General features: G+C 41.5%; 45 protein-coding genes, 1 tRNA gene, 1 pseudogene and 1 other annotated feature. Of the genes and pseudogenes, 43 read left to right on the forward strand and 4 right to left on the reverse strand.

What is annotated here, in order from left to right; all coding sequences use genetic code 11:
* Positions 1-43: 43 nt before the first annotated feature.
* A tRNA-Arg gene (locus FC60_RS06670) sits at positions 44-117 on the reverse strand.
* Positions 118-199: 82 nt separating this feature from the next.
* Between FC60_RS06670 and FC60_RS09825 the strand changes: the two genes are divergently transcribed.
* The 18 genes from FC60_RS09825 to recN all read left to right on the forward strand — a co-directional run bounded on the left by FC60_RS09825 (position 200) and on the right by recN (position 12,738).
* Positions 200-484 carry a TetR/AcrR family transcriptional regulator gene (locus tag FC60_RS09825; RefSeq protein ID WP_056937659.1) on the forward strand — a complete coding sequence of 95 codons (285 nt, stop codon included), beginning with the start codon at positions 200-202 and terminating at the stop codon, positions 482-484.
* The gene (locus FC60_RS06680) at positions 426-806 is read left to right on the forward strand and encodes a TetR-like C-terminal domain-containing protein (RefSeq protein WP_162252186.1); all 381 of its coding nucleotides are present in this window, start codon (positions 426-428) and stop codon (positions 804-806) included. The genes FC60_RS09825 and FC60_RS06680 overlap by 59 nt, the downstream gene beginning before the upstream one ends.
* 73 nt (positions 807-879) lie before the next feature.
* Positions 880-951, forward strand: a sequence feature (ribosomal protein L21 leader region).
* Between the two features lie 12 nt (positions 952-963).
* Positions 964-1,272: a 50S ribosomal protein L21 gene (gene rplU, locus FC60_RS06685; RefSeq protein ID WP_007122177.1), complete on the forward strand. Its 309-nt coding sequence runs from the start codon at positions 964-966 to the stop codon at positions 1,270-1,272.
* Positions 1,273-1,284: 12 nt separating this feature from the next.
* Positions 1,285-1,611: a ribosomal-processing cysteine protease Prp gene (locus FC60_RS06690; RefSeq protein ID WP_056937661.1), complete on the forward strand. Its 327-nt coding sequence runs from the start codon at positions 1,285-1,287 to the stop codon at positions 1,609-1,611.
* Positions 1,612-1,634: 23 nt separating this feature from the next.
* Positions 1,635-1,916, forward strand: coding sequence for a 50S ribosomal protein L27 (rpmA, locus tag FC60_RS06695; RefSeq protein WP_007122175.1), 282 nt, complete (start codon positions 1,635-1,637; stop codon positions 1,914-1,916).
* 113 nt (positions 1,917-2,029) lie between these two features.
* A complete protein-coding gene (locus FC60_RS06700) occupies positions 2,030-2,932 on the forward strand; it encodes a DMT family transporter (protein ID WP_056937662.1) in 903 nt (300 codons plus the stop codon).
* A 10-nt stretch (positions 2,933-2,942) separates the two neighbouring features.
* Positions 2,943-3,422 carry a GNAT family N-acetyltransferase gene (locus FC60_RS06705; RefSeq protein WP_056937663.1) on the forward strand — a complete coding sequence of 160 codons (480 nt, stop codon included), beginning with the start codon at positions 2,943-2,945 and terminating at the stop codon, positions 3,420-3,422.
* An 84-nt stretch (positions 3,423-3,506) separates the two neighbouring features.
* Positions 3,507-4,055, forward strand: coding sequence for a DapH/DapD/GlmU-related protein (locus FC60_RS09785; RefSeq protein WP_056937664.1), 549 nt, complete (start codon positions 3,507-3,509; stop codon positions 4,053-4,055).
* A 1-nt stretch (position 4,056) separates the two neighbouring features.
* A complete protein-coding gene (locus FC60_RS06715) occupies positions 4,057-5,139 on the forward strand; it encodes a M24 family metallopeptidase (RefSeq protein ID WP_056937665.1) in 1,083 nt (360 codons plus the stop codon).
* 69 nt (positions 5,140-5,208) lie between these two features.
* Positions 5,209-5,640, forward strand: a complete 432-nt coding sequence (locus FC60_RS06720; protein WP_007122171.1) for an Asp23/Gls24 family envelope stress response protein — start codon at positions 5,209-5,211, stop codon at positions 5,638-5,640.
* A 2-nt stretch (positions 5,641-5,642) separates the two neighbouring features.
* A complete protein-coding gene (gene nusB, locus FC60_RS06725; RefSeq protein ID WP_056937666.1) occupies positions 5,643-6,059 on the forward strand; it encodes a transcription antitermination factor NusB in 417 nt (138 codons plus the stop codon).
* 45 nt (positions 6,060-6,104) lie between these two features.
* On the forward strand, positions 6,105-7,010 hold the full coding sequence (gene folD, locus FC60_RS06730; RefSeq protein WP_007122169.1) for a bifunctional methylenetetrahydrofolate dehydrogenase/methenyltetrahydrofolate cyclohydrolase FolD: 906 nt from the start codon (positions 6,105-6,107) through the stop codon (positions 7,008-7,010).
* Positions 7,000-8,523, forward strand: a complete 1,524-nt coding sequence (xseA, locus tag FC60_RS06735; RefSeq protein WP_056937667.1) for an exodeoxyribonuclease VII large subunit — start codon at positions 7,000-7,002, stop codon at positions 8,521-8,523. Before folD ends, xseA begins: the two co-directional genes overlap by 11 nt.
* Positions 8,524-8,841 (forward strand): exodeoxyribonuclease VII small subunit, encoded by a 318-nt coding sequence (locus FC60_RS06740; protein ID WP_056937668.1) that lies wholly within the window; start codon positions 8,524-8,526, stop codon positions 8,839-8,841.
* A 9-nt stretch (positions 8,842-8,850) separates the two neighbouring features.
* Complete coding sequence (locus FC60_RS06745) at positions 8,851-9,720, forward strand: polyprenyl synthetase family protein (protein ID WP_056937669.1); 870 nt, start codon at positions 8,851-8,853, stop codon at positions 9,718-9,720.
* Positions 9,721-9,731: 11 nt separating this feature from the next.
* Positions 9,732-10,553 carry a TlyA family RNA methyltransferase gene (locus FC60_RS06750; RefSeq protein ID WP_056937670.1) on the forward strand — a complete coding sequence of 274 codons (822 nt, stop codon included), beginning with the start codon at positions 9,732-9,734 and terminating at the stop codon, positions 10,551-10,553.
* 10 nt (positions 10,554-10,563) lie between these two features.
* Positions 10,564-11,034 (forward strand): arginine repressor, encoded by a 471-nt coding sequence (locus FC60_RS06755; RefSeq protein WP_056937671.1) that lies wholly within the window; start codon positions 10,564-10,566, stop codon positions 11,032-11,034.
* Positions 11,035-11,049: 15 nt separating this feature from the next.
* Positions 11,050-12,738 (forward strand): DNA repair protein RecN, encoded by a 1,689-nt coding sequence (recN, locus tag FC60_RS06760; RefSeq protein ID WP_056937672.1) that lies wholly within the window; start codon positions 11,050-11,052, stop codon positions 12,736-12,738.
* Between the two features lie 17 nt (positions 12,739-12,755).
* Here the strand turns inward: recN and FC60_RS06765 are convergent, their stop codons facing one another.
* Positions 12,756-13,100 (reverse strand): hypothetical protein, encoded by a 345-nt coding sequence (locus tag FC60_RS06765; protein ID WP_056937673.1) that lies wholly within the window; start codon positions 13,098-13,100, stop codon positions 12,756-12,758.
* Positions 13,101-13,272: 172 nt separating this feature from the next.
* Between FC60_RS06765 and gmk the strand changes: the two genes are divergently transcribed.
* The 22 genes and pseudogenes from gmk to asd all read left to right on the forward strand — a co-directional run bounded on the left by gmk (position 13,273) and on the right by asd (position 38,406).
* The gene (gmk, locus tag FC60_RS06770; RefSeq protein WP_007122339.1) at positions 13,273-13,893 is read left to right on the forward strand and encodes a guanylate kinase; all 621 of its coding nucleotides are present in this window, start codon (positions 13,273-13,275) and stop codon (positions 13,891-13,893) included.
* A complete protein-coding gene (gene rpoZ / locus FC60_RS06775; RefSeq protein WP_056937674.1) occupies positions 13,890-14,153 on the forward strand; it encodes a DNA-directed RNA polymerase subunit omega in 264 nt (87 codons plus the stop codon). The genes gmk and rpoZ overlap by 4 nt, the downstream gene beginning before the upstream one ends.
* A 66-nt stretch (positions 14,154-14,219) precedes the next feature.
* Positions 14,220-15,410, forward strand: a complete 1,191-nt coding sequence (gene coaBC / locus FC60_RS06780; RefSeq protein ID WP_056937675.1) for a bifunctional phosphopantothenoylcysteine decarboxylase/phosphopantothenate--cysteine ligase CoaBC — start codon at positions 14,220-14,222, stop codon at positions 15,408-15,410.
* 15 nt (positions 15,411-15,425) lie between these two features.
* The gene (gene priA, locus FC60_RS06785) at positions 15,426-17,843 is read left to right on the forward strand and encodes a primosomal protein N' (protein ID WP_056937676.1); all 2,418 of its coding nucleotides are present in this window, start codon (positions 15,426-15,428) and stop codon (positions 17,841-17,843) included.
* A 15-nt stretch (positions 17,844-17,858) separates the two neighbouring features.
* Positions 17,859-18,821 carry a methionyl-tRNA formyltransferase gene (fmt, locus tag FC60_RS06790; protein WP_056937677.1) on the forward strand — a complete coding sequence of 321 codons (963 nt, stop codon included), beginning with the start codon at positions 17,859-17,861 and terminating at the stop codon, positions 18,819-18,821.
* Positions 18,802-20,138 (forward strand): annotated as a pseudogene (rsmB, locus tag FC60_RS06795) (16S rRNA (cytosine(967)-C(5))-methyltransferase RsmB). Before fmt ends, rsmB begins: the two are co-directional and overlap by 20 nt.
* A gap of 12 nt (positions 20,139-20,150) precedes the next feature.
* Positions 20,151-20,894, forward strand: coding sequence for a Stp1/IreP family PP2C-type Ser/Thr phosphatase (locus FC60_RS06800; RefSeq protein WP_056937678.1), 744 nt, complete (start codon positions 20,151-20,153; stop codon positions 20,892-20,894).
* Positions 20,895-20,897: 3 nt separating this feature from the next.
* Positions 20,898-22,811, forward strand: coding sequence for a Stk1 family PASTA domain-containing Ser/Thr kinase (gene pknB / locus FC60_RS06805; RefSeq protein ID WP_056937679.1), 1,914 nt, complete (start codon positions 20,898-20,900; stop codon positions 22,809-22,811).
* A 17-nt stretch (positions 22,812-22,828) separates the two neighbouring features.
* Complete coding sequence (gene rsgA, locus FC60_RS06810) at positions 22,829-23,698, forward strand: ribosome small subunit-dependent GTPase A (RefSeq protein WP_056937680.1); 870 nt, start codon at positions 22,829-22,831, stop codon at positions 23,696-23,698.
* 10 nt (positions 23,699-23,708) lie between these two features.
* Complete coding sequence (rpe, locus tag FC60_RS06815; RefSeq protein ID WP_056937681.1) at positions 23,709-24,362, forward strand: ribulose-phosphate 3-epimerase; 654 nt, start codon at positions 23,709-23,711, stop codon at positions 24,360-24,362.
* Positions 24,363-24,416: 54 nt separating this feature from the next.
* Positions 24,417-25,067, forward strand: coding sequence for a thiamine diphosphokinase (locus tag FC60_RS06820; protein WP_056937682.1), 651 nt, complete (start codon positions 24,417-24,419; stop codon positions 25,065-25,067).
* A 124-nt stretch (positions 25,068-25,191) separates the two neighbouring features.
* Complete coding sequence (rpmB, locus tag FC60_RS06825; RefSeq protein WP_056937683.1) at positions 25,192-25,380, forward strand: 50S ribosomal protein L28; 189 nt, start codon at positions 25,192-25,194, stop codon at positions 25,378-25,380.
* 141 nt (positions 25,381-25,521) lie between these two features.
* Positions 25,522-25,884, forward strand: a complete 363-nt coding sequence (locus tag FC60_RS06830; RefSeq protein WP_007122328.1) for an Asp23/Gls24 family envelope stress response protein — start codon at positions 25,522-25,524, stop codon at positions 25,882-25,884.
* Between the two features lie 22 nt (positions 25,885-25,906).
* Positions 25,907-27,595, forward strand: coding sequence for a DAK2 domain-containing protein (locus tag FC60_RS06835; protein ID WP_056937684.1), 1,689 nt, complete (start codon positions 25,907-25,909; stop codon positions 27,593-27,595).
* Between the two features lie 86 nt (positions 27,596-27,681).
* A complete protein-coding gene (gene recG, locus FC60_RS06840; protein WP_056937685.1) occupies positions 27,682-29,718 on the forward strand; it encodes an ATP-dependent DNA helicase RecG in 2,037 nt (678 codons plus the stop codon).
* 16 nt (positions 29,719-29,734) lie between these two features.
* Positions 29,735-30,760, forward strand: a complete 1,026-nt coding sequence (gene plsX, locus FC60_RS06845) for a phosphate acyltransferase PlsX (protein ID WP_056937686.1) — start codon at positions 29,735-29,737, stop codon at positions 30,758-30,760.
* Positions 30,761-30,813: 53 nt separating this feature from the next.
* A complete protein-coding gene (gene acpP / locus FC60_RS06850) occupies positions 30,814-31,056 on the forward strand; it encodes an acyl carrier protein (RefSeq protein ID WP_007122324.1) in 243 nt (80 codons plus the stop codon).
* Between the two features lie 128 nt (positions 31,057-31,184).
* Positions 31,185-31,886 carry a ribonuclease III gene (gene rnc / locus FC60_RS06855; protein ID WP_056937687.1) on the forward strand — a complete coding sequence of 234 codons (702 nt, stop codon included), beginning with the start codon at positions 31,185-31,187 and terminating at the stop codon, positions 31,884-31,886.
* A gap of 9 nt (positions 31,887-31,895) precedes the next feature.
* Positions 31,896-35,462 carry a chromosome segregation protein SMC gene (gene smc, locus FC60_RS06860; protein WP_056937688.1) on the forward strand — a complete coding sequence of 1,189 codons (3,567 nt, stop codon included), beginning with the start codon at positions 31,896-31,898 and terminating at the stop codon, positions 35,460-35,462.
* Between the two features lie 10 nt (positions 35,463-35,472).
* Positions 35,473-36,789 carry a signal recognition particle-docking protein FtsY gene (gene ftsY, locus FC60_RS06865; RefSeq protein WP_056937689.1) on the forward strand — a complete coding sequence of 439 codons (1,317 nt, stop codon included), beginning with the start codon at positions 35,473-35,475 and terminating at the stop codon, positions 36,787-36,789.
* Between the two features lie 16 nt (positions 36,790-36,805).
* Positions 36,806-37,147 carry a putative DNA-binding protein gene (locus tag FC60_RS06870; protein ID WP_056937690.1) on the forward strand — a complete coding sequence of 114 codons (342 nt, stop codon included), beginning with the start codon at positions 36,806-36,808 and terminating at the stop codon, positions 37,145-37,147.
* Between the two features lie 158 nt (positions 37,148-37,305).
* A complete protein-coding gene (asd, locus tag FC60_RS06875) occupies positions 37,306-38,406 on the forward strand; it encodes an aspartate-semialdehyde dehydrogenase (protein WP_056937691.1) in 1,101 nt (366 codons plus the stop codon).
* A gap of 58 nt (positions 38,407-38,464) precedes the next feature.
* Here asd and FC60_RS06880 read toward each other — a convergent pair whose 3' ends face one another.
* A complete protein-coding gene (locus FC60_RS06880) occupies positions 38,465-39,565 on the reverse strand; it encodes an iron-containing alcohol dehydrogenase family protein (RefSeq protein WP_235806098.1) in 1,101 nt (366 codons plus the stop codon).
* Positions 39,566-39,705: 140 nt separating this feature from the next.
* On the opposite strand from FC60_RS06880, the gene FC60_RS06885 reads away from it, so the two are divergent.
* The 3 genes from FC60_RS06885 (at position 39,706) to brnQ (ending at position 43,932) form a co-directional block, all read left to right on the forward strand.
* A complete protein-coding gene (locus tag FC60_RS06885; protein ID WP_056937692.1) occupies positions 39,706-40,629 on the forward strand; it encodes an AEC family transporter in 924 nt (307 codons plus the stop codon).
* Between the two features lie 71 nt (positions 40,630-40,700).
* Positions 40,701-42,152, forward strand: coding sequence for a signal recognition particle protein (gene ffh / locus FC60_RS06890; protein ID WP_056937693.1), 1,452 nt, complete (start codon positions 40,701-40,703; stop codon positions 42,150-42,152).
* A gap of 409 nt (positions 42,153-42,561) precedes the next feature.
* On the forward strand, positions 42,562-43,932 hold the full coding sequence (gene brnQ / locus FC60_RS06895; RefSeq protein WP_056937694.1) for a branched-chain amino acid transport system II carrier protein: 1,371 nt from the start codon (positions 42,562-42,564) through the stop codon (positions 43,930-43,932).
* Positions 43,933-44,033: 101 nt separating this feature from the next.
* Here the strand turns inward: brnQ and FC60_RS06900 are convergent, their stop codons facing one another.
* Entirely contained in the window at positions 44,034-45,413 is a 1,380-nt protein-coding gene (locus FC60_RS06900) for an aspartate ammonia-lyase (protein WP_056937695.1), read from the reverse strand.
* Positions 45,414-45,672 lie beyond the last annotated feature (259 nt).

A 45,672-nucleotide genomic window follows, 5' to 3' on the forward strand; every position in this document is an offset into this window, starting at 1 on the left:
TCTGTCCAACTTAGGGGGTTCACTTCTCAACTGACTTTTTTCATGAGGCGAGTGGGAATCGAACCCACAACCTTCGGTTTAGAAGACCGATGCTCTATCCGATTGAGCTATCGCCCCAAACAATCCTTTTAAGTATAAAAAGGAACTGTGGGCATGTCAATTCTGAATACCTAGAAGATCAATAATAGAGGAAATTTATATGACAAACAAAAATTTACGGGTTCTAAAGACAAAACGAAAATTATTGGATGCACTAATTGAATTAAAACAAGCAGAACATAAGAAAATTACAATTTCTAAATTGATTCAACATGCCCATATTACTAGGGGGACCTTTTATTTGCATTATCATGATTGTAATGATTTCTTGCACGCAATTAATCTTCAGATTGTTGATACTTTGTTTGATTCTTGCATGATTGAGGATGAGAATCAACAGCGGTACTTGTTCTTTCGAACAAGCTTTAATCCACATCCAAAATGATCACCTGGTCTATCAGACACTATTAGCGGATCAACGTGATGATTGTTTATACCAATGCTTGGAAGAACGATTTAAACAAGAAATTGTGAAACATCTAAAAGCAAATGATTCCGTTGGCTTGGAACATTTAATGGTCAACATTAAAGCAACCTTAATGACAGGTGCGATTATGAATGTCATTCATGAGTGGTTATCGTCCGGGATGATTTACAACGGCGCATATTTAGCTAAAGTAATTGAAAGTGGGTTTGATCAGCTAGTTACTCAGGTTGGCGATGATAGCTGGCAGACCTTTTATAAAGGGAAAGTATTGTCTAATTAAGCAGATAATTTAGGTTGAGATGATTGACCAGCAGGCTGGTTTTTGGTATTATACAAATGTTGTATTTGTGAACTGACATCTACAACCGCACGATAACAAGTGATCAAAGCTTTACGCTACTTGTTCGGCGAGTCTAAGATTTAAGGAGGTGCACAGAATGTACGCTATTATTGTAACAGGCGGTAAGCAATACAAGGTTGAAGCAGGACAAGCTGTTTACGTTGAAAAGCTTAACGCTGAAGCGGGTGACAAGGTTACTTTTGACAAAGTTGTCTTCGTTGGTGGTGATGATACTAAGATCGGTACTCCATTCGTAGATGGCGCTACGGTTGAAGGAACTGTTGATAAGCAAGGTAAGGAAAAGAAAGTGGTTACTTTCAAGTACAAGCCAAAGAAGCACACCCACAACAAGAAGGGTCACCGTCAACCATACACTAAGGTTACGATTGACGCAATCAATGCTTAATGGAGTTCTTAGATGATTCGGGCAACTTTTTGGTTAACCGATGATCGACGAGTAATTTCATTTAAGCTGACTGGACATGCGGATGCTGGACCTTATGGTCAGGATATTGTATGTGCAGCGGTATCGGTCCTAGCGATCTCATCGGTCAATGGGTTAGAACAAGTTGTTCATACTCATCCAGAGATTATCCAGGATCAAAACAATGGAGGGTATCTCGAAGTTAAGGATATCGATTTGGGACATGATGCGCAAATTATTATGCAAACATTTCTCAATGGAATCCTTGATATTCAGGATAACTACTCAGATCATATTGAAGTAAAAGTTTTTAATAACTAATCTATTTCTGGAGGTGAATACCTATGATTATGAATCTTCAATTCTTCTCTCACCACAAAGGGGGTGGGTCAACTGCCAACGGTCGTAACTCAGCTGGTCGTCGTTTAGGTACGAAGGCTGCTGACGGCTCATTCGTGACAGCTGGTTCAATTATCTATCGTCAACGTGGTACCCATATCAATCCAGGTACTAATGTTGGTCGTGGTGGAGATGATACTTTATTTGCAAAGACTGATGGTGTTGTTAAGTTCGAACGCCTTGGTCGTGATAAGCGGAAGGTATCTGTATACCCAGTAGCTGAATAAAAATTTAAAGACTTCGTTGATGAAAATCAGCGGAGTTTTTCTTTTGGTCATTGTTTCTACTGATAATGGTGCGTATACTAAGTAAATATTAACAAAGCTTTTGGGGAAGAAAAATGTCGAAACAAGCAAAAGGAATCATCTTGGCGATTGCAGGTGCCTCACTTTGGGGAGGATCTGGTGCGGCCGTTCAATATCTATTTACCGATACCAATCTTAAAACTGAGTGGATTGTTGCCATTCGGATGTTGTTTGCGGGTTTAATGTTATTAATTTGGAGTGTCGGTAAGCAGCGATCACAATTGGTAATGATTTGGCATGATCGTGTCAGTTGGTGGAAGATAATTTTATTTGCTCTGTTGGGGTTACGAACTCGCAACTTTCTTATTTTTTTCGCGGTTAAATATAGTAACGCACCAACCGCAACCGTTTTACAGTATCTTTCACCGATCCTCATTATTATATGGATGGCCTTAGTGACAAAACGATGGCCTCGTCGGATTGATCTTATTTCAATTGTTCTCGCCTTAGTAGGGACCTTTTATCTGGTGACCGGTGGTAATATACGTAGCCTGATGCTGACTCATCAAGCATTAGCTTGGGGCTTGTGGTCAGCCGTGGCTGCTGCATTGTATACTTTGTTGCCTCGGCAGTTAATGCAAAAATACGATGCCAGTGTCATGTGTGGAGTGGCAATGTTCATAGGCGGAATTATCCTTTCACCAATCTTATTCATCGAAGCAGCCCCCCAATTAAATATTTTTGACTGGCTATTGGTCGCTTATGTCGTTATTTTTGGAACTGCGCTGGCCTATACCCTTTTTGTACAAAGTATTCGGTATGTTTCACCGTCTGTGACAGGAATTTTATCCGCCTTTGAACCTTTAGTGGCGACGATTTTAGCGGTGACTCTATTAGGAACCCGGTTAACATTTGCAACCACCCTAGGATCTTTATTAATTGTGGCGACAACTTTGATTCAAGCCATTCCAACTAACCCATTAGCTAAGCGTAAGTGAGGAGATCTTCATGAACATTCGATTAATTCAACCGGCAGATAACTCGACTCTTAAAATGATTATTCAACAAGGACTGGCTCAACATGATCTTGCAATTCCCGGAACAGCTTATTTTGATCCTGAATTAGATGATCTGGCTCGTTACTATGCACAGTCGCAGCTGCGAGATTACTATGTTGTCGAAGATCAAGGAAAAGTAGTTGGTGGAGCAGGCTTTGGTGAATATTTGCCGGATCAAGGAATTGCCGAACTACAAAAACTATATTTTGCTCCGGAGGCGAAAGGACATGGATGGTCGTATCAGTTAATTAATCATATCGAAGAAGCGGCCCGAAAAGCTGGTTACCGAAAATTATATTTAGAGACCCATTCCAATTTAACCGCCGCCATTCATATCTATGAAAAGGCTGGTTTCCATTTATTAGAGCAACCGATCCAAGCAGCTGCTCATCAAACAATGAATCGTTTTTATATTAAAATGTTATCTTAATTCACCCCTAATGGTAGTTTAATCCACTGACAATTAGCGGTTTTTTAATATTAAGGGTGCTAAAATATAAGGGGAGGTTGGCAAATGACAGAACAATTAGATTTGAGAAATCAACCAGCAGAGCGACGGGCAGAAATCGCTCGAACCCGTGAGTTAGTGTTTAAACTCAACCATCAATTACCACAGAGCTCAGAATATTTAGCGACATTGCGAGAATTATTCACTAGTGGATTAGGTGAGCATTGTTTTATTGAAGGACCCATTTATATTAATTTGGCAGCTAATCTTAAAATCGGTAATAGGGTCAGCATTAATCCATACTTTAAATGTATGGCCGCTGGAAAAATTATGATTGAAGATGGGGCCAAGTTAGCAATGGGAGTATCGATTATCACTAATAACCATGATTTATATGAACGTGAGATATTAACAATTGAACCGGTACATATCAAAGAAAATGCATGGATCGGAGCGAATGTAACCATCTTACCGGGAGTTACGATTGGCCAAAATGCGGTTATTGGTGCGGCTAGTGTGGTCACCCATGATGTTCCTGATAATACGGTGGTGGTTGGGAACCCAGCTCGTCCTTTAAAGACTTTAGAATCGTCTAAATTTATGAAGGGAGATTAAAATGACACGACTTGAGCGATTACGAAAACAGTTTGTCAAACAATATATTGACTCTTTGATTATTATAGATCCTGCTAATATTTATTATTTGACAGGGATTGAGTTAATGGCTGGAGATGGACTCTTGTTTGTAACCAATGACCTAGCCGTTATCATTACTGATGATCGTTATGAAACCTATCTCGATGAATTAGAGAACGATCAAGTAATGGGCTTAATAACGCGTGATTATTTCGGTAAATTAGCGGAATTGGTAGGAAAACTAGAAGTCGAAATTGTTGGCTTTGAAAATACGCTATCTTATCGCGATTATGAAAGCCTAGATGATTTAATGCCAGTCGGCATGGTAGCTTGCGATCGGATTGTTGAACGATTACGGCGAATCAAGGATCCCGAAGAACTGAGTAAATTACGGCAAAGTGCTCATGTTCATGATCTAGGATATCAGTACGTTTTATCAATTATAAAACCAGGGATGACGGAAAAAGAAGTGGCCGACCAGCTCGATGCCTTTATGAAACAACATGGTGCTAGCGAAGCCTCATTCCCGACGAATTTAGCCAGTGGTCCTAATAGCGTCAAGACTCATGCCACCGTTTCAGATCGATCAATTCAAGTTGGTGACGTTGTGACCTTAGATTTTGGTTATTTTGTAGATCGCTATACTGCTGATATGACGCGGACCTTTGTGATTGGTCAGGCCACTCCTGAGATTGAAAAAGTCTATCGATTGGTTAATCAAGCCCGACAAGCGGTCATTGATCATATGAAAGCGGGCATGGCTGGTAATATGGCTGATCGGGCCGGCCGGTTTTTGATTGATCAAGCGGGTTATGGACAATACTTTAACCATGGAATGGGTCACGGGATTGGGCTGGCGGTTCATGAATTTCCAGCTAGTTATGGCCCCAAAACGAAAAAACTAAAATTACGGCATCAAGAAATTTTAACAGTTGAGCCGGGAATATATTTACCAGGTAAATTTGGGGTTCGGATTGAAGATGATGTGATTGTTAGTCATGCTGGTGTCGAGGTTATCACCAAAGCCCCTACTGATTTAGTTGTTGCTACTTCTAAGGCATGATTTAGTTGCAATTTATGGATGGATAAGGCACAATTAAACATGGATTAATTTTGTGCAGGAGGTAATATCATGCCTGAAGAATCAACGATTGTGTTAAATCGGGATGAAGATGGAAATATTCAAATTTCACCAAGTGTTTTAGAAATAATTGCTGGAATTGCGGCCAATGAAATTGACGGTGTTTCCAAGATGCATGGATCAATTGCTAATAACGTTGGGGCTTTAATTGGCTTATCTGGTGGCGGACATCGCCGCGGGGTTAAGTTGGCTCATGATCCAGAAAACCTTGTGATTGACGTTGATGTTTATTTAAATTATGGGGTTTCTGTTCCTAAGGTCGCCACCGAAATTCAAACGAAGGTTAGTCAACAGATTGAGTTAATGACCGATCTGCATGTTTCACAAGTAAATGTTCATGTTCAAGGGATTGTCATGCCGAAGCAAGAACAGCAGGTTGATCCGAATAATATCTTTGCTAACGATGAAGAAGAAGGTGCCTAATTGTGAGTTTTAGTCGTCATCGACTTCGGGAAGCAGCTTTTCAGACCTTATTTGCTTTAGATGCTTCACCGGAAATCGATCAGTATCCAATTTTTCAAGAAGTCTTGACTTTGAATCCTAAGGAGCCCGTTCCAGAATTTGCTCAACAGTTAGTTGACGGGGTTTTATCACATCAGGATGAATTAGACGAAAAAATTAGTGCTAGTTTAGCTAAGGGATGGACCTTAGCCCGAGTTGCCCGGCCTAATGTAATCATTTTGCGGTTAGCAATTTACGAATTAGAATATGATCAATCAACCCCAGCACCAGTGGTAATTAATGAAGCTTTACAATTAGCGAAAACGTTTAGTGATGATAAATCACGTCGCTTTGTAAATGGCGTGTTAGGTAATATAACTGGTCATCAAGCAAGTGAATAAATATACAAAACCGTGAATAAAGGGCTGCCTTTATTGGCGGTTTTTATGTTAGAATTAAAACCAGAATTTAGAATTAGAGGAGACGAGCTTGTGGAAATTCTCAATGGAAAAGCCGTGGCAAAAAATCTAAATGAGCGGACCGCTAAACGGGTCGCAACCTTAAAAGAACGGGGCATTACTCCCGGAATTGCAGTGATTTATGTTGGCGATGATCCAGCCAGTGCTATTTATACGCGTAATAAGGATAAAATGGCTTTGCGGTTAGGGATGAATTCTCAATTAATGCATTTGCCGGCAACGGCTACGCAAGAAGAGGTGATGGCGGTCCTACAAGAATACAACCAAGACCCTATGATTCATGGGATTCTGATTCAATCACCATTGCCAAAACATTTGGATGAACACGCGCTAGTACAAGCGATCCGTCCGGATAAAGATGTCGATGGTTTTCACTCAATGAATGTTGGACGTCTCTATAATAATGAACCAGGTAATTATCCAGTTTCGTGTACTCCACGGGGCATTATGACAATGCTAGATCATTATGGAATTGAATTAGCTGGTAAACGCGTGGTAATCATGGGACGTAGTATTTTGGTGGGGCGGCCCTTGCAAGCACTCTTGATTAATCGAGATGCTACCGTCACGATGGTTCATCGACATACCAAAGACCCGGAAGCCTTTACCCGACAAGCTGATATTTTAATTGTTGGGATTGGGCAGCCCCAAGCTGTAACCAGTGAGTTGGTTAAACCAGGGGCAATTGTAATTGATGTAGGGATTCACCGGACAGAAAAAGGCAAGCTAATTGGTGATGTGGATTATGATTCGGTCAAAGAAGTAGCGGGAATGTTAACGCCAGTACCAGGCGGTGTAGGTCCGATGACCATTGCCAGTCTGATGGCGCAAACGGTTGATTTAGCCGAGTGGAGTATTCGAGATGATCAATGAGCAAGAATGCTTAACAGTTGCCCAAATAACTAAATATATTAAAACCAAATTTGATGTTGATCCTTATTTAAATCAAAAGGTTTTATTGGTCGGCCAATTAACCGATTTTCGTCAGCGATCGGGCCATCAATATTTTTCATTAAAAGATGATGACGATAAGATCACAAATCCGGCTAAAATACGAATTGTGATGTTTAAGAGTGCTTTTCAAAAGGTAAAATTTCAGCCTGAAAATGGTATGAAAGTCGTGCTTCAAGGTTGGATTAGTGTCTATGAGCCGACGGGAAGCTATCAGTTTTATGCTGAACAAATGGAAGTTGCAGGAGTGGGTTCCTTACAGATTGCTTTTGAACAAATGTATAAAAAGCTTAAAGCGGAAGGCCTATTTGATCGGCCCCATCGTTTAATCCCGCCTTTTCCAAAGCAAATTGCGGTCGTTACCAGTCCCAATGGAGCGGTGATGCATGATATTATCACGACCATGCGGCGGAGAAATCGATTAGTTCAATTAATATTTTATCCCACGCGGGTGCAAGGCGAAACCGCGGCTAATGAGATTGCGACTCAAATTGAACACGTTAATCAAGACGGCGGTTATGATGCTTTAATCATTGCGCGTGGAGGTGGCTCTTTAGAGGATCTGTGGCCGTTTAATGAAGAAGTGGTTGGTCGATCGATTGCGGCTTCGACAATTCCTGTGATTTCTTCGATTGGTCATGAAACAGATACAACAATTGCGGACTTAGCAGCAGACGTTCGCGCTGCGACCCCGACGGCCGCGGCTGAAATCGCCAGTGCATGGGAATTGTCAGATGTTGTGGCGACTGTTGACGAATTGCAAATTCAATTATATCGGCAAATGAAAAATCGGCTGCAAGATTTAAAACGGTATGTAGCAAGTTTAGTCGATAATTCAATCCTGCAAACGCCAGATCGTTTATTAGCTCGGTCAATGCAACAAGTTGACGAATTACTTCATCAGTTAACAACAACTTTAAATAGTGAGCTGCAAGTGAAAGAACGCCAGTATCAACAAATGCGCGATCGGTTGATTAGTCAATCACCAACCAAAAAGTTGGCACGACAAAATCTGTTACGAGTGCAAATCAGTCAACAATTAATACATGCATATCAATCGCAACTAAGCGCAAAACAAGCATTACTTACAAATACAAGCCAACAATTAAGGTTTGCTTATCAAGCTCAACTAAATCGTCAAAGACAATCTCTAAAGAATTTAAATCAACAAGTAACGACCATAAGCCGCCAGCTTATAAGTGAAGAGAATTATCGCTTAAAAGGTTTAGAGCAAGTTACGGATGCTTTAATTGATCAACTTGATTCCTTGAGCCCGTTAAACCTATTAAAACGCGGCTATACATATGTTACTGATGAGCAACAAACCGTCATTACTGGGATGGATCAATTAGAACTTGGTCAAACTGTTGAACTCCATTTTGCAAATGGAAAGGCTCTAGCGGAAATTAAGAATAAAGAAGATGAGGTTTTATAAATGCCAGCGAAAAAGAAACAACCAACCTTCGAGGAGCAACTAGCTTCCTTACAAAATATTGTTAAAGACTTACAACAAGGTGAATTATCTCTAGATGAATCAATTAAGCAGTTTAGTGATGGAATGGAAATTGCTAAAAATTTAAAGCAACAATTAAATCAAGCCGAGGCAACCTTGGCTAAATTAGTTGATGAAAACGGCGAATTACAACCAGCAGAAGATGCCGGTGATGATCTAAGTAATAATGGGGTGCAAAATCAAGGATATCAATCACAATTTACTAGTAAAGATCAGGAAACAGATGATAATCCTTTCTAGGTGGTAAAGATGCAAACATTATCAGAATTACAAGCGCGGGTTAATCAGTACTTATTGACGAACTTGGCGGATGATATTGATGAAGCCACTTTATCAGCGGCCATGAATTATTCCGTGGATGCTGGCGGGAAACGACTCCGACCGACCATGACGTTAATGGTAGCGCAGATTTTAGGCGTGGAACTGAATTCGGATGTCTTAAGAGCAGCTTGTGCCCTCGAATTACTGCATACATATTCATTAATTCATGATGATTTACCAGCAATGGATAATGATGATTTAAGACGTGGTAAGCCTACGAGTCACAAGCAATTTGGTGAGGCGATCGCAATTCTAGCCGGTGATGGTCTTTTAACCTTGGCATTTCAATGGTTAACGGATAATCAATTATCATCCAATGTTAAAGCGCGCTTAACTTTAGAATTATCAAAAGCCGCAGGCCCTGCTGGCATGGTGGTGGGACAAGTTCGCGATATTTTAGCTACTGGTGAAACTTTATCAATTGAGCAACTACAAAAGCTTCATGCCCAAAAAACTGGGGCTCTTCTGGAATACGCCACCGTTGCTGGTGGTGTGATTGCTGAAGTTGATGATGAAGTAAGTGATGAGTTAGCAAATTTTGGGGCCTTGTACGGACTGGCTTTCCAGATTTATGATGATATTTTAGATGTAACAGCTACGTCATCAGATTTAGGTAAAGCTACCCATAAAGATGCAGAGCGTGGCAAAAACTCCTATCCGGCTTTATTGGGTTTACCTGGCGCTGAAAAAAAGTTATCGCAGGTTTTAACAGCAGCAAAAGTCAGTCAAGAACGGTTAACTACTTTAACACAAGCTGATTTTACAGGGTTAGATGAATTATTGGCTTATTATAATTGAAAGGAAAATGAATGGGAAAAGAACGTGTCGATGTCTTATTAGTTCGCCAAGGCTTATTTGACTCACGAGAACAAGCTAAACGAGCAGTAATGGCCGGTGAAGTCCTTGGAAAAAATAGTGAACGACTCGATAAACCAGGGCAAAAAATTGATGAAACTACTACCTTTCGATTAAAGGGGAAGAAGATGCCCTATGTTAGCCGAGGGGGCTTAAAATTGGCTAAAGCTTTACGAGTTTTTGAGATTTCCGTTAAAGATAAGATTGTGCTCGATATTGGATCATCCACTGGTGGCTTCACTGATGTGATGCTCCAAAATGGGGCTAAATTGAGTTATGCCTTAGATGTTGGGACGAATCAATTAGTTTGGCAATTACGGGAAGACCCGCGGGTTGTGGTGATGGAACAAACTAATTTCCGCTATAGCAAGTTAGAAGATTTTACGGCTGGACAACCAGAATTCAGTTCCATTGATGTCTCCTTCATTTCGCTTCAATTAATTTTTCCACCACTGGCCGAGATTTTACCGGTAGGCGGGCAAGTGGTAGCCTTAATTAAGCCTCAATTTGAAGCTGGTAAAGATAAAGTAGGGAAACATGGCATTGTGAAGGATCCCAAAGTTCACCGTCAAGTGATTAACCAAGTGATTGGATACGCTAAGGAAGCGCATTTTGATGTTTTAAATTTGGATTTTTCACCCATTAAAGGTGGACAAGGCAATATTGAATTCTTAGTTCATTTAAAACTAAGTGATCAGCCAGGAATTGTCAGTCAGGCAATTAACATTGATCAAGTGCTAGCAAGAGCTAAACAAGAATTAAATACGCAAGAATAAAGGTGAGTAGATGAAAAAATCCGAACGCCAACAATATATTCAACAATTTATTGAACAAACAGACATTGCGCGTCAAGAAGATTTAGTGCAATGCTTTTTAGATATGAATGTTGTAGTTACTCAGGCTACTATTTCTCGTGATATTAAAGAAATGAAACTAATTAAAGTGGTTGGTGAAAATGGGGTAGCCCATTATCAAATGCCAATCAATCGACTGAATAATCGACGAAATGAGGCTAGTAATGTAAGGGCACCTTCTGCCATGATTAATGGTGCCGATATTTTACAGGTTAATCAATTAAATAATTATGTCTCGATTTCGGTGGTTCCTGGTCACGGACCGATGGTTGCGATGGTAATTCGGCAGGGGGACTTTCCACACGTTTTTACTGCCATTGGTGATGATTCAACAGTCTTGGTTGTTTGTGACACGGAAAAAGGCGCCCGTGAATTGCAAACGTATATTGCTCAATTAGCATAGTTGGTAGGTGATAGTATGATTCAAGAGTTAACGATTGACAATTTAGCCATCATTGATCATTTAACCCTTACTTTTGCTGATCATATGACGGTTTTATCAGGAGAAACCGGGGCTGGGAAATCAATTATTATTGATGCAGTCGGCCTGTTAGCTGGTGGAAGAGGATCACAAGAGTTTATTCGACGTGGCGCTGAAAAGCTTAGTCTACAAGGTCAATTCACCTTACCAACCGACCAGCTTATGCTTGAACAACTTGATCAGCTAGGAATTCCTTATGATGAATCGGGCTTAATTATTAGTCGAGAAATCCATCGAAATGGTCGTAACACCATTCGAATAAATGGAACTTTAGTCAATACGACCATTTTAAAACAGGTTGGACGGGGGCTGGTTGATATTCAAGGGCAAAATGAACATCAACAGTTGATGCAACCGGAATCACATTTGGGAATGCTAGATCAATACGCCCAACAAGAAGTTGATGAAATTAAGCAAGATTATCATACTTTATATCAACAATATCGACATTTATCCGAACGGGTTAAAGCGAAAAAAGCGAACGAACAGCAGTGGGCGCAACGTTTAGATATGTTACGCTATCAGGTTAATGAAATTGAGGAAGCTAACCTATCACCTAATGAGGAAGAAGAATTAAGACAAGAGCGAGAACGTTTAAGTCATTTTCAGCAAATCAATGATGCCCTACTAACGGTTGTTGGCATGTTAAATGAGAATGAACCAGTGCCGGTTTTAGACCAGCTTGGTGCTTCGATGCAAGAGCTAGCGGCGATTGCCACTTATGATCAGGATTATCAAGACCTAAGCCAAACTTTTGATGAGGCTTATTACTCTCTGCAAGATGTGGCTGATCAAGCTAGTCGCCAATTAGATAACTTAGAATACGAGCCAAGCCGACTCAGCGAAATTGACGAGCGACTCACTCAAATTGGAAATTTAGAACATAAGTATGGAAGCACAATCAATGATATCCTGACTTATTATGATCAAATTAGCCAAGAATTATCAACAATGGAAGAAGCAGCCCATTCTGATGAAGATTTAGACGATCAGATTGCGCAATTGGCTACGCAATTAACCAAGTTAGGGCAAAAGCTCAGTCAAGTTCGTCAGCAGGCTGCGGAGCGGTTAGCCCAATTAGTTGATCAACAACTACATGATCTATACATGGAAAAAGCCATTTTTAAGGTGCATTTTGAACAGGTTCCTGCAGGTCAATTTTTAGCAACCGGAATTGATGATGTCGAATTTTATATTCAAACTAACCAGGGAGAATCGATGGGACCCTTAGCTAGAATTGCTTCGGGTGGCGAATTGTCTCGGGTGATGTTAGCCTTAAAAACAGTGTTTGCTTCTGCAGAAGGGGTAACTAGTATCGTCTTTGATGAAGTTGATACAGGGGTCAGTGGCCGAGTGGCTCAAGCAATTGCTGATAAAATTCGCTTAATTGCTCAACATTCGCAAGTCTTATGTATTACTCATTTACCGCAAGTTGCGGCCGTGGCACAACACCATTTCTTGATTCGAAAAGCAGTTCATGATCAGCGGACGATTACAACTGTTAGCACTTTAAACGAACAACAACGGGTTGAAGAATTGGCGCGGATATTAGCTGGGGAAACGGTGACTGAATTAGCTTTAGAGCATGCCCAAGAGTTATTAGAAATGGCGAAAGAGAAAAAATAGAAGCTCGTAATGAGCTTCTATTTTTGGCTAAAATTAATATAAGAAATTTGTTTAGAACTGAAAAGATAGGTTAATTCATGATCTTTTAGCTGATAAAAATTATGATGGAGAGGTTTTATAATTCCACTAATGGTTATTAAACCTCCAGCTGCTGAGAGTGGTTTGATTTGCAAAGTTACCGGACTAGCGGTGTTGACAGCAATACTGAAACGTTGGGAAATAATTGCTTTGGTTAATTTGGGTAGCGGTTTACTTTGTTGGAGACGTACTGGATCTTCATCGGACGATGAGAAAAAATTGTTAAAACGATTGACTAAATAATTTGCACTACGATCCAAAAGTGATGTTTTAAGTTGTCGCATATTTTTTCCTCCGAACATTCGTTTGTATAAAATTATTATACGAACAAATGTTCAAAAAGGCAAGAAAGAAAAATTTTTAAGCTAGTAACTAGTTTGGAAATCCAGTACCAAGACGGTCTAATTCGTGTTATAGTAATTACATTAATTCAAATTTATAAGAGGTGTTAGCGGCATGGCTAAACGTGGAGTATTAATTGTCCTTTCGGGCCCATCCGGAGTTGGGAAAGGAACGGTCAGAAAAGCGCTATTCGATCAACCAGGTAATGATTTTCAGTATTCGATCTCAATGACGACACGACAACCACGTGAAGGCGAAGTTAACGGTAAGGATTACTTTTTTGTTACTAAAGAAGAGTTTGAACATGAAATTCAGACCGGCGGAATGCTTGAGTATGCTAAGTATGTTGACAATTATTACGGAACGCCCTTAAAATATGTTAATGAAACTTTAGAGTCCGGCAAAGACGTTTTCTTAGAAATTGAAGTTAATGGGGCAATGCAGGTTCGTTCACGGACGTCAGATGGCGTATTTATTTTCTTGACCCCGCCTGACATCATGGAACTGAAGCATCGTTTAATTGGTCGTGGGACTGAATCAATGGATGTCATTGATGAACGGATTAAAACGGCTTTTGATGAAATCCGGATGATGCAAAATTATGATTATGCTGTTGTGAACGATGAAGTAAGCAATGCCGTTGAACGAATTAAAGAAATTATTCGGACTGAGCATTTACGGGTTAATCGAGTCATGCCCGACTATTTAGAAATGTTAGGAGAAGCTAACCAATGATTTTATTTCCATCAGTTGACAAATTATTAGAACGAGTTGATTCACGTTATTCCTTAATTATGCTTGCTAGTAAGCGGGCCCATGAGATCGATAAGTATCGTGAAGATAAATTTCGGGCCGATCATTCGGATAAACCAGTTGATATGAGTGAAGACAAACCATTATTGCTTGATCATTATGAATCAAACAAGTCTGTTGGGATGGCTTTAGAAGAAATTGAGGCTGGCTTAGTAACGATCGATACTGAAACGAAAGATTAAGCAAATACTATTTGACGGGTGGATCAAGATTAAACTTGGCTACCCTTTTTTTATGAGGACGACAAAATGGCAAAAATTGTGGTATACGTAAGCGGAAGCGTGGCGGCCTATAAATCGTTCAGCCTTGTCCGCTCTTTGCAAAAGCAAGGACACGAGTTGCGGGTGGTAATGACAAAGTCAGCGCAAGAATTTGTTGGCCAAGCCACTTTCGCATCGTTATTACACCAACCAGTCTTGACGGATATGTGGGCACAAACTAAACAGGGGCATGTTCCCCATATTGAATTAGCTGATTGGACGGAGCTAGCAGTGGTGGTTCCTGCCACTGCAAATATTATTGCTAAGTTGGCGAATGGTATTGCTGATGATACCGCAACTAGCACGTTGCTAGCGACAAAAGCTCCCAAATTAATTGTTCCGGCGATGAACAATCACATGTGGGATAATCCAGCTACCCAGCGGAACCTAAAGTTATTGCAAGTAGATGGGATTACGATTTTGGATCCCGACGAAGGACTATTGGCCGAAGGGTATGCTGGGAAAGGACGAATGCCAGCGGTTGAGCGCATTGTCAGCGCTATTCAAGAGTTACTTTCTGCTCCCTTAAATGGTCAACGCTTAGTGGTCACAGCTGGTGGAACCCGTGAACCGATTGATCCGGTTCGATTTATTGGGAATCGGTCATCTGGTAAAATGGGAATTGAAATTGCCCGTGCGGCGGCTCAAAGTGGATACCAAGTTGATTTGATTGTCGGTCAGATTGAAGTGAACCTACCAAAGAGTGAGCGAATTCATATTACGAAAGTAGAAACAACCGAAGAAATGTTTCGGGTAGTCGATCAAGCCTTTGTTGGAGCAGATGGATTAATAATGGCAGCCGCCGTGGCTGATTATAAGGTTGATCATCCAGCGGACCAAAAAATTAAGAAAACAAGCGCAACATCGACTTTGAGTGTAGATTTAACCCAAGGGCCAGATATTTTAGCAACGATGGGGGCGAAAAAACAAGCTAGCCAATTCGTTGTGGGTTTTGCGGCCGAAACTGATCATTTGGATGATCATGCGCAAGCAAAATTATCCCGTAAACATGCGGATATGATTGTCGGTAATAATGTCACCCAGGTAGGTAGTGGCTTTGGAACTGATACTAACCAGGTGACGATTTATCAACCTAACCAAGCACCGCAACAGTGGAAACAAATGTCAAAAACGGCGGTGGCAAAGAATTTAATTCAATTCATTCAGGAATTACGATAGATAAAGGAGATTATGATGGCGGATCTGGCGCAAGTTGTGGTTGATGTCCCAACCATGCAAACTAATCAACCATATACTTATTTAATACCAGACCGCTTAGTTGAGATTGCGCAAGCTGGGATGCGGGTAATTGTCCCGTTTGGATCCGGTCATCGGGAAGTCCAAGGTTTTATCGTTGGCAAGTCGCCGCAGACTGAATATGATGGGGAACTAAAACCAATTTCGGCTGTAATGGACTTGAATCCAGTGGTTAATTCAGAACTATTGCAACTGAGTCATTGGATGGCGGAGACGACTTATGCTTTTTGGATAACTTGTTTGTATACCATGTTGCCAAACCTGTTGAAGGCGAAAAGTCAACGGATGGTACGAATAATCGATGAATTAAGCGAAAGTGACCAAATGGCTTTATTTGGTAATCAAGATGAACTTGATTTTTCAAAAGTTCAACATGATCCGGAAACGGTCCATAAGTTAAGCCAACTTCAACGTGATAAGAAAATTGAGTTCGTTTATCAAGTTAATGATCGTGCCCGAGTGAAGACTGTGACGGCCATTAAGGCAAGTTTGAGTTTTGAACAATATGAAGATGAATTACAAGGAATTGCCAAAAACGCTAAAGCACAACATCAGTTAATCCTGTATCTACAAACACTAGGTGATCAAGTGGTTGCTTTAAAAGAGGCCCAAGCTACAACAGGATTAAGTTCAGCCACTTTTAATTTGGGACAATCTCGTGGTTGGTTGACGAAAGTTCAACAAGAGGTTTATCGTGACCCTTTTTTACAAATTTCGGTAGCTCAAAAGCAGACCTTAACTTTAAATAGCGAACAAAAGGTTGCGGTTGATACCATTGATCAAGCCATTGAACAATCAATTGCTCAAACTTTCCTATTACAAGGGGTTACGGGAAGTGGAAAAACGGAAGTATATTTACGAGTAATACAAACAGCGCTGGATCAAGGTAAGACGGCCTTGATGCTAGTGCCGGAAATTTCCTTAACACCGCAAATTGTTGGACGAGTTCGGAGTCGCTTTGGCGATCAAGTGGCGGTCTTACATAGTGGACTGTCGAACGGCGAACGCTACGACGAATGGCGACGAATCAGTCGTGGTGTTGCCAAGGTCGTGGTAGGGACGCGTTCGGCGATTTTTGCTCCCCTCGAAAATATCGGGGTAATTATAATGGATGAAGAACACGAAGGAAGCTATAAGCAAGACGAGTCACCGCGCTATCACGCTCGTGAGGTTGCTAAATGGCGTAGTGATTTTCATCATGCTCCCTTAGTGTTAGGGTCAGCCACCCCAAGTTTAGAAAGTCGCGCTCGAGCTGAAGCAGGTTTATATCAACGCTTAGTACTTTCCAAACGAGCTAATCAACAGGCTTTACCGCCAATTGAGATTGTTGATATGCGACCAGAGGTTCAAAAAAAAGGGGAAACCAATTTTTCCCAACGATTATTGTCTGCCTTACATGCTCGGTTAGAACGGCATGAGCAAAGTGTGCTCTTGTTAAATCGACGAGGATTCTCTTCTTTTGTCATGTGCCGGGATTGTGGTTATGTTTTAAAGTGTCCGAATTGTGATATTTCCCTGACTTTACACATGGATTCACATTCGATGAAGTGTCATTATTGTGGTCATGAGGAATCGATTCCCAATCGTTGTCCGCAATGCCAAAGTCGGCGAATAAGTTATTACGGTACGGGAACGGAAAAAGTCACCGCTGAATTAGGAGAATTATTACCTAATGCGCGCATCATTCGAATGGATGTCGACACAACCAGACGAAAGGGAATGCACCAAAAGTTGCTAGATCGGTTTGGCAATCATGAAGCCGATATTTTGCTGGGGACTCAAATGATTGCTAAAGGACTAGATTACCCCAATGTAACTTTAGTGGGCGTTTTAAATGCCGATACGGGGCTAGATTTACCTGACTTCCGAGCGGCGGAACGCTCTTTTGATTTGTTAACGCAAGTAAGCGGTCGGGCAGGGCGAGCTAATAAGGCTGGTCAGGTAATTATTCAAACCTTTAATCCCGATAATTATGTCATTCAGTTGGTTAAAGAACATGATTATGAACGTTTTTTTGCCACTGAAATGAATTTACGTAAATTAGCGGCTTACCCGCCTTATTATTACACGGTGCGGATTATGGGAAGCCATCCTGATGAAAAAGAGGTGGCGAAGGCCATGTTTGAAATTCGTCAACAATTGGATCAGGTCACGGATTCGAGAACGATCTTCCTAGGCCCCACGCCCCGAGCAATTGCTCGATTGAAAAATTGCTATTATTATCAAATTATTATTAAATATCGCCTGGACCAAAAATTGCATTCCTTGTTAAGCCAAATAATGCATGAGGCCCAAAGCAAATATAGTCGAGATCTGCAAATCAGTATTGATCCAGATCCACAATATTTCATTTGAAAGGAAGAAAGGACAATGACTTCAATAGTTTTTATGGGGACTCCGCAATTTGCAGTTCCAATTTTGCAAGCATTGATTGACGATCCTCAATATGATGTCTTAGCAGTGGTCACTCAACCTGATCGTCGAGTGGGGCGAAAACATGTTTTGACGCCGACCCCAGTGAAAAAGTTAGCGGTGACGGCTGGAATTAAGGTTTTTCAACCTGAAAAGATTAACCATAGTCCAGAAATGGAAGCCATTATCGACTTATCACCCGACCTGATGATTACAGCGGCCTTTGGTCAGTTTTTACCAAGCAAATTATTATCAGCTGCTAAGATTGCGGCGATCAATGTCCATGGCTCACTTCTACCGAAATATCGAGGTGGGGCGCCAATTCAGTATGCGGTCATGAATGGTGATCAAGAAACGGGAGTTACCATCATGTACATGGTTAAAGCTATGGATGCAGGGGAGATGTTGGCACAAAAAGCCATTCCAATCACCAAGGACGATGATGCTGGGACCATGTTTGATAAATTAAGTCTGGTTGGCCGAGATCTCTTGATGCAGACTTTACCCCAATTAGTGGCTGGAACTATCCAGGCGAAACCGCAAGATGAAAGTCAAGTTGTCTTTTCGCCCAATATTAGCCGGGAACAAGAGCGAATTGATTATCAAATGACGGCCCACCAAATCGATGAACACGTCCGGGGCTTACGTCCTTCACCGATCGGTAATATGGTGATTGATGGGATTGTTACTAAAATTTATGATGTAACGCCCCTAGAAGAAAATACATCGTTAGCAGCTGGTAAAGTAGTTCGTCTTGGAAAGCATGAGTTAGTCCTAGCGGCTGGTCAGGGGACGACTTATCGGATTAATCAATTAAAACCTGCGGGGAAACCATTGATGGACATTACCGCTTATTTGAATGGCCACCAACAATTAGAAGTAGGAGCACAAGCAGTAACTGATGAAAGTGAGTCAAAATAATGCTCGGGAAGTTGCTTGGCAAATCTTGCAACAGGTTCGTCAACAGCATGCCTATTCCAATTTACAATTAAATCAGAGCCTTCACCAAGCTGATTTAAATGATGCTGATCAACGTTTGGTCACTAATTTGGTTTATGGTGTATTACAACACCAAATTACTTTAGAATATTGGCTGGCACCGTTTATTAAGGGCAAAAAGGTGACTCCGTGGGTCCAAACGCTTTTATTAATGACCTTGTACCAATATCATTATTTAGACCGGATTCCTGATTGGGCCGCCACCAACGAAACTATTGAAATTGCCAAAAGGCATGGCAATCCTGGTATTCGGAAATTTGTGACGGGTGTCTGCCACGCCATTTTACGACAAGGGGTAGCGGATCTAAATACTATTAAAGACCCAATTCAGCGACTAAGCGTGGTCGCTAGTTTACCACAATGGCTTATTGAAAAGCTCAGAGAGCAGTATGGAATGCAAGTGACCCAAGCGATTGCAGCAGCAGTTAATCAGCCAGCTAATCAGAGTTTACGGGTTAATATAAATCTTACTAATACGGAAGCAGTGCAAGCAGAACTGGAAACAGCTGGTTTTGAAGTGAAACCAAGTCCTTTGGCCGCAAATGCCTTCATTTTAAAAGTGGCAGTGTAACGGAAACAACTGCGTTTAAAGAAGGACGGATCACCATCCAAGATGAGAGCGCCATGTTAGCAGTTGAAAGTATGCATCTCAAACCTGATGATTTGGTTTTAGATGCCTGTGCTGCACCAGGTGGAAAGACGGTTCAGATTGCGGAAAATTTAACCACTGGCAAGGTGGTGGCGCTCGATATTCATGCCCATAAGGTCAAGCTAATCGAACAAAACGCACAACGGATGCAAGTAGCCGATCGGATTCAAGCGACTCAACTTGATGCACGTAAAGTTGATGAACGTTTTGCTGACGAAACTTTTGATAAAATTTTGGTGGATGCCCCATGTAGTGGTTTTGGCCTGTTGCGTCGAAAACCAGAAATTCGTTATGATAAGACTTGGCAAGATAGTCAAAACCTACATCGGATTCAAGGGGCCATTTTAGATTCAGTCGCCCCAAAAGTAAAAAAGGGCGGTATAATTACTTATAGCACGTGCACTATTTTAGCAGCCGAAAACGATGGAACAGTCCAAGCTTTTCTGGCGCGTCATCCTGAGTTTGAGTTAATGACGACGCAAACCGCACGGGCAATAAAAGCTGATCGTCAGTCTAAGACTTTGACGATCTTACCAAATGAATATAATTCGGACGGCTTTTTCATTAGTAATTTAAAGCGGGTCCGTTAAGGAGTTTTCTCAATGCAAACAGCCTTTTTGACTGATGTTGGCTTAAAACGATTAGATAATCAGGATCGGGTTGCAATAACGACAGCCCCCTCAGGTAGTCAATTATTAATCATTGCGGATGGAATCGGGGGAAATCAAGGTGGTAGTAAAGCCGCCACGATGACCGTCGATTTTTTGGGGAACACCTTTTTAAGTGATACACCAGCGACTCCGGATGAAGCAAAGCGCTGGTTTTATCAATATGTCCAAACTATTAATGATCAAATTTTAGAAACTGCAAATCAAGATCCTCAATATAGCGGGATGGGGACGACCTTAGTTGCCGCGATTGTGTTGGCGCCAACGGTGATTGTTGCTCATATAGGTGATAGTCGGGCTTATTTACTGCACGATGATACTTTAAATCAATTAACGCGTGACCACACCTTAGTTAATGAATTGGTGCGGATTGGTGAATTGACTCCTGCGCAAGCTAAACAATCACCACATCAAAATGTGATTACTCGAGCCGTAGGAGTAGCTGAAGTAGCGGAACTTGAAGTCAATGCTTACGTGCTCGGGCAAGGAGATGTATTCATGTTATGTTCTGATGGCTTGTACAAGGGAGTCACCAATAATCAGATGCAACGCATCATCAAAATGAAGCGCATTTCAGTTCAAGAAAAATGTCATCGGCTAATTAGTCGTGCCTTAAAGACTGGTGGAGCTGATAATATTAGTGTCTTGATTTGTCAAAATACTCCAAAGAGAGGTTAGCTCATGAAAGCCGGATATGTACTCAATGATCGATATAAGATTATTCGATCATTAGGAGAAGGTGGCATGGCCAACGTCTACTTGGCCCGTGATTTGGTTTTAGATCGGGATGTTTCTGTCAAGGTTTTGCGCCTTGACATGCGTGATGATGAAAATACTAAGCGGCGGTTTAATCGAGAAGCCTTAGCGGCTACTGAATTAAATGATCCGCACATTGTCGGCGTTTATGATGTTGGTGAAGAAAATGGCATGCAGTATATGGTAATGGAGTATGTGGAAGGGACGGATTTAAAAGCCTTTATTCAAGCTCATCCCCATTTATCAGTTGAAACAGCAATTACTATCATGACACAAATCCTCCAGGGGGTCGAAGTTGCTCACCAGCATGGAATTATCCACCGTGATTTAAAACCACAAAACATCCTAATTAACCATCAAAAACAGATTAAAATCACTGATTTTGGGATTGCGACGGCGTCAAATGCCAACGCTTTAACGCAAACTAATACCCTTTTAGGGTCGGTTCATTATTTATCGCCAGAACAAGCGAAAGGTAGTGTAGCGACTAAGTGTTCCGATGTGTATTCCTTAGGAATTATTTTGTATGAACTCCTGACGGGGCAAGTACCCTTTGAAGGTGAGACGGCAATTTCAATAGCGCTTAAACATTTTCGCGATGAAGTGCCTTCAATTCGCTCTTTAAATCCAGCTGTCCCACAGTCGTTAGAAAATGTCGTTTTAAAAGCGACTGCTAAAGATCCAATAAATCGGTATCAATCAGCCCAAGCAATGCTAGATGATTTATCAACGGCTTTAAATTCTGATCGGATTAATGAACCACGTTTTCAAGCGACCATGGCTGATGACGAAACAAAGGTTTTAGATGTTCAACAATTCAAAGATCTTGATGCGGCCCAGATAAAAGATACCAATCATTCGCGGAGTGATACCCGCGAATTAAAGTTAAAGCATCAACGCCGGCGAATTCGGCGTCGCTGGTGGTTCCTGGTTTGTATGCTTTTAATTGCTTTAATTACTGGTGGTGGCCTTTACTATTACTACAATCAAATGACTAGTGTTCCTGATTTGTTTGGGGATACTAAAACTGAAGCGCAAGATGAATTAGCTTCTCATCATCTTAAATTAGGCGATGTTACCATGCAATATAGCTCGGTAGTTGCTAATGGTCATGTTATTAAAGCGACCGGGAAACAAACCAAAAAATATGGTCAATCAGTTAATGTCATTATGAGTCGGGGAGTTAAACGTTATACTCTTGATGACTATACTGGTGAAAATTATCAGAACGTGGCTGAAATTTTACGGAATAAAGGATTCACGGTCCATAAGGAAACGGTCCATTCGGCAGATTATGATAAAAATACGATTATCAAACAAAGTATTGCAGCTAATACTGTCGCTCATCCAGGTAGTGATAGCATTACCTTGACGGTTAGCTCAGGTAAAGATACGGTTAAGGTACCAAATTTCAAAAATAAGAGTATCAGCGATGTTCAAGCATACGCGACCAAGCATGGCTTACAATTAACCACACTTACGACGCAAGATAGCAAAGTAGCAGATAATCATGTAGTTAGTCAACAACCAGCGGTTGGTAAGAAGCTTTCCCAAGGTGACACCTTAACGGTGACGGTCGCGACCTCTGCTTCCAGTGATACCGAAAAAACGACTAACATCCAAGTGACGATTCCCTATGATGATGACTATAAAGAAAATAAGGTTTCAATTTATATTCGTGACGACGACCACAACTATGGAACGGTTTATCAAACGATGACCATTAATCAAGAAACAACGGTAAATCTCCAATTTAAATTACGGAATAACTCAACTGGTTCTTATCGGGTCATTCGAGATGGACGAACCATCATGAGTGTTAATAACATTACTGCTTGAAACTAGAGGATAAATATTTGCAAACAGGAATTATTCAACAATCGTTAAGTGGCTTTTATGATATTTTAAGTGATCATCAAATTTTCCGAACCCGAGCGCGCGGAAATTTCCGCAAGCGGGGCATCAAGCCGGTGGTCGGTGATCGGGTAGAATTCGAAGAAGGTTATTTGTTAAAAGTTCTACCACGTGATAATCAGTTAATTCGGCCGATGGTGGCTAATGTTGATGTTGCGGTGGTGGTGACGGCCGTGAAGGAACCGGGATTTTCAACTAATTTGTTAGATCGACAATTAATTGCTTTAGAAAGTCAGCAAATTGTACCGGTGATCTACTTTACTAAAACGGATTTATTGTCAGATCAAGAAGCTCAGGAATTTCAATCTGTTATCAAGGGGTATCAGGAAATTGGTTATGCCACTTTCTTTAGCCGGCCACCGTTTGAACAAGCGCTTTTAGATAATTTGATGACCGCTTTAGATGGTAAAATCGTTACCATGATGGGTCAAACCGGGGCTGGAAAATCAACTTTACTTAACCATTTGGCTCCTGACCTAAATTTGGCAACGGGTGAAATTTCTAATGCCTTACAACGGGGGAAACACACCACGCGAAAAGTCAGCCTTTTACAAGTACAAGGGGCACTGGTCGCAGATACACCAGGCTTTTCGTCCTATGAAGATTTTCCAATGACGGTGCAAGAATTGCCTGATTATTTCCCAGAAATGCGGCGGATTAGTGGAGGCTGCCGTTTCCGTGGATGTCTTCATTTAAAGGAACCAGGTTGCGCCGTGAAGAAAGCGGTTGAAGATGGTATAATAATGACCAGTCGATATGAAAACTATCAACAATTCCATGAATTGATTATTAATCAGAAACCAAAATATTAAGGAGAATATTATGATTAAGGTTGCACCTTCGATTTTGTCAGCAGATTATGTTAACTTACAAAAGGATATCGAACTAGTTGAACAAGGTGGGGCAGAGTATCTGCACATTGACGTGATGGATGGTAGCTTTGTTCCAAGTATTTCTTATGGACCAGGTTTTGTTAAGGCCATTCGTCCTATTTCTAAAATGGTCTTAGATGTTCACCTGATGGTTCAAAATCCTGAACATATTATTCCTGATTTTGTGGAAGCTGGGGCTGATATTATTGGGGTTCAAGTTGAAGCAACCCAACATATTCACCGGGCATTACAAATCATTAAAAACGGTGGCGTTAAAGCTGAAGTAGTGATTAATCCTGGAACTCCGGTGGAGATGATTAAGCCAGTTCTGCATATGGTGGACCAAGTCTTAGTAATGACAGTTAACCCTGGCTTTGGTGGTCAAAAGTTCCTGCCAGAAACGGTGGCAAAGATCGCTGAATTGAACGCTTTGAAGCAAGAAAATGGCTACAATTTTGACATTGAAATTGATGGTGGAATTAACAATGAAACAGTCGTTCCATGCTATGAAGCGGGGGCAACCGTAGCAGTTGCGGGCTCATACGTTTATGGTGCTGATGATCCAGTTGCTAAGATTAACGCAATTAAGGATGCAACTAAGTAGTTTTAATTCACAAAAAATGGTGGGGTAACCCGCCATTTTTATTCGGGAGGATTTATGGGACGAGTAGTAAATATCTTAGTCGGCGGACCAGAACATTTAGTTCCTTATACTGACTTTGCTCGATTAGATGGTCTCTGGATTGGGGTTGATCTTGGCGCCACTCGACTGATTGACCATCAAATTATTCCAGATATTGCGGTGGGAGATTTTGATTCATCTGATGATCAACAATTTAAGCGGGTGAAAGAACTAGTTTCAGATGTTCGCTTTTATCCCCCGGAAATCAAGACCGAAGATACGGATACCCAATTAGCTATCCGAATTGCTTTGGAGCTTGGAGCAGATCAAATTCGCTTATATGGGGCGACGGGTGGTCGATTGGACCAATACCTTGCTAACCTCTATACGGTTTTAATGCCTCAGTACCGTCCAGCTTTAGCTAAGTTGGCGATGATCGATCGGGGGAATCATATTACTTGGTATGAGCCAGGTACTTATCAAATCAATCGGCTACCCGAAATGAGATACTTAGCTTTTGTTAATTTGACTCCTGTAACCGGATTAACCTTACCGGATGAAAAATATCAACTGCATGATTATAATGCAACCTTTCCAATTTCCTGGTCTTCCAATGAATTTGTTGGTAATCAAGCCCATTTTTCATTTGAGACCGGAGTGATGATGGTTATTCAGTCGCGTGATTAAAGTGTCAAGCAAAATTACTTGAAAGAAACGGTTGCATTCATTTGTTAGCTATGGTAAATTATTTAGGTGAGTTAAAGCGCATTTGCGCTCTGAAATAAATTTGATGAGGAGAGGAGGGTCTACAATGGCAAAGGATTACATTACTGGTAAGCACACACAATTCGGTAACAAGCGTTCACACGCCCTTAACTCAAGTCGTCGTAGTTGGAAGCCAAACTTGCAAAAGGCAACCATCCTAGTTGATGGTAAGCCTAAGAAGGTTTACGTTTCAGCACGTACTCTGAAGTCAGGGAAAGTTACTCGTGTTCACTAAAAAGATGGTCTGATAAAGGCCATCTTTTTTTGTGCCATTTAAAAAAGTCGGTTGGGGAACCAGGGTGAACTAATTCATGTTAAAAAAACTCCGATATGGTACAATTACGTATGGTATTTTAAATTGAAGGAGGCCGTTTAAATGACTGTGAAGATCAAGAATCAATCGGGAATGATTGATATTTCCAATGATGTCATTGCCACAATTGTTGGTGGTGCCGCAACCGATATTTATGGAGTTGTCGGCATGGCTAGTCGGAAACCAGTTCGAGACGGTTTTAACCAAATTTTAGGTTTAGATAGTTATCATCAAGGGGTCGAAGTTCGCCAAAATGATGATCAAATCGATGTGGAAGTCAACATTATTGTGAGCTATGGAACCAAGATTTCCGAAGTTTCCAAAAGTGTTCAATCACAAGTTAAGTATAATTTAAAATCAATGCTTGGAATTACTGCCGATGAGGTGAACGTCTTTGTTCAAGGGGTTCGCGTGGCTGGTGAGTAGTGGCAAGCGGGAGGAAAGAAATTTGTCAGTTACAGAAATTACCAACTTAGAGTTTGGTCAGATGGTGCAAGCCGCTGCGGCGAAATTAAATAATCAAGCCGAATTTATCAATTCATTAAACGTATTTCCGGTGCCTGATGGTGATACGGGAACTAATATGAGTATGTCAATGGCTAGTGGGGCTAAGTATGAACGGGAATCAACTAGTGACCAGGTTGGGGTCTTGGCAGCAGCTTTAGCTAAAGGTTTATTGATGGGGGCTCGGGGAAATTCGGGAGTGATTTTATCGCAAATTTTTCGTGGTTTCTCCAAAGGATGCGAAGGTAAAGCCACTCTAAGTCCTGCTGATTTTGTGAATGCTTATGCCAATGGAGCCCAGACGGCATATAAGGCCGTGATGAAACCGACGGAAGGGACGATTTTAACCGTGGTCCGGGAATCAGCTCAAGCTGGTCTAGATGCCATTAAGGCTGGAGATACTGATTTAGCGGTCATTATGAAAAAAATTGTTGATGTTGCGGATACTGCCTTGGCCAAGACGCCGGATTTGTTACCGGTTTTGAAAGAAGTTGGAGTGGTTGACTCTGGTGGTCAAGGATTGGATTTTGTGCTTCATGCCTTCTATGAAGCTTTGACCGGTGAAGTAATTGATGAAATCAAACCCGACAATGCTCAAATTGAAGAAATGATTAATGTACAACACCATCAATCGGCTCAAGGAAAGCTCAATCCAGAAGATATTGAATTTGGTTATTGTACCCAAATGATGGTCCGAATTGGCCATGGTAATAGTGTCACTAAGCAATTCGATTATGAAGAGTTTTACAATTATCTGGCAGGAATGGGCGATAGCCTACTAGTTATTAACGATGATGAAGTGGTTAAAGTTCATGTGCATACTGAACATCCGGACCAAGTTTTAGGGTGGGGGTTGCAGTTTGGAGACTTACAAACCATTAAAATCGATAACATGCGTTGGCAACAAGAAGAGATCATGCAAAATGATGATCAAGTTACGTCTCCGTTGAATGATAAACCAGCTGAAGAACCAGTCACTGAAACAGCGGTGATTGCAGTTTCTTCTGGAGATGGAATTTCTAAACTATTCCAAAGTCTGGGAGTTACCAAGATTATTGCTGGTGGTCAAACCATGAATCCAAGTATCCAAGATTTGACAGATGCAATTAACCAGAGCGGGGCTAAGCAGGCGATTGTTTTACCAAACAACAGTAATATCTTTATGGCAGCTGATCAAGCGGCCGAAGTTGCTGACATTCCAACCGTCGTAGTTCATGCCAAGACGATTGCTCAAGGAATGAGTGCCTTATTGGAATATAATCCAGATGCAGACTTAGATGCTAATCATGATGCCATGGAAGGTAACTTATCATTAGTAAAGAGTGGGGAAGTTACTAATGCCGTTCGCGACACCACTATTGATGGTCAAGCAATTAAAAAAGATGATTACATGGGAATCGTGGATGGTAAGATTGTGGTAACTATGCCAACGGTAGCTGAAGCAGCGATTGCTATGGTTAAGGAAATGTTAGATGACGAAAGTGAAATCGTGACCATTCTTTACGGACAAGATGGTTCATCTGAAGTGGCCGAACAGATTGAAGCAGCAATTGAAGAAATCGACGATGAAGTCGAAGTTCAAATCTATGAAGGGGACCAACCGGTTTACCCTTACTTAATTTCAGTTGAATAGTTTGCTGTTGACCTTCAAAGCTTTTTGTAAGCCTTGAAGGTTTCTTGTCGCTAAAGAATCAATATATCTTTGGAAAGGAGGTTAACATGTTAAGTTTACAAGACAGTGTTGGAAAGCTAAAAGGAGTCGGTCCCAAGATGGGCGAAAATTTAGCATCCTTAGACATTCTGACCGTTGAAGACCTGTTAACCTATTTTCCATCGCGTTATGATGAAATTACGCCGATTAACTTGGAAGATGCCAAAGATAAACAACGAATTACCGTAAAGGGGACTGTGATATCCGAACCGATGATGTCACGCTTTGGGTATCGCCGCTCTCGGTTGAGTTTTCGAATAATGGTCGGTCAGGGCGTGGCGCAGGTAACCTTTTTTAATCAACCCTATCTAGCCAAATCCGTTCAAATTAATACTGATGTGACAGTGATGGGAACCTGGGATCAATCCCGTAACGAAATCAAGGGGACTAAACTTTTAACTAGTAATCCCAATGAAGAAAAAGGGATGGGCGCCATTTATCCGGCTAATAAACATATCAAGCAAGCCACAATTCGTAAATTAATCCGACAGGCTTATGACCAATATCAACGGGTAATTGCGACCTTATTACCAATTTCCTTGCGTCAACGCTATCAATTGATGGAACGACGGGAAATGATTAAACAACTTCATTTTCCTGACAATCGTGAAATGGCAAAATTAGCGCAACGAACAGCAGCCTATGAAGAATTCTTCTTATTCCAATTACGGTTACAAGCCCTGCGAAGAGCCCATCGCCAAGAGAATGGCATTCAAATTCTTTATGATAATGAAGAGCTTCGTGAATTTATCCGGACGATTCCCTTTGAGCTAACGAGTGCCCAAAAACGGGTGGTAAACGAAATTTGTCGGGATTTACGGAGACCATATCAGATGAACCGGCTCTTGCAAGGGGATGTTGGTTCCGGAAAAACGATTGTGGCGGGGATCGCAATTTATGCTGCGATTTCGACTGGTTATCAAGTGGCAATGATGGCGCCAACCGAAATCTTAGCCGAACAACACGCCGAAAAATTAGCGAGAACCTTTAGCGGAACGCATGTCAATGTGGCCCTGTTGACTGGGTCTATGAAGGCAAAGCAACATCAGGAATTATTAAATCAAATTGAAAATGGCTCTGTAAATCTAATTATCGGCACGCATGCGTTAATTCAAGAGAAGGTTGACTATGCTAATCTCGGTTTAGCAATCATTGATGAACAACACCGGTTTGGAGTTAAGCAGCGGCAAGCGCTACGGGAAAAGGGCGATCATCCCGATATATTAGCGATGACTGCTACTCCCATTCCGCGAACCTTAGCTATTACCGCCTATGGGGAGATGGATGTATCAATTATCGATGAATTACCAGCAGGACGACAACCAATTAAAACGACCTGGTTGCGGGAAAAGCAACTAGATCAAGCCGTTAACTTCTTAAAAGGTCAACTGGAACAGGGAGCACAAGCTTACATCGTTAGTCCTTTAATTGAGGAGTCAGAAAGTCTTGACGTTCAAAATGCGACGGCGTTAGCAGAACAATACCAACAGCGGTTTGCCCCTCACTACCAAATTGGACTCTTACACGGCCGGATGACGAATGAAGAAAAGTCTGCGGTTATGCAAGACTTTCAAGATGGTAAATTACAGGTCTTAGTATCCACGACCGTTATTGAGGTTGGGGTTGATAATCCCAATGCAACTGTGATGATGATTTATAATGCGGATCGCTTTGGCCTAGCGCAGCTTCATCAGCTACGGGGACGTGTGGGTCGAGGAAGCCGTCAGAGCTATTGTCTATTAGTTGCTGATCCCAAGACCGACGAGGGAACGGCGCGAATGGAAACGATGGTGGCAACGACGGATGGTTTCGTGGTTGCCCAACGTGATTTAGAATTGCGAGGATCTGGCGATGTGCTAGGAAGTCGTCAGTCTGGAGTCCCTGAATTTAAAGTCGGTGACCCGGTGGCTGATTTAAAAATGTTACAAATTGCACGTTCAGATGCCGGGAATTTGTTAAATGAACCTGGCTGGGATGAGAAAGCTGAAAATCAACCCTTAGTCTTATATTTAAAACGACATCAATTAGCAACACACTTTGATTGAATGAGGATAATAATTTATGAAAATTGCAGTAGATGCGATGGGTGGCGACCAGGCCCCTCAAGTGGTAGTAGCGGGAGTTGAACAAGCGCGGGATTTATATCCCGAACTTGAATTTGATCTGTATGGAGATCCCCAACAGGTGACCCCATTAATTCAGGATTCAACTCGTTTAAAAATTGTACCAACCAGTGAAATTATCGAAATGGGTGAAGAGCCCGTTCGCGCCATCCGGAAGAAGAAGGATTCTTCAATTGTACAAGCCGCAACAGCTGTTAAAGAAGGACGTGCCGATGCCTTTTTCTCAGCGGGTAATACGGGAGCCATTTTAGCAGCGGGGCTTTTGATTGTTGGTCGAATTAAAGGAATTGATCGACCTGGCCTGACAAGTATTTTGCCCGTTACCCAACCTGGTAGCGATCAAACGAGATTTGTTTATTTAGATACTGGTGCTAATGCTGAATCTAAGACGAAGAACCTGCTCCAGTATGCGATCATGGGTAAATTTTATGCCGAAAACGTTTTAAAAGTAGCTAATCCCCGGGTTGCCTTATTGAATAATGGTGCTGAGGAGGATAAGGGGGATAGTTTCCACAAAGAAGTTCATCAAATGCTTAAACAAAGTGCTGACTTAAACTTTGTAGGAAATGTCGAAGCTGGCGATCTCTTATATGGGAAAGCTGATGTGATTGTCTCGGATGGCTGGACAGCTAATGCTGCTCTCAAAGCGACTGAGGGGACTGCCAAAATGTTTATGAACCTCATTAAAGATGGGGTTAAGCAAGGTGGTTGGCGGGCCTTATTGGGAGCGTGGTTACTCAAACCGGCCTTAAAACGGATTAAAAATCAGATGAGTACGTCAACTTATGGGGGCGCCGTCCTCTTAGGGCTAAAAGCACCGGTAGTTAAAACCCATGGTTCATCTGATGCAGAAGCCATAAAAAATACCATTGTCCAGATTAAACAAATGATCGATGTCAATTTAATTGACCAAACGGTTGATTACTTTAGTGCCGATCAAAGCAGAGAAAAGTTGGACAATTAGGCGAAAACCTAATAGAATTAAGTCGTTACAATAATTAAAGAGGTTGATTTAGAATGGATAGAGCTGAAGTATTTAAAAAGGTTTCAGCAATCGTTGCCGACCACTTCGAAGTTGATCGGGCGAAGATTACCGATAATTTAAATTTACGTACAGATTTAAATGCTGATTCTATTGATTTTGTTGAATTTGTTCTTGAAGTTGAGGATACTTTTGGCGCAACCATTGATGATGACGATGCCGAGCAACTGAGCACCATTGGGGAAGTGGTTGATTATATCGTTAGTCATCAAAACTAAACACTGCTGTTGGGCTGTGATGATGAATTTTTCGTCACAGCCTTGTTTAAAAATAGGCTTAGGCCTGTGATATGGGATTGTGTCTTTATAGGATTCTATATCACAGGGTTAATCAAGAAAGGATTACTATGATTACCGAATTAAGTGAATATTTATCCAGTGAGTTTGGCATCCAATTTAAGAATTTTGATCTATTAGCTGAGGCCTTTACCCAAGCTTCGTATGTAAATGAACACCCCAAGGAGCACTTGAAGTTTTATGAACGAATCGAGTTCTTAGGTGATGCTGTTTTACAGTTGTATGTATCAGAATACATTTATCAACGGTATCCTGAATTACCGCAGGGGAAATTAACGCGGTTACGGGCGGCCATGGTTCAAGAAAAGAGTTTCGCTGCCTTTGCCCGGGAATGTCATTTTGATCAATATATTCGGCTTGGTAAGGGTGAAGAAATGGCGGGCGCTCGCAATCGTGACAGCCTTTTGTGTGACATATTCGAATCCTTTATTGGGGCATTATATTTGGATCAAGGTCGCGATGCCGTTAAAAAGTTTATTGCACGTGTGATTTTTCCTAAGTTGGATCTTGGCTGGTTTGACCATGCTGTTGATAGCAAAACTTCATTGCAGGAATTTTTGCAACGTGATGGCGATGTTGATATTGAATATCATCTTTTATCGGAGGGTGGAACCGAAAATGCGCCCGAATTCACGGTGAATGTTAGTATGGATGGACAAGTGATTGGCGAAGGAACTGGTTCATCGAAGAAACACGCAGAAATGGCAGCGGCTCAGGCCGCCTTGAAAAAGCTTCGTCAAGATAAACAGTAGGACAACGCGATGCGATTATTATCTTTAGAGATTGAAGGGTTTAAATCCTTCGCGCAGAAAACAAAAATCGAATTCCAGCCGGGCATGAATGGGATTATTGGTCCTAATGGGAGTGGTAAAAGTAATATTATTGAAGCCATTCGGTGGGTAATGGGGGAGCAATCCGCGAAAACCTTACGGGGTGACAAGATGGCGGATGTAATTTTTAATGGTTCGACTGATCGTAAACCCTTGAATCGAGCCCAAGTCAAGATTACCTTTGATAATAGTGATCATTATCTCCAAAGTGAATTTACGGAATTAACTGTTACCCGTCGGTTATACCGGAATGGGGATAGTGAATATCTGATTAATGACCACGCGGTACGCTTGAAAGATATTGTGGAATTATTTATGGACTCAGGGATTGGCCGTGAGTCTTTTTCCATTATTTCACAAGGCCGCGTGGCCGAAATTTTCAATGGTAAACCGAGTGATCGTCGGACGGTGATTGAAGATGTAGCGGGGGTTTCAAAATATAAGCAGAATAAGCAGGTGGCTGAGAAACGCTTGGCCGAAACCAATGACAATCTAAATCGGGTTAATGATATTATTACAGAAATTAAGGACCGGTTGGAGCCTTTAGCTGAGCAGAGTGCGTTAGCCCAGGATTACTTAGAACAAAAAACTCGCTTAGACCTTTTAGATCGGACCCAAACAGTGCGGTCAATTTTGACTAAACGCCAGCAATTGGGGACCGTACAAGATCAATTAGCCCATGCTAAAGCAACATCAGATCATTACGAAACGGAAACTAAAAGTGCGAATGAACATTTATTAGTTCTACGTGAAACTTATCAACGCCAATTAAAGGCCAAGGATGAACATCAACAACAGGTTCTTTCGCTAACGGAATTAATTGCCAAGTTGAATGGGGAACAATCCTTATCTTCAGTCCGACAAGAACAACGCGAACAAGAGATTAGTCGTCTTCAAACGGCGATTCATTCATTAAAGGATCAGATTGCTGCTTTACAAAAGAAGCTAGGTCAAGATCAGGAGACTATTACCAAGCAAAGTCAGCAGTTAGCCAATGATCAAGTCGCTTTAAAAGCAGCTCAATCATTGAGTGCAAGGGAACAGGTGGCCCAATTAGAGTCGGAGATTGAAACAAAACGCTCACAATTAGTTGATTTAATGCAAGAGCAAACCTCTGTACAGAATCAACAGCAATTCTTAAAACGGAATCATCAACGTGATAGTGATCAACAGGCGCAAGCTGATACAGATTTAAAAAATTTACAGGAGCAATATGAAGAAGCTAATCGGAAAGCCCAAGCGCAACACCAACAAGTGGCGGCTAGCCAAGCAAAATTAGACCAAATCAGTGCTAAATTACAAGCGGAACAAGCCCAAGCGCAAACCATTCAGCAACGCTATGAACAAATTTCTCAGCAGTGGTATCAAGCCCTGGGTGAGGTAAAATCAGCTCAAAATCGAATTCAAGGATTTCGTTCCATGGCGGCTGATTATACTGGCTATTATCAAGGGGTTCAATATGTTTTAAAGAATCGGCAGCACTTTTCCGGCCTTTTTGGTTCTGTGAGTGAATTAATTCAGGTGGCGCCTCAATATACTACGGCGATCGAAACGGTTCTAGGCGGACAATTGCAACAATTAGTTGTTGATACTCAAGCTACCGGGAAAGCGATTATTAACTTCTTAGTTCAACAACGAGCTGGCCGGGTGACAATTCTACCAATGGATAACTTACGACCAGGTTGGACACCTAAGAGTATACAACAAGTCCAAACTTTACCTGGTTTCATCGGCCAGGCTAGTGAATTGATTCAATATCAAGACCAATATAAAGGTGTTGTGGCCCACCTTTTATCGACAACGGTCGTGGCTGACAACTTAGACCATGCGACAACGATTGCCAAAGCGGGTCAACACCAATTGCGGGTCGTGACCCTCGATGGTCAATTGATCAATGCGAGTGGAGCGATGACGGGAGGAGCTAACCGGCGACAACGGACTGGTTTGCTTCAGCAAAAAGAGCAGTTAGCGCAACTTGAAACGGTTTTGAAAAAAACGCAAGCAAATGCAAGTGAATTGGAACATCAGGTTCAAAGTATCCAAACCGCTCGTGAACAAAATCAAGCTGTGCTAACCAAGCTTCAAGAAGAGCAAAATCAATTGCAAAATGCGCATCAAACTTTAGTTACCGAAGCGCAAGTGAGCGCCAATGAGTTGACGAGTTTGAAACGCCAATTGACAAGTTTAGAATTTACGGTCAACCAACAAAATAGTCAGAGTCAAAATTATCAAAGTCAACTTGAACAATTAGACCAAGACTACGCGCGACTTAGTCAAGAGATTACGGATCATCAAACAGCCATTCAACAGATGAAGGATCAGATTAATGATCTGCAGCAAAATGCTAATAGCCAAGCGGAACGGATTCAAGATTTGATGCAAAGGACGGCAGTTGGTCAGGAACGATTGAATCAATTGAAGAGTCAGCAAAATGTTGATCAAGTCCAATTGGCCGATTATGAACAAAGTCAAGCTGATTATCAAAACCAGTTGGATCAATTAGAATCATCAGTTCAAGCACAAGCCGATGAAGTCGAAAATAGCCAAGCGGCATTACAAAAAGCGACAGTGGAATTAACAGACCAACAAGCTCTAGTTGAAAAATTATCAATGGAAACTGATGCGATGGCTGAGCAAATTGAGAACGAAACGACTCAATTAGATCGGCTGCAAGGTTTACAACGGGTGGCAATGAATGAATTATCAACCTTAAGTGGTCAACAAGCTAAACTAGAAGCCCAAATTGACCAAGGTTTAAATCGATTAAGCGAACGCTATAGTATGTCCTTAACCGATGCTCAAGCCAACTTAAGTGAATTAGATGATGATGAATTAGCTCGCCAGATCAAGTTATTAAATCGAGGAATTGCTGAATTAGGAGAAGTTAATACGGCATCGATTGCGGAATATGAAGAAGTGAAGACGCGCTATGATTTCTTAGCTAGTCAACAGGCGGATCTCTTGGAATCACGGGCGCAATTAGATGCCACCATGAGTGAAATGGATCGGGAAGTGGCTACGCGGTTTATAAAGACTTTTGAAGAAGTTTCGACAGCCTTTTCCGCTACATTCAAACAGATTTTTGCTGGTGGGAGTGCGAAGCTAGTATTAACTGATCCGGATGAACCTTTGACAACCGGGGTTGATATTATCGCGCAACCGCCTGGAAAGCGTAATCAAAACCTCAGTCTTTTGTCGGGTGGGGAACAAGCTTTGACGGCCATTACCCTTTTATTTGCGATTATCCAAGTGCGTCCGGTCCCATTTGCCATTTTAGATGAGCCAGAAGCTGCCTTGGATGCGGTCAATGTGGACCGGTTTGCTAATTATCTAAGTCATTTTGGCGATGATGGCCCGCAATTTATCGTCATAACCCACCGTAAAGGGACGATGATGAATGCCAACATTTTGTATGGGGTCACCATGCAAGAATCTGGGGTTTCACGGATGGTTGCCGTGGATATTGATGAAACTTTAGGACAACACCAAGCAGAATAGGAGAAAAACGATGGGATTATTCGATATTTTCCGGCGGAAGGCTAAGCCTAGTTCAGAAGCCAGTGAATCAACTGTTGTTAGCGAATCAACAACTGAATCGTTAGTAGAAACAAGTAATAGTCAAACCGAAGCAAGTGTTTCTGAAGCTTCTAGGGTCAACGAAAGTTCCTTAACCACTAGTGAATCGGAAACAAGTTTGGCAAGTGGAAGTCAATCGACTAGTTTATCAGAAGTCAGTCAAGATTCGTTAGCGTCAATTAGTGAAAGTGAATTATCGGCTAGCGAAGTTAGTGAACAATCGCTGGAAGCGTCAACTAGCGAATCGGAGTCAACTGAAACCGCCACTTCCGAAACGCCAGACGAAACAGTAGAAGAAACGGATACAGCGACGACCGAAGAAAAATATGACCAAGGACTAAAAAAGTCGCGGTCAGGATTTGGGGAACGGTTGAACCGCTTTTTGGCTCGGTTCCGGTCAGTTGATGAAGACTTCTTTGATGATCTTGAAGAATTAATGATTGAGTCAGATGTAGGATATGAAATGGCCGTCCGTTTAAGTGACGAATTGCGCGAAGAAGTAAAACTACAAAATGCTAAATCAACTCAAGAAGTTTCCAATGTAATTATCGAAAAAATGGTGGAACTATACGAAGAAGCCGGCGCCAATGAAGATGATTCAATTCATTTAGCCGAACAAGGCCCAACGGTTATCATGTTTGTCGGGGTCAACGGTGCCGGGAAAACGACCACGATCGGGAAGTTAGCTGCTCGGTATAAACAAGCAGGACAAAAGGTCTTATTAGCTGCCGCTGATACCTTCCGGGCGGGAGCCACGGAGCAATTAGAAGTATGGGCCCAACGTGATGGTGTCGATATTGTGACGGGGCCAGAAAATAGCGATCCAGCAGCCGTTGTGTTTGATGCGGTCAAAAAGGCTAAGGATGATCATTATGACATCTTATTTGTTGATACCGCAGGACGACTACAAAATAAAGTTAATTTGATGAACGAATTAGCTAAAATGAAACGGATTTTAACTCGGGAAATTCCAAGCGCTCCCCATGAAGTGCTTTTGGTTCTTGACTCGACGACTGGTCAAAACGCCCTTAACCAAGCCAAACTCTTTAAAGAAAGTACGGATGTGACCGGAATTGTTTTAACTAAGTTAGATGGGACGGCCCGTGGGGGGATCGTCTTAGCTATCCGGAATGAACTACATTTGCCAGTTAAATTTGTGGGCTTAGGTGAAAAGGTCACGGATCTAGAAAAATTTGATGCGAGTGACTTTGTCTACGGATTGTTCAAAGGCTTGGTTAACGTCCAATAAGGGGAGGTTAAGGCTAATGGAATTGGAAAAAAATGAGCGGGTTAATGCCTTGTTTGCTTTTTATCAGCCATTATTGACAAGTAAGCAAAACGATTACTTGAAACTCTACTATGCAGACGATTATTCCCTTGGTGAGATTGCTGAAGAATTCCAAGTTTCGCGGCAGGCGGTTTATGATAATATTCGTCGCACCGAACGAATCCTAGAAGATTACGAGCAAAAATTGCACTTGTTTAGCAATTTTCAATTGCGCAATCATCAAGCTGACCAGATCCAGACTTACATTAAGGAGCATTATCCTGATGATCAAACTTTAAATCAGCTAGTGGCGGGATTAGAAAATCTCGAAGCTGAATAACGGAACACCATAGCTGGTTGTTCCGTTTTTTATTCGGGAATTAAGTCAAAAATAAATTTGTGAAGCAAAAAATTACCATTTTCCTGCGTAATTTAGGAAAATAGGCTATAATAAAAACACATCTTAATTAAATTTTAATTGTTTAAAGGAGTTTCGAGATGAGCGAAAAGTATAAGGTCGGTATCCTAGGGGCAACTGGGATGGTCGGACAACGTTTTATTTCCTTATTGGCTGATCATCCATGGTTTGAAGTTGTTTTAGTGGCTGCGAGTGGGCGAAACAAAGGAAAAACTTATGCTGAAGCAGTTGACGGTCGGTGGAAAATGGAAACGCCAATTCCCGATCGAATTACTAACATGGTCTTAGAAGAAGTGAGCGATGTGGAAACGATTGCTCCACAAGTAGATTTTGTATTTTGTGCGGTCAATATGCCCAAAGATGTCATTCGCGATATCGAAGAACAATATGCCAAGGCGGAAACCCCAGTGGTTTCAAATAATAGTGCTCACCGCTGGACGCCCGATGTACCAATGGTAGTTCCCGAAATCAACCCGGATCACTATGACGTTATTAAATATCAAAAGGAACGGTTAGGGACAACAAATGGATTTGTGGCGGTTAAGCCAAATTGTTCCATTCAAAGTTATACTCCCGCTTTGACCGCTTGGTTAAAGTTTGAACCAACGGAAGTAATTGTTTCGACCTATCAAGCAATTTCAGGGGCGGGAAAGAACTTTGCGGAATGGCCAGAAATGAATGGGAATATTATTCCTTACATCGCTGGGGAAGAAGCTAAATCGGAAAAAGAGCCACTCCAAGTATGGGGACATGTGGATCCAGCAACCAAGTCGATTGTGAATAAAGAAGGGATCAAGATTACGAGTCAATGTATCCGGGTACCAATTCTCTATGGTCACACGGCAACGGTTTTTGTTAACTTTAAGCAAAATCCAGCTAAGGAAGAATTAGTTCAGGCCTTACGTGATTACCAAGGTTTCCCACAAGAAGCCGAACTACCAAGTGCACCTAAGCAATTCATTCAATACCTAGAAGACGATGATCGTCCACAAGTGCAAAAAGATGTAAACTTTGAGCATGGGATGGGAGTTTCCATTGGTCGCCTACGTGAGGACTCGATTTTTGATTGGAAGTTTGTTGGTCTTTCGCACAACACATTACGTGGAGCTGCTGGTGGAGGCGTGTTGTCTGCTGAAGCCTTAGTTAAGAAGGGCTATTTAAAGAAAAAGAGCGAACTTTAGAAAAAAGAAGCTGTGAAGAAAGTTATGTTTCTTCCAGCTTCTTTTATCGTAGGTTCAATTAATTAGCTTGGGTTAATTCTTCCACACGGGTGATGGCGTGATGAACCGCTGCGGGTGAAATATCGGTGGCTGGTAATAGGTGTAACTGCGTGTTTGGTGCGGTGATATCAGCCACTAATTGATCCAACTCTGCATTGGTTGCATCGCCAAAGTCAAGATCTGTTAAATTAGTTGGCAAGCCGATTTGACGATAAAACGGTAACAGATCCTTTAAGTCGTCTTCTTGGTTTTCGAGCGACAGCATTACAAAGATACCATAAGCTACTTTAGCTCCATGGAGGTGATGATGAGTTCTTGGGAAGGCGGTTAGGGCGTCACAAACGGGGTGAGCAGCGGTAGCCCGGGCATAAGCATCTCCCCAGCCTCCAACGGTTCCTGCGGTAACGATGATCGTTTCGGCTACTTGGCGCCAGTTCTCGTTGTAGTTGCCATTTTTCATATCTTCAACGGCTTGTACCCCGTATTTAAGTAAAATTTCTTGGCACTGTTTTGCCATCTTTTGCGAGATAATCAGGGCATCGGTAAATTCTTCTGGTTTCAGATGCTCAAAAACCCGTTCCGATTCATAAAATTTGGCTAGGGTATCACCAATTTCTGCCACAAAATAGTCAAGGGGTGAATTGAAGATTACCTTGGGATTAATCAAGAGCAATTCACTCGTTCGTAAATAAATTTTATGGTCAATATGTTCATGATTTTCTCTGTAATGAACACTTAAGGCAGACCAGGCGGCACAATTGCTAGCCAGAGTTGGTAACATGATTTGAGCTAACTTAGTGCCATTTGCCACACTCTTAGCGGTATCTAAACATTTACCGCCACCTAAAGCCATAATGGCATCAGCTTTGGAATCGGTACAAATTTTTTTAACTCGATCGATTTCTTCATAAGAGCATTCGCCATTAAAGGGTAGGTCAATCACTGAAACATCAGCTGGCCATTTTGGCAAGAAGGGTTTAGCAACCGCATAGCCTTTTTCACCATGTAAAAAGACGACGGTCTTGAGACCTAGTTCATGGAAATAATCTGGTAAAACTTGATAGGCTGTTTCATCAGAAATATAACGTTGCGGACCACTTTGCGAAAACATCAAAGCCATAGTAAACACTCCCCAAATTTAGATTAGGTATAGTATAAGCAAAGTTCTTAAATAAGATCAATAGTTAAATTAAAAAAAGATTAAAATATTTAAAGAATAATTAGTATAATAGACTTAGTTTAAAGATCGGAGGAAAGATTATGTCGATTAGCCAACTAGCCAATCAAATTATGGTTTTATTCTTATTGATGTTCCTAGGTGCTTTAATTCGTGCCCTAGGCTTTTTTAAGGTGACAACAATTAGTGAAATGACCAATATGTTACTCTACTTTGCTAGTCCAATCGTAATCTTTAATTCTTTTCAAAAAGATTTTTCTCTGAATCGACTCCATATCCTTGGCTTAGTTTTGGTAGCGGTCATCTTTTCATATATTGTGATGATTGTGGTTGCTAAACTAATTTTTCAGCGCGTCCAAGATCCTAATTTGCGTCGAATTGCCCGTTATGGAAGTGTCTATTGTAATAATGGGTTTATGGGGATTCCCTTAGCATTAGCCCTGTTTGGAAATAACGGGGTCTTTTATGGAGTAGCCTCGATGGCCGGTTTTAATTTGTTTTCGTGGACGCAGGGCGTTGGTATGTTTCGTCAGCAACAACCTAGTTTTCACGAGCAACTGAAACAAATTTTTAAAAACCCTAATATTATCGCGATTATTTTAGGTTTGTTAGCCTTTATCTTTTCTTTGAAAATGCCAACGATGATTTCAACTTTTATGGGGGATATTAGTTCGGCCTATGGACCGATGTCGATGATTGTGATTGGTTGTAACCTTGTGGGGTTGAACTGGCGTGATTTGAAACTGCCTGGATCAATGTGGATAACTTTACTCTTACGTAATTTAATTTTCCCGATAATTACTATTTTGATTTTACGATTACTCGGAGTTACCGGGGTAGCTCTGTATACAACGGTCATTTTAAGCGCCTGTCCAGTAGCAGGCGTGGTCGTTTTGTTTACATTACAGGCTAAAGATGATACTAAGCCTGCCGTGGTTTTAATGAGTATCTCTACTTTATTAAGTTTAATTACAATCCCGATTTGCTTCGCCCTCACGATGCTTTAGTAAATCACGACAGCTAAGGACTTTTATGGTAAAATTTATTTTTAGAAAATAAATAAAGGGGCAATAAATTAATGGCATTTGAAGGTTTAACGGAACGTCTTCAAAAGACAATGGAAAAACTACGGCGGAAACCGAAAGTTACGGACGCCGACTTGCGCGAAACGATGCGTGAAATCCGCTTGGCCCTATTGGAAGCGGATGTTAACTTCACGGTTGTTAAGAATTTTGTAAAAACGGTTCAAGAACAAGCTGTTGGGGCAGAAGTTTTAAAGGGACTTAATCCAGCTCAACAGATTGTTAAAATTGTTAATGAAGAATTAACTAAGATGATGGGGGAAACCGCCGTTCCCCTTAATAAATCAGATCACATCCCGACCGTGATCATGATGGTTGGGTTACAAGGGGCCGGGAAAACTACCACGGCTGGGAAATTGGCTTTACGGCTCAAAAATGAAGAAAAAGCACGACCAATGTTTATTGCGGCCGATATTTACCGGCCGGCCGCCATTACGCAATTAAAACAAGTGGCTGATTCCATTGATGTGCCAGTTTTTGACCTGGGGACAGACGTCGATCCCGTAGAAATTGTTCGCCAGGGGATGGAAGTAGCTAAGGAACACCACAATGATTATGTCATTATTGATACCGCGGGGCGCTTACAAATTGACGAAGCCTTAATGGATGAATTAGCTAATATTAAAGAGTTAGCTCATCCAGATGAAATCTTGTTGGTTGTAGATGCCATGACGGGTCAAAACGCCGTTAATACTGCAGAAGGTTTTGACGAAAAGCTAGATATTACCGGGGTTGTTTTAACCAAGTTAGATGGTGATACCCGGGGTGGGGCTGCAATGTCCATTCGGGCCGTTACCGGCAAACCAATTAAGTTTGTCGGTGAAGGGGAAAAAATGGAAAACTTAGATGTTTTCTATCCCGATCGGATGTCATCTCGAATTCTCGGAATGGGGGATATGCTGACCCTGATTGAAAAGGCGCAAAAGAACTTTGACGAAGAACAAGCCGCTGAAACAATGCGGAAGATGCAAGAAAATAATTTTGATTATAATGATTTCTTGGATCAAATGGATCAAGTTTCGAAGATGGGGCCGCTCGAAGATTTAATTAAGATGATGCCTGGGATGGCAAACAACCCGGCTTTAAAAAACATTAATATTGATCCTAAACAATTTTTGCATATTAAGGCGATTATTCAATCCATGACATCGGAAGAACGTGAGAATCCGGATTTAATGAATCCTAGTCGACGCCGACGGTTAGCAGCCGGATCCGGTCGACCAATCGTCGAAGTCAATCGAATGATTAAGCAATTCGATCAAATGCGGAAGATGATGAAACAAGTGACCAACGGGAACTTGAACGGGATGGAAAACATGATGGGCGGCCTCGGAAATATGCCAGGAATGCCAGGGGGAAAACTTGGTAAGATGGCGATGAATCGGATGGCTCGTCAAATGAAAAAGAATAAGAAAAAGCGCCTCAAGAAAAATAAAAAGAGAAAATAATTAAAAAGTTCTAATTTTTATCTTGACGAATGATGACAGACCCAGTATATTAATACACAAGTTAATCAACGAAGAAAACACGTTGATCAGGAGAGTAGAATTAGTGACCGGATACAGCGACCTCGGCATAGTGTGAGCGAGGATCAGTTGCTAAGACGAAAGTAGCCTGTGAGTGGTCGATGCAACGTCAGGAGTGTCGAACGGGTGCGCCCGTAATCGCGCCAGCGTATTCAGTGATGAGCACGTGGTAAGGTAATGCTAGTAATATCATTACAAACAAGGGTGGTAACACGCGGTAGCGTCCCTTCCAGATCGATTTCTGGGAGGGACGCTTTTTTCGTTGATTAACTTAGGACTTAGCTAAGCCTTTTTCTAACAACACTAAGTTGATTCAAAAAGGAGTCGAATTATGAAAACGTCACAATTAAACTGGAAGAAGTATTTGTTATTAGGATCACTGATTTTCGGCATGTTCTTCGGCGCAGGAAATTTAATCTTTCCGATTCATTTAGGACAATTAGCCGGGAGTCACTGGTTAAGTGCAGCAATTGGGTTCATTTTTTCTGGGGTGCTACTTCCTTTAATGGCTTTATTAGCCATTAGTATTACTCGTTCGGAGGGAATCTATGATTTGGCTTTACCAAATGGGAAGTGGTTTGCCCTAATTTTCTTGATTTTGGTTCATGCCACCTTAGGACCGTTATTCGCAACTCCGCGGACGGCCACTGTGCCATTTTCGATCGGGATTGCACCGCACTTAGCAAAATCTTTGGCAGGGCCAGGATTATTCATATACTCTGCCATCTTCTTTGGGATTGTTTACTTTTTCTCTACTCGCGAAGGTAATATCACTACGATTATTGGGAAGATTTTAAATCCGCTGTTTTTACTCTTGTTATTTGCTATTTTCTTATTAGCTTTCATCAGCCCACTAGGTTCTGCTACCACCACCACCGCTACTAGCGCTTACCTCACGAGTTCCTTCACGAACGGCTTTTTGGAAGGCTATAACACGATGGATTGTTTGGCGGCCTTGGCCTTTGGGATTACTGTTATTACGGCAATTAAAAATTATGGTTTAAGCCGGCAACGTGATATTTCTTTGGCAACGGCGAAAAGTGGTTCGATTGGGATTTTAGGAATCGCCTTAATTTACCTGGCTTTGATCTTTTTAGGGGCGACGAGTCTTCATCATTTCGCCCTTGCCGAAAACGGTGGGACGACCTTAGCGCAAATTGCACATTACTACTTAGGAACTGCGGGAGATGCCATTTTAGCAACTTTGGCAACCGTAACGTGTATGACAACAGCCATGGGATTAGTAATCGCCTTTTCCCAAGATTTCCATAAGCGCTTCCCTAAAATCTCTTATAAGGCCTTCTTACGCTTTAATTGTGGCTTGTCATTTTTAATTGCTAATCTTGGTTTAGATCAGATTATTGCTTGGTCAACTCCAATGCTGATGTTCTTATATCCTTTAGCGATTGCCTTGATTATTCTGGCCATCTTTTCACCTTTCTTTAAGAACGATCCAATGATTTATCGGATCACCATGGCCTTCACTTTAATTCCAGCCATTTTTGATATGATCAATTCAGCCCCAGAAATTATTCGTAATACTGGCTTTGCCCAAGCAATGATTAATTTTGCCAGTCACTATTTCCCATTCTTTAGTTTAGGTTTTGGTTGGCTGACTTTTGGAATTGCTGGATTGATAATTGGGCTTTTAACCCATATCTTCAAAACCCGGCAGGCTTTACCATCGCTTGAAAATGATTAAAAAATACGCCCCATCGATATTAGGAACTCACGTTGGTCCGTTTTAGACCTGCAGCCGTTCCAGTTTACCTATGGGGCGTTTTTTCTTTTTAGTTTGTTATTTTATTTCACAAAGAATGAAGCTGGCGAAAGTAATTCATCCAGTTTTTCTTGGCTAATCTCATCTTTGACGAGGGTTCGGATAGATTTTCCGGTCCGTAAGGATTCTTTAATGATTTCTGTAGTCCGCTCATAACCCAGAACTGGCGATAGGGCGGTCGCTGTTTCAGCAGAGTGTTCGACCATGGTGATACAACGTTCAATGTTGATGGTAATACCCTGAAGACAGTTTTTGTCAAGTGTATGCAAGGCCTTTCGTAATAGGCGAGCATCCTCGAACAAATCATAAAAGGCAACCGGTTCAAAGGCGTTGAGTTCTAATTGACCGGCTTCAGCTGCCATGGCTACTGTAGTTGCGTGGCCCATAACTTGATAAGCAACTTGGGTACAAAATTCAGGAATAACGGGGTTAACCTTTCCTGGCATAATGGATGAACCTGCTTGTCGTTTGGGAAGATTGATTTCACTCAGACCATCTTGAGGACCGGAGTTTAGTAAGCGAAGATCATTGCTCATTTTAGATAAATCAACCGCTAGGCTGCGATATGCATTCGATAAGGAGACATAACAATCGTTGTTTTGAATCCCATCTACTAAATCATCGCATTGCTTTAAGGGGAGTTTAGTTAAAGTAGCTAGTTCATCAACCACCGTATCCATATATGAGCGGCTACCGGTTACACCAGTTCCAATCGCTGTTCCGCCAAGGGGGATGGTCATTAATTCCTGGCAGACAGCTGCCAATCGATCCATATCCCGAGAAAGAATGGAGGCATAGGCTTTAAAGGACCGCCCAAAAGTAGTCGGAACGGCATCTTCAAGCTGGGTTCGCCCCATTTTTAAGACATCTTGATACTTAGTAGCTAGGCCTTGAAGGGTTAAAATTACTTTCGACAGTTCGTCCATCACCGTCCGTGTGAATTTAATCATGGTTAAATGACCCGCCGTAGGGTAGGTATCGTTGGTTGACTGGGACTTGTTGACATCATCGTTGGGGCTAATGTATTGATAATCACCTAAAGGGAGGCCGAGTTCTTGTAAAGCTTTGTTAGCAATGATTTCATTAATGTTCATGTTGGTACTAGTACCGGCACCACCTTGCAGGGCGGGAAGATCAAATTCTTGATGATAATAACTGAAATTGTGATAAAGATAATCACAAGATGAGATAATGGCGGTAGGAATGCGTTTATCTTCCCATGCCCCGGCCTTCATGTTAGCGATCGCTGCTGCTTCTTTGACTAAAAGAAAGTTTTTGCAAAGTTCTGGATCGTTTTTAATGGATTCCAAGGGAAAGTTTTCACGAGCCCGTAAGGTATGAATTCCGTATAAGGCATCTTTGGGTACTGCTAGTTCTCCTAATGAATCGTGTTCAATTCTCATAGACCAATCCTCCGTTGAATAAATAATATGTCACAAATCCTATCATTCAAAAGAGCAATAGTAAATAATACGAAATCAAATACGTAAATATTTACGTTGTGGATGCATTTTACTTAATTTTATTATTAAGTTAGCGAAATCAACCCGTGAATAATTACTATTGCATCTGATTATGAATATAGACCAATTCAGAAGATGTCGGACGCTCATCGTTTTTTAGTAACATTTCAATGGTAGTGTAATGTTTTAATAGGTTGTA

The organism is Limosilactobacillus gastricus DSM 16045 (assembly GCF_001434365.1).
Classification (GTDB): Bacteria; Bacillota; Bacilli; order Lactobacillales; family Lactobacillaceae; genus Limosilactobacillus; species Limosilactobacillus gastricus.

Coding starts and splice junctions, on each gene's coding strand:
- FC60_RS09825 (WP_056937659.1), top strand. CDS start 200: ATGACAAACAAAAATTTACGGGTTCTAAAGACAAAACGAAAATTATTG.
- FC60_RS06680 (WP_162252186.1), top strand. CDS start 426: ATGAGAATCAACAGCGGTACTTGTTCTTTCGAACAAGCTTTAATCCAC.
- rplU (WP_007122177.1), top strand. CDS start 964: ATGTACGCTATTATTGTAACAGGCGGTAAGCAATACAAGGTTGAAGCA.
- FC60_RS06690 (WP_056937661.1), top strand. CDS start 1,285: ATGATTCGGGCAACTTTTTGGTTAACCGATGATCGACGAGTAATTTCA.
- rpmA (WP_007122175.1), top strand. CDS start 1,635: ATGATTATGAATCTTCAATTCTTCTCTCACCACAAAGGGGGTGGGTCA.
- FC60_RS06700 (WP_056937662.1), top strand. CDS start 2,030: ATGTCGAAACAAGCAAAAGGAATCATCTTGGCGATTGCAGGTGCCTCA.
- FC60_RS06705 (WP_056937663.1), top strand. CDS start 2,943: ATGAACATTCGATTAATTCAACCGGCAGATAACTCGACTCTTAAAATG.
- FC60_RS09785 (WP_056937664.1), top strand. CDS start 3,507: ATGACAGAACAATTAGATTTGAGAAATCAACCAGCAGAGCGACGGGCA.
- FC60_RS06715 (WP_056937665.1), top strand. CDS start 4,057: ATGACACGACTTGAGCGATTACGAAAACAGTTTGTCAAACAATATATT.
- FC60_RS06720 (WP_007122171.1), top strand. CDS start 5,209: ATGCCTGAAGAATCAACGATTGTGTTAAATCGGGATGAAGATGGAAAT.
- folD (WP_007122169.1), top strand. CDS start 6,105: ATGTTAGAATTAAAACCAGAATTTAGAATTAGAGGAGACGAGCTTGTG.
- xseA (WP_056937667.1), top strand. CDS start 7,000: ATGATCAATGAGCAAGAATGCTTAACAGTTGCCCAAATAACTAAATAT.
- FC60_RS06740 (WP_056937668.1), top strand. CDS start 8,524: ATGCCAGCGAAAAAGAAACAACCAACCTTCGAGGAGCAACTAGCTTCC.
- FC60_RS06745 (WP_056937669.1), top strand. CDS start 8,851: ATGCAAACATTATCAGAATTACAAGCGCGGGTTAATCAGTACTTATTG.
- FC60_RS06750 (WP_056937670.1), top strand. CDS start 9,732: ATGGGAAAAGAACGTGTCGATGTCTTATTAGTTCGCCAAGGCTTATTT.
- FC60_RS06755 (WP_056937671.1), top strand. CDS start 10,564: ATGAAAAAATCCGAACGCCAACAATATATTCAACAATTTATTGAACAA.
- recN (WP_056937672.1), top strand. CDS start 11,050: ATGATTCAAGAGTTAACGATTGACAATTTAGCCATCATTGATCATTTA.
- FC60_RS06765 (WP_056937673.1), bottom strand. CDS start 13,100: ATGCGACAACTTAAAACATCACTTTTGGATCGTAGTGCAAATTATTTA.
- gmk (WP_007122339.1), top strand. CDS start 13,273: ATGGCTAAACGTGGAGTATTAATTGTCCTTTCGGGCCCATCCGGAGTT.
- rpoZ (WP_056937674.1), top strand. CDS start 13,890: ATGATTTTATTTCCATCAGTTGACAAATTATTAGAACGAGTTGATTCA.
- coaBC (WP_056937675.1), top strand. CDS start 14,220: ATGGCAAAAATTGTGGTATACGTAAGCGGAAGCGTGGCGGCCTATAAA.
- priA (WP_056937676.1), top strand. CDS start 15,426: ATGGCGGATCTGGCGCAAGTTGTGGTTGATGTCCCAACCATGCAAACT.
- fmt (WP_056937677.1), top strand. CDS start 17,859: ATGACTTCAATAGTTTTTATGGGGACTCCGCAATTTGCAGTTCCAATT.
- FC60_RS06800 (WP_056937678.1), top strand. CDS start 20,151: ATGCAAACAGCCTTTTTGACTGATGTTGGCTTAAAACGATTAGATAAT.
- pknB (WP_056937679.1), top strand. CDS start 20,898: ATGAAAGCCGGATATGTACTCAATGATCGATATAAGATTATTCGATCA.
- rpe (WP_056937681.1), top strand. CDS start 23,709: ATGATTAAGGTTGCACCTTCGATTTTGTCAGCAGATTATGTTAACTTA.
- FC60_RS06820 (WP_056937682.1), top strand. CDS start 24,417: ATGGGACGAGTAGTAAATATCTTAGTCGGCGGACCAGAACATTTAGTT.
- rpmB (WP_056937683.1), top strand. CDS start 25,192: ATGGCAAAGGATTACATTACTGGTAAGCACACACAATTCGGTAACAAG.
- FC60_RS06830 (WP_007122328.1), top strand. CDS start 25,522: ATGACTGTGAAGATCAAGAATCAATCGGGAATGATTGATATTTCCAAT.
- recG (WP_056937685.1), top strand. CDS start 27,682: ATGTTAAGTTTACAAGACAGTGTTGGAAAGCTAAAAGGAGTCGGTCCC.
- plsX (WP_056937686.1), top strand. CDS start 29,735: ATGAAAATTGCAGTAGATGCGATGGGTGGCGACCAGGCCCCTCAAGTG.
- acpP (WP_007122324.1), top strand. CDS start 30,814: ATGGATAGAGCTGAAGTATTTAAAAAGGTTTCAGCAATCGTTGCCGAC.
- rnc (WP_056937687.1), top strand. CDS start 31,185: ATGATTACCGAATTAAGTGAATATTTATCCAGTGAGTTTGGCATCCAA.
- smc (WP_056937688.1), top strand. CDS start 31,896: ATGCGATTATTATCTTTAGAGATTGAAGGGTTTAAATCCTTCGCGCAG.
- ftsY (WP_056937689.1), top strand. CDS start 35,473: ATGGGATTATTCGATATTTTCCGGCGGAAGGCTAAGCCTAGTTCAGAA.
- FC60_RS06870 (WP_056937690.1), top strand. CDS start 36,806: ATGGAATTGGAAAAAAATGAGCGGGTTAATGCCTTGTTTGCTTTTTAT.
- asd (WP_056937691.1), top strand. CDS start 37,306: ATGAGCGAAAAGTATAAGGTCGGTATCCTAGGGGCAACTGGGATGGTC.
- FC60_RS06880 (WP_235806098.1), bottom strand. CDS start 39,565: ATGGCTTTGATGTTTTCGCAAAGTGGTCCGCAACGTTATATTTCTGAT.
- FC60_RS06885 (WP_056937692.1), top strand. CDS start 39,706: ATGTCGATTAGCCAACTAGCCAATCAAATTATGGTTTTATTCTTATTG.
- ffh (WP_056937693.1), top strand. CDS start 40,701: ATGGCATTTGAAGGTTTAACGGAACGTCTTCAAAAGACAATGGAAAAA.
- brnQ (WP_056937694.1), top strand. CDS start 42,562: ATGAAAACGTCACAATTAAACTGGAAGAAGTATTTGTTATTAGGATCA.
- FC60_RS06900 (WP_056937695.1), bottom strand. CDS start 45,413: ATGAGAATTGAACACGATTCATTAGGAGAACTAGCAGTACCCAAAGAT.